This window comes from Acetobacterium fimetarium, assembly GCF_014284475.1.
Lineage (GTDB): Bacteria > Bacillota > Clostridia > Eubacteriales > Eubacteriaceae > Acetobacterium > Acetobacterium fimetarium.
This window is the reverse complement of sequence record NZ_WJBC01000005.1, coordinates 1-56,650: the sequence shown is the minus strand read 5'-3', so window position 1 is coordinate 56,650 and position 56,650 is coordinate 1. Positions and strand designations below refer to the sequence as shown.

At 42.8% G+C, this 56,650-nt stretch carries 68 protein-coding genes and 1 pseudogene (1 of these 69 cut by a window edge); 5 read left to right on the top strand and 64 right to left on the bottom strand.

The features are described from left to right. Positions 1–354: the 3' end of an N-acetyltransferase DgcN family protein gene (locus GH808_RS05035; RefSeq protein WP_186841706.1), read on the top strand. Its footprint begins 723 nt before the window's first position; 354 of the gene's 1,077 nt are visible here — the last part of the coding sequence; the start codon falls outside the window, past its left edge; the stop codon is at positions 352–354. A gap of 248 nt (positions 355–602) precedes the next feature. Here GH808_RS05035 and GH808_RS05030 read toward each other — a convergent pair whose 3' ends face one another. Both GH808_RS05030 and GH808_RS15680 read right to left on the bottom strand, forming a co-directional pair. Then, complete coding sequence (locus tag GH808_RS05030) at positions 603–1,106, bottom strand: flavin reductase family protein (protein WP_243166112.1); 504 nt, start codon at positions 1,104–1,106, stop codon at positions 603–605. An 18-nt stretch (positions 1,107–1,124) separates the two neighbouring features. After that, positions 1,125–1,208: pseudogene (locus GH808_RS15680) on the bottom strand (rubredoxin-like domain-containing protein); the annotation flags it as partial. A 233-nt stretch (positions 1,209–1,441) separates the two neighbouring features. Here GH808_RS15680 and ade point away from each other — a divergent pair. Further along, the gene (gene ade, locus GH808_RS05025) at positions 1,442–3,166 is read left to right on the top strand and encodes an adenine deaminase (RefSeq protein ID WP_186841704.1); all 1,725 of its coding nucleotides are present in this window, start codon (positions 1,442–1,444) and stop codon (positions 3,164–3,166) included. 13 nt (positions 3,167–3,179) lie between these two features. On the opposite strand, the gene GH808_RS05020 is transcribed toward ade, so the two are convergent. From GH808_RS05020 to hpf, 8 genes are all read right to left on the bottom strand, one after another. Next, the gene (locus GH808_RS05020; RefSeq protein WP_186841703.1) at positions 3,180–5,546 is read right to left on the bottom strand and encodes a homocysteine S-methyltransferase family protein; all 2,367 of its coding nucleotides are present in this window, start codon (positions 5,544–5,546) and stop codon (positions 3,180–3,182) included. 132 nt (positions 5,547–5,678) lie between these two features. Further along, entirely contained in the window at positions 5,679–6,410 is a 732-nt protein-coding gene (locus tag GH808_RS05015; RefSeq protein ID WP_186841702.1) for a UPF0280 family protein, read from the bottom strand. 4 nt (positions 6,411–6,414) lie between these two features. Next, the gene (locus GH808_RS05010) at positions 6,415–6,819 is read right to left on the bottom strand and encodes an NIL domain-containing protein (RefSeq protein WP_186841701.1); all 405 of its coding nucleotides are present in this window, start codon (positions 6,817–6,819) and stop codon (positions 6,415–6,417) included. Continuing rightward, positions 6,816–7,982, bottom strand: a complete 1,167-nt coding sequence (locus tag GH808_RS05005; protein WP_186841700.1) for a homocysteine biosynthesis protein — start codon at positions 7,980–7,982, stop codon at positions 6,816–6,818. The genes GH808_RS05010 and GH808_RS05005 overlap by 4 nt, the downstream gene beginning before the upstream one ends. A gap of 45 nt (positions 7,983–8,027) precedes the next feature. Next, a protein-coding gene (gene prfB, locus GH808_RS05000) for a peptide chain release factor 2 (RefSeq protein WP_420797520.1) occupies positions 8,028–9,123 on the bottom strand; the annotation gives its coding sequence in 2 pieces (ribosomal slippage) (positions 8,028–9,059 and positions 9,061–9,123; 1,095 coding nt in all). A 56-nt stretch (positions 9,124–9,179) separates the two neighbouring features. Then, complete coding sequence (secA, locus tag GH808_RS04995) at positions 9,180–11,687, bottom strand: preprotein translocase subunit SecA (protein ID WP_186841698.1); 2,508 nt, start codon at positions 11,685–11,687, stop codon at positions 9,180–9,182. 171 nt (positions 11,688–11,858) lie between these two features. Next, on the bottom strand, positions 11,859–13,562 hold the full coding sequence (locus GH808_RS04990; protein WP_186841697.1) for a DUF5317 domain-containing protein: 1,704 nt from the start codon (positions 13,560–13,562) through the stop codon (positions 11,859–11,861). A gap of 272 nt (positions 13,563–13,834) precedes the next feature. Beyond that, entirely contained in the window at positions 13,835–14,383 is a 549-nt protein-coding gene (gene hpf / locus GH808_RS04985; protein ID WP_186841696.1) for a ribosome hibernation-promoting factor, HPF/YfiA family, read from the bottom strand. A gap of 706 nt (positions 14,384–15,089) precedes the next feature. On the opposite strand from hpf, the gene cls reads away from it, so the two are divergent. Continuing rightward, positions 15,090–16,553, top strand: coding sequence for a cardiolipin synthase (cls, locus tag GH808_RS04980; RefSeq protein WP_186841695.1), 1,464 nt, complete (start codon positions 15,090–15,092; stop codon positions 16,551–16,553). Between the two features lie 154 nt (positions 16,554–16,707). Here the strand turns inward: cls and hydG are convergent, their stop codons facing one another. The 8 genes from hydG to cdaA all read right to left on the bottom strand — a co-directional run bounded on the left by hydG (position 16,708) and on the right by cdaA (position 25,690). Then, complete coding sequence (gene hydG / locus GH808_RS04975; protein WP_186841694.1) at positions 16,708–18,126, bottom strand: [FeFe] hydrogenase H-cluster radical SAM maturase HydG; 1,419 nt, start codon at positions 18,124–18,126, stop codon at positions 16,708–16,710. A gap of 11 nt (positions 18,127–18,137) precedes the next feature. Continuing rightward, entirely contained in the window at positions 18,138–19,184 is a 1,047-nt protein-coding gene (hydE, locus tag GH808_RS04970; protein WP_186841693.1) for a [FeFe] hydrogenase H-cluster radical SAM maturase HydE, read from the bottom strand. Further along, the gene (locus GH808_RS04965; protein WP_186841692.1) at positions 19,177–19,455 is read right to left on the bottom strand and encodes a TM1266 family iron-only hydrogenase system putative regulator; all 279 of its coding nucleotides are present in this window, start codon (positions 19,453–19,455) and stop codon (positions 19,177–19,179) included. The genes hydE and GH808_RS04965 overlap by 8 nt, the downstream gene beginning before the upstream one ends. 434 nt (positions 19,456–19,889) lie before the next feature. After that, a complete protein-coding gene (locus GH808_RS04960; protein ID WP_186841691.1) occupies positions 19,890–21,134 on the bottom strand; it encodes a DUF1015 domain-containing protein in 1,245 nt (414 codons plus the stop codon). 76 nt (positions 21,135–21,210) lie between these two features. After that, entirely contained in the window at positions 21,211–22,380 is a 1,170-nt protein-coding gene (locus tag GH808_RS04955; RefSeq protein ID WP_186841690.1) for a phosphoglycerate dehydrogenase, read from the bottom strand. 29 nt (positions 22,381–22,409) lie between these two features. Then, complete coding sequence (gene serC / locus GH808_RS04950) at positions 22,410–23,498, bottom strand: 3-phosphoserine/phosphohydroxythreonine transaminase (protein ID WP_186841689.1); 1,089 nt, start codon at positions 23,496–23,498, stop codon at positions 22,410–22,412. 145 nt (positions 23,499–23,643) lie between these two features. Next, a complete protein-coding gene (locus GH808_RS04945; protein ID WP_186841688.1) occupies positions 23,644–24,855 on the bottom strand; it encodes a CdaR family protein in 1,212 nt (403 codons plus the stop codon). Next, positions 24,845–25,690, bottom strand: a complete 846-nt coding sequence (gene cdaA, locus GH808_RS04940; protein ID WP_186841687.1) for a diadenylate cyclase CdaA — start codon at positions 25,688–25,690, stop codon at positions 24,845–24,847. Before cdaA ends, GH808_RS04945 begins: the two co-directional genes overlap by 11 nt. 193 nt (positions 25,691–25,883) lie before the next feature. On the opposite strand from cdaA, the gene GH808_RS04935 reads away from it, so the two are divergent. After that, the gene (locus tag GH808_RS04935; protein WP_186841686.1) at positions 25,884–26,318 is read left to right on the top strand and encodes a CBS domain-containing protein; all 435 of its coding nucleotides are present in this window, start codon (positions 25,884–25,886) and stop codon (positions 26,316–26,318) included. 146 nt (positions 26,319–26,464) lie between these two features. Here the strand turns inward: GH808_RS04935 and GH808_RS04930 are convergent, their stop codons facing one another. Together GH808_RS04930 and GH808_RS04925 are read right to left on the bottom strand one after the other, a co-directional pair. After that, entirely contained in the window at positions 26,465–28,963 is a 2,499-nt protein-coding gene (locus tag GH808_RS04930; RefSeq protein ID WP_186841685.1) for an MrcB family domain-containing protein, read from the bottom strand. A gap of 55 nt (positions 28,964–29,018) precedes the next feature. Then, positions 29,019–29,585: a secondary thiamine-phosphate synthase enzyme YjbQ gene (locus tag GH808_RS04925; protein WP_186841684.1), complete on the bottom strand. Its 567-nt coding sequence runs from the start codon at positions 29,583–29,585 to the stop codon at positions 29,019–29,021. A 330-nt stretch (positions 29,586–29,915) separates the two neighbouring features. On the opposite strand from GH808_RS04925, the gene GH808_RS04920 reads away from it, so the two are divergent. After that, positions 29,916–30,599 (top strand): Mbeg1-like protein, encoded by a 684-nt coding sequence (locus tag GH808_RS04920; protein ID WP_186841683.1) that lies wholly within the window; start codon positions 29,916–29,918, stop codon positions 30,597–30,599. 215 nt (positions 30,600–30,814) lie between these two features. Here the strand turns inward: GH808_RS04920 and GH808_RS04915 are convergent, their stop codons facing one another. The 44 genes from GH808_RS04915 to GH808_RS04700 form a co-directional block, all read right to left on the bottom strand. Next, on the bottom strand, positions 30,815–31,999 hold the full coding sequence (locus tag GH808_RS04915) for an AI-2E family transporter (RefSeq protein WP_311135751.1): 1,185 nt from the start codon (positions 31,997–31,999) through the stop codon (positions 30,815–30,817). A 147-nt stretch (positions 32,000–32,146) separates the two neighbouring features. Continuing rightward, positions 32,147–32,515, bottom strand: a complete 369-nt coding sequence (locus tag GH808_RS04910; RefSeq protein WP_186841682.1) for a hypothetical protein — start codon at positions 32,513–32,515, stop codon at positions 32,147–32,149. Between the two features lie 81 nt (positions 32,516–32,596). Further along, a complete protein-coding gene (gene typA, locus GH808_RS04905; protein ID WP_186841681.1) occupies positions 32,597–34,411 on the bottom strand; it encodes a translational GTPase TypA in 1,815 nt (604 codons plus the stop codon). A 102-nt stretch (positions 34,412–34,513) separates the two neighbouring features. Continuing rightward, on the bottom strand, positions 34,514–34,906 hold the full coding sequence (rpsI, locus tag GH808_RS04900) for a 30S ribosomal protein S9 (protein ID WP_186841680.1): 393 nt from the start codon (positions 34,904–34,906) through the stop codon (positions 34,514–34,516). A gap of 23 nt (positions 34,907–34,929) precedes the next feature. Continuing rightward, positions 34,930–35,367, bottom strand: coding sequence for a 50S ribosomal protein L13 (rplM, locus tag GH808_RS04895; protein WP_186841679.1), 438 nt, complete (start codon positions 35,365–35,367; stop codon positions 34,930–34,932). Positions 35,368–35,544: 177 nt separating this feature from the next. Then, on the bottom strand, positions 35,545–36,285 hold the full coding sequence (gene truA / locus GH808_RS04890) for a tRNA pseudouridine(38-40) synthase TruA (RefSeq protein ID WP_186841678.1): 741 nt from the start codon (positions 36,283–36,285) through the stop codon (positions 35,545–35,547). A gap of 9 nt (positions 36,286–36,294) precedes the next feature. After that, a complete protein-coding gene (locus tag GH808_RS04885) occupies positions 36,295–37,116 on the bottom strand; it encodes an energy-coupling factor transporter transmembrane component T family protein (RefSeq protein ID WP_186841677.1) in 822 nt (273 codons plus the stop codon). 4 nt (positions 37,117–37,120) lie between these two features. Further along, positions 37,121–37,975 carry an energy-coupling factor transporter ATPase gene (locus GH808_RS04880; RefSeq protein WP_186841676.1) on the bottom strand — a complete coding sequence of 285 codons (855 nt, stop codon included), beginning with the start codon at positions 37,973–37,975 and terminating at the stop codon, positions 37,121–37,123. After that, positions 37,966–38,811: an energy-coupling factor transporter ATPase gene (locus GH808_RS04875; RefSeq protein WP_186841804.1), complete on the bottom strand. Its 846-nt coding sequence runs from the start codon at positions 38,809–38,811 to the stop codon at positions 37,966–37,968. Before GH808_RS04875 ends, GH808_RS04880 begins: the two co-directional genes overlap by 10 nt. A gap of 192 nt (positions 38,812–39,003) precedes the next feature. Further along, positions 39,004–39,345 (bottom strand): 50S ribosomal protein L17, encoded by a 342-nt coding sequence (gene rplQ, locus GH808_RS04870; protein WP_186841675.1) that lies wholly within the window; start codon positions 39,343–39,345, stop codon positions 39,004–39,006. 7 nt (positions 39,346–39,352) lie between these two features. After that, on the bottom strand, positions 39,353–40,312 hold the full coding sequence (locus GH808_RS04865) for a DNA-directed RNA polymerase subunit alpha (protein ID WP_186841674.1): 960 nt from the start codon (positions 40,310–40,312) through the stop codon (positions 39,353–39,355). A 72-nt stretch (positions 40,313–40,384) separates the two neighbouring features. Beyond that, positions 40,385–41,014, bottom strand: a complete 630-nt coding sequence (rpsD, locus tag GH808_RS04860; protein WP_186841673.1) for a 30S ribosomal protein S4 — start codon at positions 41,012–41,014, stop codon at positions 40,385–40,387. 16 nt (positions 41,015–41,030) lie between these two features. Continuing rightward, entirely contained in the window at positions 41,031–41,423 is a 393-nt protein-coding gene (rpsK, locus tag GH808_RS04855) for a 30S ribosomal protein S11 (RefSeq protein WP_186841672.1), read from the bottom strand. 12 nt (positions 41,424–41,435) lie between these two features. Beyond that, positions 41,436–41,801 (bottom strand): 30S ribosomal protein S13, encoded by a 366-nt coding sequence (gene rpsM / locus GH808_RS04850; RefSeq protein WP_186841671.1) that lies wholly within the window; start codon positions 41,799–41,801, stop codon positions 41,436–41,438. Positions 41,802–41,955: 154 nt separating this feature from the next. Beyond that, entirely contained in the window at positions 41,956–42,069 is a 114-nt protein-coding gene (rpmJ, locus tag GH808_RS04845; RefSeq protein ID WP_148568141.1) for a 50S ribosomal protein L36, read from the bottom strand. 13 nt (positions 42,070–42,082) lie between these two features. Beyond that, positions 42,083–42,310 carry a translation initiation factor IF-1 gene (infA, locus tag GH808_RS04840; protein WP_186841670.1) on the bottom strand — a complete coding sequence of 76 codons (228 nt, stop codon included), beginning with the start codon at positions 42,308–42,310 and terminating at the stop codon, positions 42,083–42,085. Between the two features lie 3 nt (positions 42,311–42,313). After that, complete coding sequence (locus GH808_RS04835; protein ID WP_186841669.1) at positions 42,314–42,616, bottom strand: KOW domain-containing RNA-binding protein; 303 nt, start codon at positions 42,614–42,616, stop codon at positions 42,314–42,316. Positions 42,617–42,628: 12 nt separating this feature from the next. Then, a complete protein-coding gene (gene map / locus GH808_RS04830; protein WP_186841668.1) occupies positions 42,629–43,378 on the bottom strand; it encodes a type I methionyl aminopeptidase in 750 nt (249 codons plus the stop codon). Further along, positions 43,375–44,040, bottom strand: coding sequence for an adenylate kinase (locus GH808_RS04825; protein WP_186841667.1), 666 nt, complete (start codon positions 44,038–44,040; stop codon positions 43,375–43,377). The genes map and GH808_RS04825 overlap by 4 nt, the downstream gene beginning before the upstream one ends. A 22-nt stretch (positions 44,041–44,062) precedes the next feature. Next, positions 44,063–45,322, bottom strand: a complete 1,260-nt coding sequence (gene secY, locus GH808_RS04820; RefSeq protein WP_186841666.1) for a preprotein translocase subunit SecY — start codon at positions 45,320–45,322, stop codon at positions 44,063–44,065. Between the two features lies 1 nt (position 45,323). Next, positions 45,324–45,767 carry a 50S ribosomal protein L15 gene (gene rplO / locus GH808_RS04815; RefSeq protein ID WP_186841665.1) on the bottom strand — a complete coding sequence of 148 codons (444 nt, stop codon included), beginning with the start codon at positions 45,765–45,767 and terminating at the stop codon, positions 45,324–45,326. A gap of 11 nt (positions 45,768–45,778) precedes the next feature. Next, positions 45,779–45,961 carry a 50S ribosomal protein L30 gene (gene rpmD / locus GH808_RS04810; RefSeq protein WP_186841664.1) on the bottom strand — a complete coding sequence of 61 codons (183 nt, stop codon included), beginning with the start codon at positions 45,959–45,961 and terminating at the stop codon, positions 45,779–45,781. A gap of 11 nt (positions 45,962–45,972) precedes the next feature. Beyond that, positions 45,973–46,479, bottom strand: a complete 507-nt coding sequence (rpsE, locus tag GH808_RS04805) for a 30S ribosomal protein S5 (RefSeq protein ID WP_186841663.1) — start codon at positions 46,477–46,479, stop codon at positions 45,973–45,975. Between the two features lie 17 nt (positions 46,480–46,496). Then, positions 46,497–46,865 carry a 50S ribosomal protein L18 gene (gene rplR / locus GH808_RS04800; RefSeq protein ID WP_186841662.1) on the bottom strand — a complete coding sequence of 123 codons (369 nt, stop codon included), beginning with the start codon at positions 46,863–46,865 and terminating at the stop codon, positions 46,497–46,499. 42 nt (positions 46,866–46,907) lie between these two features. Then, positions 46,908–47,444 (bottom strand): 50S ribosomal protein L6, encoded by a 537-nt coding sequence (rplF, locus tag GH808_RS04795; protein WP_186841661.1) that lies wholly within the window; start codon positions 47,442–47,444, stop codon positions 46,908–46,910. 24 nt (positions 47,445–47,468) lie between these two features. Next, positions 47,469–47,867 carry a 30S ribosomal protein S8 gene (rpsH, locus tag GH808_RS04790; protein WP_186841660.1) on the bottom strand — a complete coding sequence of 133 codons (399 nt, stop codon included), beginning with the start codon at positions 47,865–47,867 and terminating at the stop codon, positions 47,469–47,471. Between the two features lie 33 nt (positions 47,868–47,900). Then, positions 47,901–48,086 carry a type Z 30S ribosomal protein S14 gene (locus GH808_RS04785; protein ID WP_186841659.1) on the bottom strand — a complete coding sequence of 62 codons (186 nt, stop codon included), beginning with the start codon at positions 48,084–48,086 and terminating at the stop codon, positions 47,901–47,903. 13 nt (positions 48,087–48,099) lie between these two features. Further along, positions 48,100–48,642 (bottom strand): 50S ribosomal protein L5, encoded by a 543-nt coding sequence (gene rplE / locus GH808_RS04780; RefSeq protein ID WP_186841658.1) that lies wholly within the window; start codon positions 48,640–48,642, stop codon positions 48,100–48,102. Positions 48,643–48,662: 20 nt separating this feature from the next. Further along, on the bottom strand, positions 48,663–48,977 hold the full coding sequence (gene rplX, locus GH808_RS04775) for a 50S ribosomal protein L24 (protein ID WP_186841657.1): 315 nt from the start codon (positions 48,975–48,977) through the stop codon (positions 48,663–48,665). A 14-nt stretch (positions 48,978–48,991) separates the two neighbouring features. Next, a complete protein-coding gene (gene rplN, locus GH808_RS04770; RefSeq protein WP_186841656.1) occupies positions 48,992–49,360 on the bottom strand; it encodes a 50S ribosomal protein L14 in 369 nt (122 codons plus the stop codon). Between the two features lie 27 nt (positions 49,361–49,387). Next, entirely contained in the window at positions 49,388–49,645 is a 258-nt protein-coding gene (gene rpsQ / locus GH808_RS04765; RefSeq protein WP_186841655.1) for a 30S ribosomal protein S17, read from the bottom strand. A gap of 28 nt (positions 49,646–49,673) precedes the next feature. Beyond that, positions 49,674–49,877 (bottom strand): 50S ribosomal protein L29, encoded by a 204-nt coding sequence (rpmC, locus tag GH808_RS04760; protein WP_186841654.1) that lies wholly within the window; start codon positions 49,875–49,877, stop codon positions 49,674–49,676. Continuing rightward, a complete protein-coding gene (rplP, locus tag GH808_RS04755; RefSeq protein ID WP_186841653.1) occupies positions 49,874–50,314 on the bottom strand; it encodes a 50S ribosomal protein L16 in 441 nt (146 codons plus the stop codon). The genes rpmC and rplP overlap by 4 nt, the downstream gene beginning before the upstream one ends. Before the next feature lie 18 nt (positions 50,315–50,332). Then, the gene (rpsC, locus tag GH808_RS04750) at positions 50,333–51,055 is read right to left on the bottom strand and encodes a 30S ribosomal protein S3 (protein ID WP_186841652.1); all 723 of its coding nucleotides are present in this window, start codon (positions 51,053–51,055) and stop codon (positions 50,333–50,335) included. A gap of 11 nt (positions 51,056–51,066) precedes the next feature. Then, positions 51,067–51,402 (bottom strand): 50S ribosomal protein L22, encoded by a 336-nt coding sequence (gene rplV / locus GH808_RS04745; protein ID WP_186841651.1) that lies wholly within the window; start codon positions 51,400–51,402, stop codon positions 51,067–51,069. Positions 51,403–51,420: 18 nt separating this feature from the next. Then, positions 51,421–51,699 carry a 30S ribosomal protein S19 gene (gene rpsS, locus GH808_RS04740; RefSeq protein WP_186841650.1) on the bottom strand — a complete coding sequence of 93 codons (279 nt, stop codon included), beginning with the start codon at positions 51,697–51,699 and terminating at the stop codon, positions 51,421–51,423. A gap of 44 nt (positions 51,700–51,743) precedes the next feature. After that, the gene (gene rplB, locus GH808_RS04735; protein WP_186841649.1) at positions 51,744–52,574 is read right to left on the bottom strand and encodes a 50S ribosomal protein L2; all 831 of its coding nucleotides are present in this window, start codon (positions 52,572–52,574) and stop codon (positions 51,744–51,746) included. Between the two features lie 54 nt (positions 52,575–52,628). After that, positions 52,629–52,919 carry a 50S ribosomal protein L23 gene (gene rplW / locus GH808_RS04730; protein WP_186841648.1) on the bottom strand — a complete coding sequence of 97 codons (291 nt, stop codon included), beginning with the start codon at positions 52,917–52,919 and terminating at the stop codon, positions 52,629–52,631. After that, positions 52,919–53,539, bottom strand: a complete 621-nt coding sequence (rplD, locus tag GH808_RS04725; protein ID WP_186841647.1) for a 50S ribosomal protein L4 — start codon at positions 53,537–53,539, stop codon at positions 52,919–52,921. The genes rplW and rplD overlap by 1 nt, the downstream gene beginning before the upstream one ends. Positions 53,540–53,568: 29 nt before the next feature. Next, entirely contained in the window at positions 53,569–54,198 is a 630-nt protein-coding gene (gene rplC, locus GH808_RS04720; RefSeq protein ID WP_186841646.1) for a 50S ribosomal protein L3, read from the bottom strand. A 53-nt stretch (positions 54,199–54,251) separates the two neighbouring features. After that, positions 54,252–54,560 carry a 30S ribosomal protein S10 gene (rpsJ, locus tag GH808_RS04715; protein ID WP_014357213.1) on the bottom strand — a complete coding sequence of 103 codons (309 nt, stop codon included), beginning with the start codon at positions 54,558–54,560 and terminating at the stop codon, positions 54,252–54,254. Between the two features lie 289 nt (positions 54,561–54,849). Beyond that, positions 54,850–55,716, bottom strand: a complete 867-nt coding sequence (locus tag GH808_RS04710; protein WP_186841645.1) for a DegV family protein — start codon at positions 55,714–55,716, stop codon at positions 54,850–54,852. Between the two features lie 3 nt (positions 55,717–55,719). Continuing rightward, a complete protein-coding gene (locus GH808_RS04705; RefSeq protein WP_186841644.1) occupies positions 55,720–56,112 on the bottom strand; it encodes a DUF6483 family protein in 393 nt (130 codons plus the stop codon). A 284-nt stretch (positions 56,113–56,396) separates the two neighbouring features. After that, positions 56,397–56,650 (bottom strand): EF-Tu C-terminal domain-related protein (locus GH808_RS04700; protein ID WP_476559225.1); only part of this gene is annotated, 254 nt, incomplete at its 5' end.

Genomic DNA, 56,650 nt, shown 5'->3' with positions numbered 1-56,650 from the left:
TCTCTCAGTCATCAGGCCTTTGTCAGCTCCTGCGCCATTATCCGCGGGGGACAGCCGGATGCTTTTATTCTCCAGCATCCGCCCAAAAGGAAAAGACGGATTGACTTCAATGACCTTGAAATGCCGACCGTCGACAGTGAAATCAATCTTATCGAAGGCTTCTCCCAGTCAAAAGTCATTGCCATTACCCTCAATCATGAAGGGATGATTGTTGACGATATCAAGGAGACGATTAAAAACTATGAGCATGCTTACCATCTGCCCACGACCGATACATTAACCTACGGCTGTAATAAACTGGTCAAATCGGTTTTAAAAACGTTTCCGGAATTAAAAGAAAAAATTGCCACCTGAATAGTCGGCAATAGTACCGTTAGCTTTGCGATCAGTTTCGCACGAACCAATTTTTACACTGTACGGCGGACAGTCTTAGGACTGTTCGCCTACACGTTACAAAATTGGTTGTGGAAACTAATTGCAAAGCAATCATTGTTCGATTTTATAATCATTTACTATCAACAAAAAAAGCCAATGCGAATGCTGCATTGGCTTTCTGTTATTGATATAATAAAAATAATACCGGATAGCTTACCTGGCGGTGATCATCGGGTTGCATGATAATATGCATAGGTCATGGGCTCTTCTTCACTAAAGCCGTCGCCATCGATAACCTTGCCGATAAACAGGTAATGCGTTCCCAAATCAATGGTCTGTTCCACTTCGCATTCAACAAAACATAAGGAATCCAGTAAACCCGGACAGCCGGTTTTTTCACCGGTAACATAGTTCACGGTCTTGAATTTATCAACATCTCTGCCGCTCTGATACCCAAAATGCTTGATTAAATCATGATTGTCTTTTCCCAGAATTGAAACGCCAAAGACACCGGATTCTCTGACATATTCTGATGTCAGGGTCCCTTTTCCCAGGCATACGCTCGCTTTCAGGGGTGTACTGGTGATTTGAATAAAGGTGTTGGATACCATCCCGTTGAGCTTCTCATCTTTTATTGATGAAATGATGTAGACCCCATAACTGACATTAAACAATAATTTTTGAATCGCATCTCTTTTCTTGTCTGATAAATCATCTTGAACTTCTTCCATCAAGACAAATTTCTCCGGCCCTACCCCACAAATCGGACATTTTTCCGGTGGAGTGTCACCTTCATGTACATAGTTACATACTGTACAACGCCATTTCTTCATTTTGTTCACCACTTTCTTAGAATTATTTCAGTACTTTACAACAATTATAATTTACAAGCAATTTGAAGTCAATGCGGTAATATTATTTTATTTACAACTTATTTAATTATATACCCTTTTCTTAGATATTAACCTAAATAATGCATTTTTTTTGAAAAAAAGGGCATAATTATTATTAAGAAATTACTTTAGTAAATTTAAACGGCAAAAATTCGACGTGAGCAGGTGAAATAATGAATAAAAACACTCAAAATCTGAAAAGAACCATTGCCGTATCCAATGGTTCTGAAAAAGCTGATCTCGTTCTGAAAAATGGCAGAATCATCAATCTCTTTTCAGAAGAGATCATTCCCGGTGATCTGGCCATTGTCGGCGGTGTCATTGTCGGTATTGGCCGTTATGACGGAAAACGTGAAATTGATTGTTCCGGAAAATACCTCGCGCCCGGCTTTATCGACGCGCATGTGCACATTGAATCCACGATGGTGACCCCCCTCGAATTTGCCAGAGCCGTTCTGCCTTCCGGAACTACCACCATCATTGCGGATCCCCATGAAATCGTGAATATGGCCGGTAAAATCGGACTGGACTATCTATTGAATGCCTCCGAACATATTCCCCTGAATGTTTTCGCCATGCTGCCATCTTCCGTTCCCGCTTCTCAGTTTGAAACAAACGGCAGCGGCGCATTTTCAGCCGCCGACATGAAACCCTTTCTCAATCATCCGCGTATTCTTGGTCTGGGAGAAGTCATGTGCTTTCCGGATGTGCTCAGGGGGGACTCCGTCATTCTTGAAAAGCTTATGCTTTGCCGTGACAAAATCTGTGATGGCCATGCCCCCGGTCTCTCCGGCAAAGCGCTTCAGGCTTACGCATCTGCCGGAATTGAAAGTGATCATGAATCGACATCCTTCGATGAAGCCGATGAAAAACTGAAAGCCGGCATGCGGGTGCTCATCCGGGAGGGCTCTGCGGCCAAAAACCTCCGGGCCATTGTCACCGGTCTGCTGGAAACCGGTCTTCCCACGGACCGTTTCCTCTTCTGCACGGATGACAAGCATCTGGAGGATATTCATCGCGACGGCCATATCCGCTGGAATATCCGGCTGGCCATCGAACTGGGCCTGGATCCGATAAAAGCGATCAAAATGGCCACTCTCAATACCGCCCAGGCCTATGGTTTGAAACGTCTCGGTGCCATCGCTCCGGGATACCGCGCCGATCTGGTGGTTCTCTCTGATCTCCAAGCGATGACGGTTGAGACGGTCTATAAGGACGGGATAGCCCTTGATGACTTATGCTTTAAAAACATGCCGATGGACCAGATCGATCCCCGCCTGCTTAATTCAGTGCATATCGATGAATTATCTCCAGAAAAAATCAACCTGCCGGTTCATCAAAAGAATCACATCCTTGAACTGATTCCCGATCAGATTGAAACCAACCACCTGATCGAATCCCTGCCCGGTGAAGACGGGCGCTTTGTCCCCGATGCCGTCTACGCCAAGCTCTGTGTGATTGAGCGGCACAGAAACACTGGCCATGTCGGCGTCGCCGCTATCAAGGGTTTTGGCATCCGAAACGGCGCCATTGCCACCACCGTCGCGCATGATTCGCACAACATCATTGTGGTTGGCGACAATGATGCCGATATTCTCCTGGCCGTGGAACATTTAAGTAAAATCAATGGTGGTTACGTTGTCGTATCCGAACATACTGTGAGCGGTTCTGTCCCACTGCCACTGGCAGGCCTGATGAGTCTTGACGCTGGTGAAAATGTTCAAGCAAATGTGGCGGCGCTGATTTCTAAAGCTCACGATCTGGGTATTCCATCCGGAGTTGATCCCTTCATCACCCTGTCATTTATGGCCCTGCCGGTGATCCCGTCGCTGCGTCTGACCGATATGGGTCTGTTCGATGTGAATGCCTTCGCGTTAATTGAACCTGAGCAGAACTGAACATTTTTACAGTTTACTCAAATACTTTTTTCGCGATATTTGCGCCTTCCCGAGCATCTTTTCCGTAATAATCCGCCCCAATGGTTTGGGCGTATCCGGCATTGAGTACGGCTCCGCCAACCATAACGGTGGTCGCCGGACAGTTTGCCTTGATCGCGGCGATCATGCTTTCCATATTTTTTACCGTTGTCGTCATCAACGCGCTGAGTCCGACCAGCTGAATGTTTGCTTGTGAAACCGCCGCGATGACGGTTTCCGCTTTGACGTCTTTGCCCAAGTCGATGATTTCATAGCCATAGTTTTCCAGAATGACTTTGAGAATGTTTTTGCCGATGTCGTGAACATCACCCTCGACGGTTGCCAGAATGATCTTGCCTTTTGAAACTTGCGTTTTTCCTTCTTTTTTCATGGTCGTTTTAATCACATCAAAGGCTTTTTGCGCTGTTTCCGCTGCAAAAATCAAATTCGGCAAAAAGCTCTCGCCGGTTTCAAAAGCATCTCCGACCGCATCCAAACCGGGGATAATCTGATTGTTGATGATATCCATCGGTTCTCTTATTTTTAGAAGCGCTTCGGTTGCTTTTGCCGCCTGATCAGCCAGTCCCTCTTCAATGATTTCTTTCAGACTGATTGATTCTTTGTGGTTGTCATTGCCGGTTTCTTTAACCGGCGTCTCTTTATAGTGTTTGGCATAGGCAATACACTGTCGGTCCAGCCCCCATAAAGCTCGAAAAGCGTTGATTGTATCCATCATTTCTCTGTCATTCGGATTCATGATCGGATTGGTCAATCCGGCTTCCAGAGCCAGTCCCAGAAATGTCCGATTCAGCAGCTCCCGGTTGGGCAGGCCAAAAGAGATATTGGAAACCCCAAGAACCGTTGGAACGTCCAGCTTTTCACGGATTATCCGCAGCGCTTTTATCGTTTCTTTAACCTCTGCCTGCTGGGCCGATGCCGTCAATACCAGACAATCCAGCATGATGTTTTTCTTTGCTATTCCAAAAGCCGCTCCGCCTTCAATGATTTTTTCGGCAATGGCAACCCGCTCTTCGGCTTTGCCGGGAATCCCGTTTTCATCCATAGTCAGTCCCAGCACAACGGCGCCATATTTTTGGGCAATGGGAAACAGGGTTTCCATAGAACTTTTTTTGCCGTTAACCGAGTTGATGATGGCTTTTCCCGGATAGCTCCGCAATACGGCTTCAATGACTTCCGGATTGGATGAATCGATCTGCAGAGGACTATCCACCAGGCGACTGACGGTGTCCACCGCGTCTTTCATCATTCCCACTTCATCGATGCCGGGCAATCCCAGATTGATATCCAGAATATGGGCCCCTTCCTTTTTCTGGTCAACCGCTAATTGGGATACCATGGCTAACTCGCCGCGGGAGAGCGAGTCCTTCAAAAGCTGATTCGTGGTCGGGTTGATGCTCTCCCCGATGATCTGAACATCGTTTCCGAGAATCAGGGTTTTAGTGCTGGACGATACGGTCGTATATCCTTTATCCTCAATGGTGGCAATCGGCAAATCGCAGGTCGCCTGAATCATTTTTCTGATGTAGTCCGGCGTTGTGCCGCAGCATCCGCCTAAAACGACAGCTCCCATTCTTGCAATTTCGACCATATACCGGGTAAACTCGTCGATATCGATATCGTAGTGCGTCTTACCGTCAACCATCTGAGGCAGTCCGGCATTGGGTTCTACCATAATGGGAACGCTGGCATAATGAATCAGATCTTCAATGATCGGCAGCATGCCATCCGGTCCGGTAGAGCAGTTGATTCCGATGACGTCGGCACCCAGTCCTTCCAGAATGCTGACCACTGTCAGGGCATCAGATCCGGTTAGTGTGCGTCTGTTTTCTTCGTAAGTCATGGAAGCAATCACCGGCAGATTGGAAACTTCTTTGGCGGCAATCAGTGCGGCCCGGACTTCACAGATATCCGTCATCGTTTCTATGACGATCAGGTCCGCTCCGGCCTTATCTCCCGCCACAATGATCTCTTTGAAATAGTCCACTGCCTCATCGAAGGATACGTCGCCAAAGGTGCCGATCAGTGTGCCCAGAGGGCCAATATCCAGCCCGACAAAATCCGGCTGAAGTGCTTTGACATTTTTTACTCCGGCTGTTACCAGCTGGTTCACCGTATAATCCGTGTCTTTTAGCTTGTAGCCGTTCACGCCAAATGTATTGGCCAGGATAATATCTGCCCCGGCATCGATGTACAATTGATGGATTTCCCTGATCACCTCAGGGTGGGTCACATTTAAAACTTCCGGTATCGGGCCAACTCTATCCAGCTTACTCTGGAGCAGACTCCCCATTGCGCCATCCAGATAGAGTCTTTTATTCCTGAGTATCTCTTTTATATTCATCTTCTTTCTCCTTGCAATATTTTTTATCTAAGGCGTTTATAAACTTCCGTGAGCTTGAATACCGGTTTTAGTTTATTTTCAAAATCAAATCGGTGGTTTTTAACCAGCTATAAGACAAATGCACATTGATCCCTAGCATAATTCAATCGCTCCCCAGGCGCCAAGCTGATCCTCAATGAGAATCAGCGCTCCGGTTATGCCCGGAATTTTTTTCACCCATTCAATCCCTCTGGCTACATCTTCCGGTTTTTTGATGCGGTTGCCGAGGGCTGTCGCCGCTGCATCAGCCAGGGGAACATCTTCACTGAGAACCGTGACGGCATCCGCTTTGCCAAAACTCAGGGAATGTCCCATTACCCCGGACGAGGTACAAATCCCCATGGCCTTTTCCGCCGGTTTTATTTTCAAACTGAGGCCGGGAAACTGAGAATTACCGGTGTGCAGTGCAATCCGTCTGACTTTTTTTGTCTTGATCAGAAGGTCTCCGCCATTTTCGACAATGATTTCTTCGGAATAGGGTTCCAGAATTTTACCGACATATTTTGAGACCGCACCGGCCACCGCTGCCATCGGGCCAACACCGGTTTTAATGCCCGCTTCCAGCATGTCCGCAACGATGGGTTGTGCCAGTCGATCTGACGCCAGTGGCAGCAGCGATTCGATGAAATTCGGGTGTTGCTGATCATAAGCTGCAATGGCTTTTCTGAGCCTTTTTACTTCTTTTAAAACAAGCTGGGAGATCATTGGCTGATTGGCATTTCTTGCAATGCCGATAAAGAGGTCGGATTCGAATTCGAGGACCTGGAAATATTCCAGGTCCTCGGCTTTCATTTGACTGCGATATATTCGTTCTTCATAGGCCATGTGACTACATAACCGTATGAATCGCCCGCATTGGGCAGGCTTTAACACACAACATACACTCAAGACACTTGTCTTCATGGTGAACCAATGACCAGTTTTCATCCATTTCAAGAGCATTGACAGCACAGACAGCCGTGCAGGCACCGCAGGAAACACACTTCTTTTGATCAACGACGACCATTGACTGAACATCTTTCACGCCGATCTGGTTTTCCCGCAGAAAAACGATCCCGGCATCGATATCGGTCTGTTTTCCTCTTATTTCAAGAAGCAGTGTGCCCTTTATATTATCATCGATCATCGCTTTGAGAATGCTGAAATCCAGGTTGTAGGTTTTTATCAATTCCATCGCCATCGGTTTGCCTGTGGCCATTTTGGGAAAGGACAGCAGTATTTTTTTTGTGATCATCGTGCTTCACCCTCCTTAATTTCAAGACTTTTCAGCGCATTAGCCATGGGGAAGCTCTGAATCGGTTCCTGAAGAAAAAACTGACCCTTTTTTATCCAGTGGTTGAGTTCCAGAGCGATTTCGCGTGCCACTTTCAAGCTTGACAGCGGTGATGTTTTAATCATTTTTCCGTTAATATCCACGGATCCGCTTCTGAGCTCGGCATAGCTTACTTTTTTCAGTTTTGGATGCCCTCCGCTGGCGACACTGTAGTCAAAAACATAGGTGTATAGATCCTTGTTTTCGACACTGACAAACGACATCATTTCTTCATTTAAGATCGGAATAGGAATCCCGATGCCGACAAACATCGAGGTGCCGTACTTTTCGTACACCGCTCCCCGAATATATGCTGGATTCATCTCCTTCATATTGCCGATCAGCGCTAATGTGGCCCCGGAAGTCGTCGGGTATCCCTTTTCATCTCTTTCACAGGCGGTATTGAATTGCGTCCCCATCCAGGAAACATATCCCTGCGCACCGCCAAAGAAAAGCCTGGTCCCCATACCAATCGTTTTTAATAAGGGGTCATTAAGGAGGGGGCTTAATTCACCAGCCGTGCTGTAGGTGATATTCCCCATGTTGGGTTGCAGAATACCCATGTAAGTGTAGATTCGTTTGCTGGAAGTGTTGATGGCCGCATTGTAATTCTGGTAACAGTTTCTGGGATTGAACAGATACGCTTCATTCATATCTTCCAGTTTTACCCAGGTATCGATTTCTTTTCGGGGATAGCAATCGGTTCCCCGCGATGTCGCGACCAGGTGTACCTCTTTCCCGGCTATCAAGTCGTTGATGACGTGCGCTCCACCGTATTCGATGCCTCTGTCTTGGGATGGTTGGGTGGCACCCAGGTAGGTATCGACTGCCGCCAAACCGCCGCTCGCAGCAACTCCGTTCAGGCTGATCTCCGCCATGCGAATGGGGGGATCGGAATGGCCAAAGTTCAGAAACGCTCCTGATGAGCACATCGGACCGAAGGTGGCAGTGGTCACAACATCGACATAATCGGCTGCATCCTTCAAACCACGTTCTTTTACAATGTCAATCACTTCTTCCGCCGTGACGACGACGGCTTCGCCTCGGGCGATTTTTTCGTTTATTTGCTGATAGGTTTTTGCCATTTTTCCCTCCAAAATTTTCTTCTTAATATACAGTGTGAATACGATTCAGCTGACCATTGTATTGAGATAGGCATTCATGAAAATGTCCAGATCGCCATCCATGACGCTGGCCACATTTCCAACTTCCACATTGGTCCGATGATCCTTAACCATGGTATAGGGATGAAACACATAGGAACGAATCTGACTGCCCCAGGCAATCTGGCTGTAATCGCCCTTGATGTCCTCAATCCGGTCCATTTTTTCCTGTTCCATAATTTCAACCAGCTTGCCTTTCAGCATTCCCATGGCGACCTCTTTGTTCTGATGCTGCGATCGCTCGTTCTGGCATTGCACCACGATTCCCGTTTTAAGATGGGTGATCCGGATTGCTGAATCCGTTTTGTTGACGTGTTGCCCGCCGGCGCCACTGGCACGATAAGTGTCGATCCGGATATCGTCCGGCAGAATTTCTATTTCAACCGTTTCATCAACCTCGGGGGAAACATCCAGCGAAGCAAAAGAAGTGTGCCGGCGTCCGGATGAATCGAAAGGAGATATGCGCACCAGCCGGTGTACACCACGTTCGGTCTTGAGATAACCGTAGGCATTGACCCCTTCAATCAGCAGGGTGACGCTTTTGATCCCGGCCACATCGCCGGGCTGAAGATCCAGCGTTTTGACCTTGTAGCCCTTTTTTTCGGCCCAGCGGGTATACATCCGCAACAGCATTTCGGTCCAATCCTGAGACTCCGTTCCACCGGCTCCGGGATGAAGCGAAATGATCGCATTGTTGCTGTCATATTCTCCGGACAGCAGGGTCTCAATGCGGAAGTTATTCAATTTTTCATCAAGCGCTTTGATGGCGCCTTCGAAATCTTCCAGTATTTCGCCTTCTTCCACCAGTTCAAGCATCACCAGCACATCATCGAGTGACTCTGCCAGAGCCTTATAATGATCCACTTTTATCTTAATCAGTTTTAATTCTTTTAAGACAATTTGGGCGCTCTTCTGATCATTCCAAAAGTCTGCGCTCTCGGTTTTCTGTTGCAGTTCTTCTATTTGACCAACCAGTTTGGGTAAGTCAAAGTGAATCCCCCAATTCCTTCAGTTTAGTTTCCATTGCATTTATGATTTGTTTTTGTTCATACAAATCGATCACAACTAATCACTTCCTTCCTGTTACTGTACTCACTGCCGGCTAAACAAATATGTTTATTATGCGCCACAGCATTTTTTATATTTTTTACCGCTGCCGCAGGGACAGGGATCATTTCGTCCTACCTTGTTCTGGGCGGAAGCCGGACCCGTCGGTTTTCCTTCAATTTCATTTTCATTGGTTTTCATCTGATCAAAATCGACGCTCTTGTTGGCCTCTTCAGCCGGAACAATCTTGATATTCAAGTTAAACAGATATTTTACGGTGTCTTCCTGAATTCGCAGGACCATGTCGTCAAAAAGATCAAAACCTTCCCGTGTATACTCTTTGACCGGATCATTCTGGCCGTATGCCCGGAGCCCGATTCCCTGTTTAAGCTGATCCATATTATCGATATGTTCCATCCATGCGGCATCAACGGTTCGCAGCAGAATCATACGCTCAACATTCTGAAGCTGTTCGAGTCCCAATATTTCCTTCTTTTCTTCCAGAACTTTGCGGCATTCTGCCAGGATGGCTTCGACCAGTACTTCCCTGCTTTCCGGTTTTTCCGGTAGTGCCACGCGCCCTTTCGGCAACACGTTTGATTCAAGATGCTTGGTTAGTCCTGCCAGATCCCAGTCATCATAATACTGTCCCTCACCGGTAAACATATTAACATAGGCATTAATCAGAATCTCGGTCATGCTCCAGATTTCATTTTCCATGTCTTTTCCGTCAATGACTTCCTGACGCTGCTGGTAAATAAGTTCCCTTTGACGATTCATGACATTGTCGTATTGAAGAACGTGCTTTCTGATATCGAAGTTGCGCCCTTCCACACGTTTCTGAGAGTTTTCAATGCCCTTGGTCAGCATCTTATTCTCAATCGGTGTTTCTTCGTCCATTCCAAGGGTTTCGATCATGCCCTGAATTTTTTCGGAACCAAAAACACGCATCAGGTCATCTTCCAGGGACACAAAAAACTGCGATGATCCCGGATCGCCCTGACGTCCGGCACGGCCACGGAGCTGATTGTCAATACGACGACTTTCGTGACGTTCGGTGCCCAGAATATGGAGGCCGCCGACTTCCGTAACTCCTTCACCCAGAACAATATCGGTACCACGCCCAGCCATATTGGTCGAAATCGTAACGGCATTCATCTGGCCGGCGTTGGCTACAATTTCAGCTTCCTTTTCAAGGTGTTTGGCATTCAGCACATTGTGCTTGATCCCGGAACGCTTGAGATAACCACTGAGCAGCTCGGATTTTTCAATTGATATGGTACCAATCAAAATCGGCTGGCCCGTTGCATGGCGCCGTTTGACTTCTTCGGTCGCTGCCATGAATTTTCCTTTTTCACTTTTATAAATCAGATCGTTGAGATCCTGTCTGATCAACGGTTTGTTGGTGGGAATGGTGATAACGTTAAGGTTGTAGATCGTCTGGAACTCATCCTCTTCCGTTTTGGCTGTTCCGGTCATACCGGATAGCTTTTTGAACATTCTAAAATAATTCTGGAAGGTTACAGTCGCCAGTGTTTTTGATTCCCGATTGACTTTGACGTTTTCCTTCGCCTCGATGGCCTGATGCAGTCCATTGGAATAACGCCGTCCCGGCATTAATCGTCCGGTGAACTCATCGACGATTATGATCTCCCCGTCTTTGATCACGTAGTCACGATCCTTAAGCATCAGGGTATTCGCATGCAGAGCCTGGTTGATATTATGGAATATTTCCATGTTTTCCATATCCGCCAGATTGGTCAGATTGAAATATTTTTCCGCCTTCACAATACCTTCTTCAGATAACATGACGGATTTTGCCTTTTCATCTTTGATGTAGTCATCTTCTTTGAGCGTTCTTGCAAAACTGTTGGCCAAAGCATACAGCTTCGTGCTCTTATCACCACTGCCGGAAATGATCAGCGGTGTTCTCGCTTCATCCACCAGAACACTGTCGACTTCATCGATGATGGCGTAATTCAATTCGCGCTGGACCTGCTGGGCTTTCGTTCCTGCCATATTGTCACGGAGGTAATCGAAGCCGAATTCGTTGTTGGTTCCGTAAACAATGTCACAGGCATAAGCCGCATTTTTTTCCTGGAATGACAGACCGTGAACAACCAGTCCCACACTTAACCCTAAAAACTCATGCAGTTGACCCATCCAGGCACTGTCTCGTTTTGCAAGATAGTCATTGACGGTAACAATATAAACGCCGTGTCCGTCCAATGCATTGAGATAGGCCGGCAATGTTGATACCAGCGTTTTTCCTTCACCGGTTTTCATCTCCGCGATATTTCCCTCATGCAGCGCCATGCCCCCAAGGAGCTGCACCGGGAAATGTTTCATTCCGAGGATGCGGCTGCCGGCTTCACGAACCGTTGCAAATGCATCTACCAACAGATCATCCAGCGTCTCTCCCTGAGAAAGACGTTCTTTTAATATTGGTGTCTGCCCTTTTAATTCATCATCGCTCATCGCTGCATAACGGCTCTCAAGCGCCAGGATCTGTTCCACCTTTTTTTGCATGCGTTTTAGTTCTTTTCTGTTACTATCAAATATCTGGTCTAAAATTCCCAAACTATTCACTCCTTCTTAACTTATCGATTAAAATTCAATTCAATAAAACAACTTAATATCAAACTAAACTTCATTATACCATATTCCCTTTAAAGATACTTTAGATAATTTAAAAGGGACTGCATTTTTTTATACAGTCCCTTCTGTTTCTTTAATTATATCGTTTGACGATCATTTTTTCTTTCGCCAGAAAGCAACGTCCTTGCCGTCAAGTTTTAATTCAACTAATTCATAGCCGGCTCTTTTTCTTTCCTCGATGGTATCTTCGAATTTTTTCCGCTGTTCCTCATTCATGTTTTCGAGAACTTTATTTTTGTCTTCATCCGAACTCTTGTAGACTCTGCCGACGACCGGTTCAGTCACTTCTTCAATTTCTTTGAATGGTATAGCGACATCCTCATCATGTTCAGAAGATACGAAAAAGCTGTCGGTTTCCTTGCTGCTTTCTTTAATGGATTGCTTGCGTCGGCTCGCCTTGCGTTTTTCATCCTCAACATTCAATCGTTGCCAGACGCTGAGCATTTCATCCTGGGAGAATTCATCTTCTTCTTCCGTTTGGGCAGCCGTGCTGCTTTCCTCTTCATTCTTTTCACTGCGCAAAATAAAAGGCTGATCCAATTCTGTCAGTTTGAAACTTTCGACAATTCTCAAGTCTGAACCGGGAATCGATTCGGGCGAAATTGTCGGATCATGCAAGGCCTTCGCGGTCCTGTTCAATTCCATTTCCCGCATTTGAAGTTCCAGCCGCTCTTTCTCAACCGCAAGTTTTTCTTCATAATACTTTTTGGTGAAAAATCCGGCATCTTCACTGTTGAGAATTTCTTCCATATCCGCTGCTTCCAATTCATTTTTACCGGCAACATAGGTCCCGACTTCCTGAATGTTGCTTAATATCTTCGTGCTTCCATCATCGACTGGCTCCATGACTCGGGTTTCCTGAGCCATCTGATCATTGATGATAATTTCTTCCGTTTCAGTCCCAATTTCCTGGTCGATTTCATCCAGATTAGCTGGAGTGATTTTTGTCTCGAAATCATCACTGGGTATCACCATCGTTTCATCCGGATTCATCACCGTTTCCGTCGGAATCATGACCGTTTCTGCTGGAGCCGCAAGCGTTTCGTTTTCGTCACGATCCCCATGAATCGCACCGGTTGCGGCCATATCCCGGTAAAAATCATCCATGTCGATTTCGCTCTCATCTAAACCCGACTGGATTGTCACGCCTTCGATATCTTTTTCGTCATCGCCGAAGATTCCTTCATCATCGGCAATTTGCATATTTTCGTCATGAATAAAGGATGCTTTTTTGTTCATCACATACTGAATAAAACCAGTGAACCCGATGAGTGCCACAATCGTACCGGCACTGACACCGGCGGCCGTTCCATAAAGGCTCATCGCCAGCGGTACATAAGGTACCGGCAAGGGCAGATTGATTCCTAAAAACCACAATAATGTGTTGGGTTGAATTAATGAATAGATCGGACTTAATCCCTGGGTGATCTGTTGGCCAAAAGCAGTCGGTAGAATATCAATCACACCTTGAGAAATCGGCATGTGTCCGCCATTGATAAAGATGACAACAAAATTGGCGGTGACGCCCATTGCCATCAGAATGACCCAAAAGTCGTCCAGATTGAAGACGAGCATGACCAGAATCAGGATGTAGCTTGCAAAATTTACGATTTCCAGATAAGGTTCAATGAATGAGATCCCGCCAGTGTAGATATAAAACCGCAAAGCAATTTGCAACAATAAACCGATAATTCCTACCGGCAACAAAGAGATTTTTCTTACTCTAAAGCCATGAAGACTTCCTCTTCGTATTTTTCCAATTAAAAAGCCTAAAATAATTGCAATAAGTATTAACATATTTGTTTCAACCCCACTATTTATTTCATAATTCTTTCATTATTATTAGGTATCCTTGATCTGCTTCTTTTGATGAGATAAACAAACCCTGTTGTACACATAGCTCTATTTTAAAGCAAAAGAAAAGTTCTGTCAAAACTTTATGGCTAATTTATTACTAAATTCAAAAATAAATTCGAAAATATTCATTTTTTAAATTAACATCATCAAAAGCACCCCTTAAAACAACTTTTCAAGGGGTGCCCAGCATTAATTTTTTTCTTAAGAAAGCTTTAGAAAGTGGGCTCGATTAATCCGTAATTCCCATCTTTACGCATATACACAACATTGACGTCGTCGGTTTCGCCATTAAGGAATACAAAGAAATCATGACCCAGCAGTTCCATCTGCAAGGTGGCTTCATCAACCGTCATCGGTTTTACAGCAAACTTTTTCGTTCTGACAACTTTTGCCTGAAAAGCATTTTCTTCATCGATGTCTTCAATTTCCTCAAAATGAACCTTTACAACTTCATCCTGATTCCGTCTTTCTAACTTTGTTTTATGTTTTCTGAGTTGGCCTTCCAGTTTATTCACTGCATTTTCAATCGAAGTGACCATGTCTTCCGATCTTTCTTCAGCTCTTAAAATTGTTTTTCCGACTGGAATCGTAACCTCTAACATTTGATTGTTTTTAATCTGATTGTTATTTTCTTTGCTGAATGTGGCGAACACTTCTGTTTCCTTTTCAAAATAACGATCAAATTTTTCAAACTTCTTTTTTAATGTTTCTTTCAAACCTTCTGATACATGCATGTTTTTTCCGTAAATTGTAAATCTCATAACGACAACTCCTTTCAAAAGGTCAATCTCATTCGTTTACACAATATCGTAATTGCTGCTGCGAATCTTGTTCTCATTATACCCAATTATATACACTTTAGTCAAAATCATTTCTGTCAATTTCTTGTCACAAAATATCATCGAAGTTCAAGCATTTATTTCAGATACTAATTTGTCTCAGCTGACCTGGTCTTTTCCCCCACACTCGCCAGCAGGAAGTTTAGCTCAGTGTTAGCCTCACAACTCCTCCTCTCGGCTTGCGCCGGCTGGACTTACTTCTAAGATGCACCATGATCAACAACTCGCTATTGAATTGTCTTACGTGGATCGCTTTGCCTGCATCTGGCATCGACTTTCAACCACAAACCTGAGACATGCTATATTATAAGATTAAACTTAAGCTTCTGTCAAGTTAAACTGATATCATGCATTTGCGGTACTGCCGAAAATTCAGCTGGCAATTTACCCAAATTGTTTACAAACACATGCCTCAAATCGGCTTCTGTTCGTAGCTTCGGCATTTCGTCATTGCCAATCGATCCATATTACTGTAAAATGCTATTTTGTGATTTTGTTATATGTTATACTATACCCATCTCGGGGCAGTTGAAAAGATTACTGCAATCTTCAATTTTCAGCAACACGAATGGATTGAATCCGTTATTGAATCGTCTCACAAATGCCTGGTAACCAAGGAGGTTTTTAGATGTTTTTCGGTGTATCAGCGATCCTATATATCCCTGTTTTTATTGTGAATATTTCACTGACTTTTACCATCATCTTTTTAGAGCGTAAAAATCCGCAAAGCACCTATGCCTGGCTACTATTTTTATGGATGGTACCGATATTGGGTTTCCTTTTTTATCTGCTTTTTTCTCAGAATTTGACCAAACGGAAAATCTTCCGGTATAACACACCGGAAAACATCCGTTATCATCATATGCTGCGACAGCAACAGCGCCTGCTTTCGGAAATCATTTCCATCAACCCTGACAGCCCCATTGAGAAATATCGACATTCCATTGAGTTTCATTTAAGGGTAAGCCAATCTCTGTATACCAATGATAATGATGTTGAAATTTTCACCGACGGCCATGATAAATTTGCCGCCTTATTTGATGCAATGGAACTGGCCAAAGACTCTATCCATGTTGAATATTACATTATCAAAAATGATTCGCTAGCCTTGAAAATGATCGATATTCTGACCCGAAAAGCGTTGGAAGGCGTGGAAGTTCGGCTTCTTTTTGATGCAATGGGGGGACGCTACCTGCCACGTTCTGTGATTGATCCCTTTATCTCTGCCGGAGGACAGATCGGTGAGTTTTTTCCATCAAAATTCAAAATGCTCAACTTTCGGGTCAATTACCGCAATCATCGTAAAATTGTGGTCATTGACGGAAAAACCGGTTTCGTCGGCGGTTTCAATGTCGGCAATGAGTATCTGGGACTCAACGCCAGGATGGGCTACTGGCGGGATACCCACCTGAAAATAACCGGCTCTTCCGCTTATGAGCTTCAGCTTCGTTTTCTGCTGGACTGGCGGGCCAGTTCCAGTGAAGAATTACTGATTGATGATAAAAAAATCAGCCGTTATTTCCCTCCCATCCCACAAAAAAACGGTGCCGGAATCCAGATTGTCTCCAGCGGTCCCGACAAGGTAAACCAGCAGATCAAACAGGGCTTTTTAAGAATGATCACCACTGCTGAAAGTTATATTCTGATTCAATCGCCTTATTTTGTGCCTGATGAAAGTATTCTGGAAGCCCTGAAGATTGCATTATTGTCGGGCATTGATGTTCGCATCATGATTCCCAACAAGCCCGATCATGTCTTTATTTACTGGGCGACCCTTGCTTATGTTGGTGAACTGGTTGAGTACGGCGCCAAGATTTTTATTTACGAAAACGGCTTTTTACATACCAAAACCATTGTTGTGGATGATTCCGTCTGTTCCGTCGGCTCCTGCAATTTCGATATTCGCAGTTTCCGGCTCAACTTTGAAACCAATGCGTTTATCTATGACCAGAAGGTTGCCACCAAACTGAAAAACATTTTTGTCGATGACATTAAATACTGTACCTATTATGACAGGGAACTCTATCAAAACCGCAGCAATGCGATTAAAATGAAAGAGAGCATTTCGCGATTATTCTCCCCGCTTCTTTAATCGTAATCAACCACTTTGATCGTGCTGCCCCGACACAAAAAAACGCAATATTAAAGACCAGTTATTATATCTGAACCATGCTGCTGTTTTCATTTGCGGCACCCCAAGATAGGATAACTGGTCTTTTTTATAAAGCGTAAAGTTTGGATTTAATTTAGAAGCGGAAGTCCCGTTTTCCTTCGTTTAATTCCGTCAAATGAGCCGTTGCGATACCACGGACCTTATCATTCGGAATCGATTCCAGTTCCCGGGCAATGGTTATTTCACCTTTTGCTTTCGTATCAGGAGAAGCATAGTCTTCCAAATATTCCTTCAAGGTCATAATGGCATTTGGCTGACAGCAGTTGGCAATTTGACCGGATTTCACCAGTTTCATGAAACGATCGCCGGTTCGCCCTTCCCGGTAGCAGGCAGTGCAGAAGCTTGGGATATGACCCATATCCAGCAGCCAGTTGACAATTTCATCCAGCTTTCGTGTATCACTGACATCAAATTGAGCCGAATTCTGATCTTCCGGTTCCGGTTCATCATAACCGCCGACGCTGGTGCTGGACCCGCCGCTGATCTGTGAAACGCCCAGTTTCAGAACCTTTTCTCTGACTTTTTTGGATTCTCTGGTGGATATGATCATGCCGGTATAGGGCACGGCAATGCGCAGAACGGTGACTATTTTTTCAAAGATCTCGTCAGAAATCGCATTGGAGAAATCACCCGTATCGATATCATCTGCCGGGCAGATTCTGGGAACGCTGATGGTATGGGGCCCAACGCCCTTGTATGCTTCTAAATGTTCGGCGTGCATCAGCATCGAAACAAAATCGTAGCGATACAGGTTAAGACCGAAGAGTACACCAATGCCGACATCATCAATTCCCCCCTCCATGGCGCGGTCCATGGCTTCGGTATGCCATGCATAATCATGTTTTGGTCCGGTTGGGTGAAGTTCTTCATAATTTTTCTTATGATAGGTTTCCTGGAAAAGAATATAGGTGCCGATCCCTGCTTCTTTAAGTTTTCGGTAATCATCCACGGTTGTTGCGGCAATATTGACATTGACTCGGCGGATATCGCCATTTTTATGGTGAACGCCGTAAATTGTCTTGATGCTTTCCAGGATGTATTCCAGCGGATTATTTTTGGGATCCTCGCCGGCTTCGATGGCCAGACGTTTATGTCCCATATCCTGAAGTGCGATGACTTCTTTTCTGATCTCTTCCTGCGACAGTTTCTTGCGTCTGATATTTTTGTTTTTGCGGTGATACGGACAGTAAACACAGCCATTGATGCAGTAGTTCGACAGATACAAAGGCGCAAACATAACAATACGGTTGCCATAAAACCGTTTCTTGATATCCTGTGCCAGTGTGACCATGCGTTTGTTCTGGTCTTCAAGTTCACAGGCTAACAGCAAGGCCGCTTCCCTGTGGCTGACGCCTTTGAAATCATGGGCGCGGTCGATAATACTGCTGATTAACGCTTTGTTGGTTTTATTTTCTTCGGCATATGCGATTGAATCCAGAACTTCCTGGTCATCTATAAATTCTTCTGCTTTGCTTGATTTAACGTTATACATTTTTTCTCCTCTTAACTTTTTTTATTCGGATGATCGCCCCGGTTATTGACGATTTCGTATCCGATTGATTCCATTCTTCTGCTTAAACAGACACGGCACTCCGCCGCTTCATCACCGGTGCAGATTTTATTGTCATATAGTGCATAGTCTTTTCTCACCTCAACCGGTGACAGATTGGGCATCACAACATTGGCGCCAGCCAGTATGCCGAGTTCCCGTCCCTCCGGATCAATGGTTCCCAAGGCCGTGGTTGCCGGAATCAGTGCTTTCGGCAACATCAGCCGCAGGATAGAGATAATTAAAAGCGTTTCTTCCAACGTCCCCGGCCGGGCATCCTGATAGGGTGTCTGCTGATGGGGAATGAACGGACCGATGCCGATCATTTCCGGGTTCAGCTCTTTAATAAAGCATAAGTCCGCGATGATATTTTCGACTGTCTGATGCGGCGAGCCGACCATAAACCCGGTCCCCACCTGATATCCGATTTCTTTGAGATCTTTCAGGCATCGCTTCCGGTTCCTGAGGCTCAACGCCCTAGGATGCAGTTTCCGATAATGCTCTTCAGTGGCTGTTTCATGCCGAAGCAGATAGCGGTTCGCGCCGGCTTCAAAAAAAGCTTGATAGCTTTCTCGTGATTTTTCTCCGATCGAGAGAGTGATTGCACAATCCGGATATTCTTTTCTGATTCCGCGTACGATCTCCACCATCTGGTCATCCTTGAAAGCCGGATCTTCACCGCCCTGGAGCACAAATGTCCGAAAGCCTAATTCGTGTCCGGTTTTACAGCATGCCATTATTTCCGTCTGAGACAAACGGTAGCGATGCGCCTGCGCATTGCTCTTTCTTATACCGCAATAATAACAGTCATTTTTACAGTAATTTGTAAATTCGATCAGCCCCCGGGTATAGACGTCTTTGCCATAAGTTTGCTCAGCAACTGCTCTTGCTCTGAGCGAAATCTCCTGCCGCAATTCTGGCGTGTTGTTTTCCAACAGCCATTTCATCTCATCACTCTTCAAATTTTGCTGCTCTTCCAGCTTTTTTATCAACTCATTCATTTTTATCGTCTGCTTCTTCGCTTTTCGGTAATTTTGAATAGACGGTTTTTATGCTGACCCCGTCGATCATTCCCAGTTTCCCAGACAGTGAGCTAATCACGTTGGTGGATGCATCCACCACCACACTGATCACCGACACGTTCCGTTGATGATAGGGGATGCCCATTCTTCCCACGATGTATTCGCTGTAGTCATTAAGAATGCTGTTTAATTTACCGACCGCTTCTTTTTTTTCTACCACAATTCCGATGAGACCTATTCTTGTTTCCATTTTTTTCTCCTTTTTCTCGACAAGTCACCTTCTCTTCCAAAAGCCACCACTAATACGTGCAGCGCGCGTTCTAGTGATTCCCGGTCAACGAAAAAAATTCCCTGCACCGACGGTACAGGGAAAACACGTAAAACACAAACCCACGATGATCGTGGTTTCGTGTATAATGACACATGATTCTCTCGCCTTTCCAATAGGGACTAACCCTCATGGCATCAGTACGATAGCTTTATAATTATCAACTTTTCTGTTTGTTGTCAGAATCAGGTTTTCCATCTTCTTCCAACGCACTGTTCTTGAAAAGGATATCATAAACACCGCCATTACACAATCATTTTGTAGGAGAATTTTTTGCACAAAAAAAGAGGCGGACCATCATGTACCGCCTCTTTATGTCTTGTTTTTCAAACAATTAATTATCTTTTCGAATCGAATCAGGAAAGTTTGTGAATAAACAATCCGCTTCTCAATTTTGGCTCAAACCAGGTCGATTTTGGCGGCATCAGCAGATCAGCATCGGCAATATTCATCAGCTCGTCAATGGACGTTGGATGCATGGCAAAAGCCAGCATCATATCATCATGGACGCGGCGTTCCAGTTCTTTCAGTCCGCGAATACCACCGACAAAATCAATTCGCTCATCGGTCCGGATATCACCAATTCCCAGAACCGGAACGAGCACATTGTTCTGAAGGATCGCCACATCCAGCGAATTCACCGGATCATCGGCATCATAGACGCCTTCTTTGACCGTCAGCAAATACCATTTATCATCCAGATAGAGACCAAAGCTTCCTTTTTTATCCGGCTTGACGGCTTCTGCGCCGCGTTCTTCAATCGTGAATTTTTCTGACAGCGCCTTTAAGAACTCGTCAACCGTGAGTCCGTTTAGATCCTTCACCACCCGATTGTAGTCCATGATATAAAGCTGTTCATCCGGGAACAGCACGGAAAGGAAATAATTGAATTCTTCTTCTCCCGTATAATTGGGATTTGCTTCACGGCGCATCAAGCTAACTTTTACTGCTGAAGCCGAACGATGATGTCCGTCAGCGATATAGAGGCTTTCCACCTGCTTGAATTGATCCCTGAGACCATTGATGATGGAATCGTCATCGATCACCCAGGCGCGATGGGTAATGCCGTCATCTGATACAAAGTCATAAACCGGCGCATTCTCTTTTCGCCATTGATCCACGATGACATTAATTGATTCTTGGCCCCGGTAGGTCAGAAAAATGGGACCAGTGTTGGCATCGCAGGCGTCCACATGTTTAATCCGGTCTGCTTCTTTATCCGCCCGGGTTAGCTCATGCTTTTTAATGGTATTGTCCAGGTATTCATCAATCGCGGTACAGACAACCAGGCCAATCTGGCTTCTGCCATCCATGATCAGTTCATAAATATAAAGGCAATCCTTCGTGTCCTGGGTCAGTGCATTCCGATAAAAGAGTTTTTCCAGATTTTTTCTGGCGGTCTCATAGACCAAAGGATCATTTATTTTTATCCGATCATCCAGCGTCGTTTCGGGGCGATCGACTCTTAAGAACGAGTCTAACTTCCCTCTTGCCGCAGCGGCTGCTTCTTTTCGGTTATAAACATCGTAAGGAAGTGCTGCGACGTCCTGAGCCTTCTCCGGAAAGGGACGAACAGCTTTAAAAGGTTTTATTGTTGCCATTTTTTCCTCCATTTTTTAAAGAAAGAAGTGGTCTTCATAATTCCGAAGCCACTTCCTGTTTTCTTTGTTATCTTTGTTATTTTATGATACGAACGCGGGTTACGCCTTTGATGCCTTTTAATGCCGTCTTGACGTTTTCCCCAACATTGCTGTCAACGTCCATCATGGTATACGCCCATGCGCCTTTGTTTTTATTGCTCATGACTGAAATATTGATGTCATTCTCTGCCAGTATTTTTGTAATCTGGCCTAACATGTTTGGTACATTGGCATGATTGATGGTAATGCGATTTGTTGTTTCACAGATCCCCATGCTGCAGTCAGGATAATTCACTGAATTGATGATATTTCCATTTTCCAAATATTCTTTCATCGAATTGATGGCCATATCCGCACAGTTTTCTTCACTTTCAGGTGTTGATGCCCCTAAATGAGGAATGCAGATGACGTTTTTCATTTTGAGCAGACGTTCATTCGGGAAATCAGCGACGTAGGTATCGATAATACCATCTTCAATGGCCTGTTCCAGGGCATCATAGTTGACAAGTCCGCCGCGGGCAAAGTTAAGTAATCGCAAACCCGGTTTTGCTTCTTTTAATAAATCCGCATTGACAAAATCTTTCGTTTCTTCCATGAAAGGAACATGGATGGTAACGTAATCGCAATTCTTGAAGATCGCTTCTTTGCTTACCGAGCGTTTTACCTTTCGGCTCAACCCCCAGGCATTATCGATGGAAATGAACGGATCAAATCCGTAAACCTTCATGCCGAAATCAACCGCCATATTGGCAACAAGAACGCCGATGGCACCTAAACCAATCACGCCCAGTTTCTTACCGAATAGTTCCGGGCCGGCAAACGTGCTTTTCCCTTTTTCAACCAAAGCCGGGATGTCGTCACCCTTGTCTGTCAGTGTTTTGGCCCATTCAACCCCGTCAACCACTTTTCGGGAAGACATCAGCATTCCGGCAATAACCAGCTCTTTTACAGCGTTGGCATTGGCTCCGGGAGAGTTGCAGACAACAATTCCCTGTTCTGAACATTTTTCCAGAGGAATGTTGTTGACTCCCGCTCCGGCACGACCGATGAATTTAACACTTTCAGGGATATCCATGTCATGCATTTTGAAGCTTCTGACAAGAACGGCATCCGGATTTTCTGGTTGGTCAAGCACGGTGTATTTATCATTCAGTGCCCGCAACGCTTTTTTTGATATATTATTGAGTGTTTGTACTTTATAGTTCAACGTTTTATTTCCTTTCTCAGTGAAAATGCCTAGGCATTTTCTTTTTCAAACTTCTTCATAAAATCAATCAGGGTATCGATTCCAGCCATCGGCATTGCATTATAAATGCTTGCACGCATACCGCCAACACTTCGATGACCTTTTAAATTTTCCATGCCGGCTTTTTTACTCTCTTTAACGAATAATGCATCTAATTCGTCAGAACCGGTAATAAATGGTACATTCATGATTGAGCGGTCTTCTGGTACAACGGTTCCTTTGAATAGTTTGCTGTTGTCGATGAAGTCATACAGTTTTTTCGCTTTTGCTTTATTGATTTTTTCCAGTTCAGCGACGCCGCCCTGTGCTTTAACCCATTCATAGACAAGCTTACATACATAAATGCTGTAGCATGGTGGCGTATTGTAGCAAGAATCAGCATCTGCATGAATTTTGTAATCAAGCATGGTTGGGGTGAAATCTTTAGCATGGCCGATTAAGTCTTTGCGAATGATGACAGCTGTTACACCGGCAGGTCCCATATTTTTTTGGGCACCGGCATAAATCAAGCCGAATTTTGAAACATCATAAACTTCTGATAATATGTTTGAGGACATGTCGCCAACTAATGGAACATTTCCTGTATCTGGTATATTCGCTGGTGTAAAACGCGATCCATAAATTGTATTATTGACGCAAATATGGAAGAAATCAGCATCTGGTGTAAAATCCTTGGGATTCACCTTTGGGATGTAGGAAAAGTTTTTATCCTCGGATGATGCAATAACCTTTGCTTCTCCATAACGGGAAGACTCTTTGTATGCCTTTTTAGCCCAACTGCCGGTGATCATAAAATCTGCTTTATTGCTGTTCGATAAAAGATTTAATGGTATCATTGCAAACTGAGTCGATGCGCCACCCTGTAAAAACAGAATTTCGTAGTTGTCAGGCACGTTCATTAATTCTTTAAAAAGACTTTTTGCATCTTGCAGAATTTCACTGAAATAGGACGAACGGTGACTCATCTCCATCACGGACATTCCTGAATCCCCATAAGATACCATTTCATCGGCAGCTTTTTGTAACACTTCCACTGGTAAACAAGATGGACCAGCCGAAAAATTATAAACTCTCTTCACTTCTAATTTCCTCCTTAAAAATAATGATTTGGTGTGCGTAGTCCTTTTCTTAAAAAACTACTTCTTGATATTATATGTTAAAATATTGTCAATTGCAAGACGTCAATGTAAATTAATGTAATTTTTTGTTTTTTCATTTTTCTGCTTATTCAATTGTCACAGTCGTTTTTGCCGGACTGATCGATTTTACAATCGCCTGAGACAGATTCGTCTGAATCGGCAGCTCATATTCTCCCGGGCCCAGATTGGCACAGTCGACATATGCTTCAATTTGAGAGGCATTCTGACTGTTGATCACGCTGTTTGCGCCTTCTAACTTCAGCACGACCTTCGAATCCTTTATTTTTGAAACGACCAAGCCCGCGCCTAAATTCGTCACATTGACCTTATCCAGGGTAAAACTTTTTTCCACCGGCGTTTCAATATTAACGGTGACTTTCACCTTGCCGCTGTCGTTTAAAAAATAGCATCCCGCTGGCGGCGTCAGACTGACGTCTTTGGTAAATGTTTTTGACTGTCCGGATACATCAATGGCGTCCATCGGAATCGAATCAATCGCATTGAGCAGGTTTTCTTTGGCCCCGATCACGACCTTTGAGGGCTCCACCACCAGACCCGTGACAATGTATCCGCTGGCTGGAGCACCGCTCGTTGATGGGATGATGCTCATGGATTTCGTTTTTCCCAAAACGATTTCGGCTGAAACCACATTCGGCAGGATCTCGACGTCATCAATGGGATTCCCGGAAGCGTCATAGGCGGTTACCGTTACATGCTTCGTCGTGTCGGTGGTCAGACCGTTGACATCAGCGGTCCCGATTATTTTATCGATTCTGGCAATGGATTCTTCAGGACCTTCCACTTCAACCTTTTCGGAAGCTTCCGCGGAAATGACAGCGCGGTCATCGGCGGGCTTTCCTTCCACTTCGACGTCAACACCCAGATCCTCTTTGACAATGCTGTCCACTTCAATCTGAATCGTTGTCGGATTCTTGCTGCTGACGATCACAGAATTTGACAGCCCCTTCACATCAACATCCAGATCATAGGTGCCTTTTTCTTTGATTTCACTTAAATCAACTTCTGCTGTTATCTCTTTCATGCTGGTATTTCTAAGACTTTTATCCGTCCCCTTCACCTGCAGATTCAGATAGTAATTTTTGTCTTCTGCCAGAACGAGATTTTTTCCCGCCAGTGTATCCGCATTGGTAAGGGTTATCGGGATGCTGTTGAAATCCTGGGTGATCAGCATATCTGCATTGCCATTAACCATAAACCAGAGTGTAATTGCGATTCCAATTGCGATAAAAACACGAATGAGTTTTTCATGCAACGGGATTTTCTTCTTATTTGCCATCTTTATTCTCCCATAATTTACGAAGCCATCCGCTGTTGTAAGTGCCATCCTCTTTGACTGTGAAATTTTCCAAAATCACCTGCGTAAGCAAGTCTGGTATGACATCCTGATAAAGCGTTCCTTTGATGGCATAGGATATATGGCCGGTTTCCTCCGATACAATGATCACCACTGAATCTGATTTTTCTGTCATTCCCAACCCTGCCCGATGGCGTGTTCCGAGCTCGCTGCCCAGAGCCCGATTGTCGGACAGCGGCAACAGACATCCGGCAGCGCGAACCTGTCGCGACCAGAGTTTGATGATTACCGCACCGTCATGCAACGGGCGATTGGGCGTGAAAATATTCTCCAGCAATTCACTGCTGATCTCCGCATCCAATTCGATGCCGGTATCCACAATGTTGTTAAGACCGGTATTTTTCTCCAGAACAATGAGGGCCCCGGTTTTTTCCTCTGCCAGTATTTTTACGGATTTGATGATCTTATCGACATCCTTGTCCAGAAAGTCCATTGACGGCTTTTTCAATATTTCTTTGAATACCCGGTTATTGCCAAGCTGTTCCAGGGCGGATCGAAACTCAGGCTGGAAAACCACGACAATCAAAATAAAAGCCCAGGTAAATGCGCTTGTTATGATCAGATTCAACGTTGTAAAACCCAGCCATGAACAGAGCGGCGCACAAAACAGTAACAGAATCAAGCCCTTGAAGACTTGTTCCGCCTGTGTTCCCCTGATCCACAACAAAAGCCGGTAGATAATAAACGCGATAATGCAGACTTCAATCACGCTGGCGACTGTTATTCTCGATTGTATATATAATAAAAATTCTTCCATTCTGTATTTCCCATCTGTTTGTTAGCTTTAATTATACACTAACCAAGCCATTCCGCAAAAAAAAAATCAATTATTTCCCATTATTACAGTCACCATTAAGAAAATTATTAAGGGATTCTTTTGAAAATCATGTTAAAATTAAAAAATCTTAAATTTCCACAAATTTTTACTAAAGAATAAGGAGCTCATTTCCATGAAAAACCATTTATTCTATTTATTGCCAAAATGTGACACGATCTTTCTAACCAATACCGATTCATTTCAACAGGCATATAACATGTTTATCATAACGAATTATACGGCACTGCCAGTCATCAATAAAAAAGGACAGTACATTGGCACCGTTTGTGAAGGTGATCTGTTGCGCTCCTTGAATCTCAGTTTATCACACCCCGAAATTGATTTGGATTCTTTTGAAATTAAGGATATCGAGTTCAAAACCAAAGTCGAGGTCGCACGCATCAATGAGAGTTATGAACATCTGGTCGAACTGGCCGTCAATCAGAACTTCATCCCCCTGGTTGACGATCAGGGTATTTTTATCGGGATTTTGCGCCGGCAGGAGTTAATAAAAGAACTGATGACCTATCTGCCGCAAAACAGTCTCTCCATTGAAAAGGCTGAATAAAAAGGTCTGCCATCCTGGCTTTTAGTTTGATTTATAAAGACCCATTCTTTTATTCTCGGATCCATCGAGATAAAAGAATGGGCCTTCGTCTTTTTTGCTCATTCCGGTTGTCAAAAGCTTCCATGATTCTGATCCTTTTAACAGCTCTATTTGATTGCGTTTTTCAATATTCTGATAATCTGACGTCCGCTTCTGGGACAGGGCAGCACCTTTGCTTTCAACAACGCTTCAAGCTGGCGGCAAAACGCCGTCAATGATTTTTCATCCAGCAAACGCTGCCTGATCTCTTTTTTTAAACCAAAGCATGCCAGCTCGCGGTAAACATCCTGGTTCATTTTTGGCTGTTGTTTTAGAATGGGAAGCATTCTTTGAACGATGGCCAGATCAATGACCTCCTGTTCGCTGAACAATCCTTCCACCCCGCTATTGATCCCAAAAGCCAGGATCTCATTTTTCCCGCGGTATCCGATGGGATGATCAAAACTCACGAGGATGTTTTGAAGCTCATTCAACAGAACCATCAGCCGCTCGATAATTTCCGGCAGCCCCTGTGAGTTATTCAGCATTTTAAACTGATTGTTGTCCCACTCACTTTCTCCGACCGGGCTTCCGAAATTTGGAAAAGCACTGATTTCAACCGCCGGCATTTCAAGCGTATTACCGCTGTCAATCACTCTGGGCTCGATCGGATAGCTCTCCGGCCCTTGATTGATCGTTCCAATGATATAAAGATTATCCGGAAAGCCAAGCACGCCGTATTCTCTGAAGGCGCCAACATCTGCGCCAAAATCCTCCCTAGTTAGAAACGGTTCATCATTCCCGTTGATTCCTTCCAGTAGGCGGCGCAGATAGCCTTCTGCCGGGGACTGATCCATTTCATCCAAAAGAAGAAAATGCGGTTTTTCCGGATGGTCTTTTGAACTTTTCAGAATCGGCATGACCGGACCGGGGATAAAATGGCCGCGACTATCCAGCGATCCGAATAGTTGTTTTTCATCTTCCCATTTTTTTCCAACCAGCACGCGAACATATCGCCCATTCTCGGCATTGGCACCAATCGTTTCCGCAAACAGCCGCGGCATGCTCGTTTTGCCACTGCCGACGTATCCCCGGATCATCACAAAAGGTTTCGATTTTAACGAAAGATAGTAGCTTTTTATCAGTTCTGACGAATAAATGAATCCCCGGTTTGCCATTTTTGCCAGTACCAGCTGAAGGTAGGGTTTCAGCGTCTCGTTTCTGAGTGGATACGGTTTTAAATCGCTGCCGAATTCAGGCCCTTTTTCATCTTCGGATTTTTCATTTTCATCCCGGCTGATTTCCTGGTTTTGATTTACCGTGACCGCCACATGCGGCTGTTGCCGTTTGATGTCTTCAGCTAACGCGACAACCGTTGCAAAATCATTTTTCAGCGCTTCTGTTTGAGCTGCCATTGTAATTTCCGGCTCCTGATCGGCACTGGCCGCTGAATCCGGCTCATTGTCGACTTCATGAAACGGGATTCCAGCACCAGCGGTCACCGGCTTCTCTATTTCCGGCGCGATTTCTGGCGCTTCTTTTTTTTCTTCTGCATCCGATTCGTTAGACAGTTCATTCAAAAGTGACTCTGTGCGGTCTTCCGGCACTGCCTCTTCCGGCTCTTCAGACTGCTGCTTTTCTTCCTCGCTGGACTGATCCTCACTCGTGTCCGACATCTGGACCGAATCGCTCCTGACACAGGCATCGTAGATTTTTCTGAGCGCTTCAAATTCTGCTTCGAGTACCTCGTTTTGCGGCATGTCCTCGGAGTATTCACGGTAACAGAGCGTGCCTGAAACCAGCATTGCATTCGGCAGGGCGATTTCCTGCTGATTCGTTTTAAAACTCCCGGTATCGACTTTTTGTCGCAGTCCGTTCACTTTCTCTGCAAGGGTTCTTCTGCCTGCATCTCTTTGTGCATAAACAATGGACAGGTATAATTTTGCACTGTCCATTGCCAGAAAATAGGCAAGATGAAGTCCGTTTTCGATGCTGTTTTCAATGCGCTTATCCGTCACCATAACCCATGGAATTTCCGCCCACTGGGTATCGCCGGCAAAACCCTGAACCGTATAATTTCCGGACTTGATCGGCTCAAGCCCCGCCAGAACACCCGGAATTTCTTCATTAATCACATCCTTGAATGAGAATCTGAAGTCGCGCGGATAATAATTCGGATAACCGGAAATCCATTTTTTAAACAGCTCATTCAGCCCTGATCTCTGCTGTCCGGCTTTTTCTGTTGCCGTCCTGCTGCTTTCATCATTATTGATGTCCGGCTCTTTATTTCCCGTCAGCAGTCTTACGATGAAGTGATCGCTTTCTTTTGTTATGACCAAGCGGGGTGTCTTTTGCGGCTCTTTAATATCGCTAAACCAGGAATCATATTGGGGAAACGCTTCATCCAGCTTTTTAATCAGCACTTTGCTCAGTTTTAGTTTTGTATTGCCGCCTGCCGTTTCAACATATGCCGGATATTCACGGCCGTTATAGATTAGTGCCAGCCGTTCACCCGCGCTTCCAAAAAATCCTGAGAGTTCTTCCGGAACATATAATTCGGTATTTGTATAATCAGATAACTCTGTCGTTTTTATAATTTTATCGGGTCCTAATAATTCCCAGCTCATTTTTTTGCCTTTCTCTTTAATTTCAATGCTTTATTTTGCCCCAGCTATTTGTCTTTTATTCTTCTGTTTTATTTTCCGGTTCTTTTTCCAGCTGCAGATGCGTTTCTCTCAGCTTCCATTCATTTCGCATTTCTTCTTGAATTCTTTTCTGTTCATCCTGATATTCCTGACGTTTTTTATAAAGCGTCTTTAATTCCTCGGGCATCTCGGGTTCTTCGTTTTCCGTTAACGTGTTCCCCATCGCGCTCATGAAATACTGACGCTCACCCGGTCCCTGAAATTCGACAAAATAGATGCTCTGGTTTTTATCCAGAATCAGCGTGCCATCCTGAATCATAACCTGAATGCTCAAACCGAAGAGACTTGCCTTGACATTGGCAGTTGTCCATCCGGTAAATTTCATGCCATCGTACTTCGGCATCAGATGATTGATCTTTTCAAAAAGTTCCCGCTCCAACCGCCAGTCATCATTCACTGAAATGAAAACCGCTGACGTCCGCTCCGGAATTTGAATCTGCACGAACCCGTCCTTGATGCGCATCTCAGATATATAGGCTCTTACCGTTTGGGTAATATCAACGAGCTTTTCATGACTCGTAATTTCAATATGAATTGTTTTCATTTTCGTCTCCCTTATTATGTAAGTCTGTTTTATTTCATCAGCCGTTCTTTTGCCGTTTACAGGCGGCTCACTTTCTTTATTATAAACGATATCCGTCTAAAAAACTAAAACATTACCATTGATCTTTGATAAATATTTGCCTTATCAACTATTTTCAGTCCCGCTGCGATTTATCTTTGAGTGCATTCGCTGATATGTTAAAATAATTCAATACTGACTGCCGAATTGAAACGGTTCAAGTGACTGCTAAGATATAAAAATTCCGACTCCGGTCAGGAATCTGATAAAAAAACAATGGTTGCAAATCTTTACCAGAGGAAGTAAAAAATCATGTTAAACCACAGCGAACTCAATTTACTCAGTCAACTTGCGGCCTTGGATCTGCCGATCACTGCCGCAGCACTTCATGATTATACCGTTGGCGAAATGGTTGCGGCATTATTGGAACAGGTTGATTCACTGCATGGTGATTGTGCCATGTCTTCAGCCGAATGGTCCATTTCATTGTCTTTGATGCTGGAAAATCCGCATCTCGCCACGCTCAAGATTGTTGCCTATTCCAATCGGCCGGAACATGCGCTGGTCGGATATTGCTTTTCTGAGCCGCGCCAGGATACCGGCATCATCGCTTTTCGCGGCACTACCGGCAATGGCTGGATTGATAATATTAAAGGCGCTTTTATCGGTGATACACCTCAGCAAATCGCGGCTTTAGCTTTTTTTGAACAAGTGGACCGGACCTTCAACTTCAGCAACTACATCATGACCGGCCATTCAAAAGGCGGCAACAACGGACAGTACATCACCATTATCAACGGCGATAAAGTATCGCTCTGCGTCACCTTTAACAGTCAGGGGTTTTCTTCTGAATTTATCCGGAAATACGCCTGTCAGATCAAAGAAAACCAGGTGAAAATCATTGCCTACGAATGCGCCTGGGACATTGTCAATATCCTGCTCAACAGTATTGCCGGAAACCGGATGATCGTTGGAACGGAATCCCGGCTTCCCTAGCGTAATCATCCGCCCAACAAAATACTCGATCAATCTGGAAATATTCGCGATTCAGACAATCGTCATCCATTTTATTCCGGATTCCAGAATTTTACGGTCAGTCTCTCCCTGCTCGCTTCAAAAATCAAACGCCAAATCAAAAAAAGCAAGTCGGGGAAGAAGTAAGATCTATCAAAAAAGACTCCTGCACACACGTGCAGGAGTCTTTAGAAATTTTACTGAATATCATTCATGGTCTTTTTTAAAACACGTTCGTTTGTTATTTTTCTGAACACGGAATAGATAACCGCAAAGGTCGGTATTCCGAGAATTGTCCCCAGAATTCCAAACAAACTGCCTCCGATAATCATGCCGACCAGCACCCAAAGTCCGGAGAGTCCAATTGAACCGCCAACAACTTTTGGATAAATCACATTGCTCTCGATCTGCTGCAGCACAACAATGTAAATCACAAAGACGAGACAGTAAAACGGATTGACCACTAACAGGATGAATGCACTGGGCACAGCTCCCAAAAAAGCCCCGAATACCGGAATGACGCTGGTCATTCCGACCAGGACGCCGATAAGCAGCGAATACGGAATTTGCAGTATTGCCAACCCGATGGTGCAGAGACTTCCAAGAATAAAGGCTTCTGTCAATTGGCCGGCAATGAAGCCATGAAATACCTGATTGGCGGTAATACTGACATCCTGAATAAAGTCTGCCCGGTCTTTACGGATATAGGCATAGATGAGTTTATCCTTTAAAGCCAGTAGTTTTTCTTTGTCTGCAAGCAGGTAGATGGAGATGACGATGCCCATTACAACGTTGACAACTCCGGTTGTGACGCTTATTGTCGCGTTAAATATTTCCGGCACTGAACTGATGATGACGCCGCCAAATTGTGACCAGAGTGAATCCCATTGAATGGTGATGTCGTTCCATAAACTCGCTGGCAAGCCGAAGAATGCCAGTGTCTGATCGACTAACGCATTAAACGAATCAATATAACCCGGCAGCTTGTCGATCAGCGTATTCACACTTTCACTCACCTGCGGAACAATGAATGTGATAATCGCAGCAATCACTCCCAGTACAGCAATAAATGTAAGTGTGATTGCTAGCATCCGTTTGGTTTTGCTGCGGTCTTTGTTTTTCCTGTTTTTTATTTTTTCAATAAAACCCAGGACATTCTTTTCGATGAACGACATGGGAATGTTTAAAACAAACGATATTCCCAATCCAATCAGCACCGGTGTAATAATGTTCACGAATACACCCAAATAGCCGACGAGATAACTGATATTCATCAACGCAACGAAAAGACAGATGGCGAAGGAAATCAGAAACAGATAATTTCTGAACGTCATTTCACTCATTCCATCTTTATTCTTTTGTTCATTCTTATTCTTTTCCACGTCTTCACCACCTTTTTGATTGTTTATTATAGCATAGATCTGCATTAAGACGACTTAAATTAAAATTGGAATATGTCCGAATAATAAAAAAGCACCACTATTTCAAGCAATGCTTTTTTTCGTTATGATAGACCGTAAAATAAATGATCAATAGGATTTTATCAATGTAATGCCACCAATGACGGGAAGAGGTTTTGCTTCTAGATTGACAACATTGATGATACCTATAATAATAAGTGCCAGAATTCCCAATGAAGCAACCACGTAGATTAATCCGACGATCATACCAAGAATATTGCCTAGAATTCCAAGGGGTGAAAAAAGCAAACTCAATAAAGAATACACAATCCACATTGCAAAAGATGCCAAGCACAATAATAACCCCTGATTTGCATGAAACTGAGCAAATTTATTGTCTTTTCCTGCCAACAATGGAATTAAAAATAAAATACCAAGGTACGCGAAAATAGAAATCACTTTACCTTCTTCAGCTTCCTGCTTGTCAATATTAATCATTTCGTTACTTACCTCCTATCTAAGATGTTACCATCATAGCACAAGGAAAGTTTAACGGTCAATTGTTATTGTTGATATTTTCTAGCGAGAGCTTCTTTTTCGATCCAGTTCGTTCAGTACTTTCTTCCGGATTCGAATATCGGTTGGGGTAACTTCCACCAATTCATCATCATTGATGAATTCCAGCGCTTGTTCCAGTGTCATCAATCTGGGTTCAATCAGTTTAAGTGCTTCATCTGCTCCTGAAGAACGGACATTTGACATTTTCTTGTTCTTAGTCGGATTAACCGTCATATCATCACTTCGACTGTTGATGCCGATAATCATACCCTCGTAGACCTTTGTTCCGGCCGCAACCAGTAACTCTCCCCGATCGCTTAAATTGAACAATGAGTAGGCCATGGTTTCACCATTAAACTGAGAAATCAGCACGCCATTCTGCCGTTGCGGAATTTCACCTTTATGCGGTTCGAACGATGCAAAATGGCGAACCATGGTTCCTTCTCCGTGCGTGTCATTGATGAATTCACTCTGATAACCCAACAGACCACGCGTCGGCACATTGAATTCCATTTTTGTCCAGCCTTCTTCGCTTAACATGCTTTCCATCTGACCTTTTCTGACATTCAATTTGGAAATGACGGCGCCGGAATACTTCTCAGGAACGCTGATGATGACACTTTCAACCGGTTCTAAAAGCTTGCCGTTGTCATCGCGATGCATGATAACTTCCGGTTTGGATACTGCAACCTCATAACCCTCACGACGCATATTTTCGATCAGAATCGATAAATGAAGTTCCCCTCGGCCTGAAACCTTGAAGCCATCGGTCGCATCAGCCATTTCTTCAACTTTTAATCCAACATTTACTTCAAGTTCTTTTTCAAGTCGGGCTCTGATATGACGTGTGGTTACAAATTTTCCGGATTGGCCGGCAAAAGGAGAATTATTGACCATGAAATTCATTGAAAGGGTCGGCTCTTCAATTCCAATCATCTCCATTGGCTGAACCTGATTAACTTCGCCGATGGTTTCACCAATAGATATTTCCGGAATACCAGAAATGACGACAATATCTCCAGCTTTCGCTTCTTTGACTTCAACCCGTGCCAGACCCTTATAGACGAACACCTGACCGATTTTTACTTTTTCAAAACTGCCATCACATTTACAGACTTCCAGTTGTTCACCGGCGTGAATGGTACCGGAATATACTTTTCCAATTCCCAGACGTCCGATGTAATCGTCATATGCAAGTGATGAAACCTGCATTTGTAATGGTTCCAGACTCATGTCATCCTGCAGTCCGACATGTTCAACGATGGTTTCAAAAAGCGGCTGCAGATTAGCTCTTTCATCGCTCATATCGCGAATTGCAACGCCTTCTTTGGCGATCCCGTAAAGAACTGGGAAATCCAGCTGTTCATCAGTCGCTTTCAGTTCCACAAAAAGATCAAATACCATGTCGACAACCGCTTCTGCGCGCTGATCTTTTTTGTCAATCTTATTGATGAACAGAATTGGTTTTAAACCCTTCTCCAATGATTTGTTTAATACAAAACGTGTTTGAGGCATTGGCCCTTCACTGGAGTCGACTAATAGAACGACGGTATCGACCGTTTTTAAAATACGTTCAACCTCTGATGAAAAATCCGCATGTCCTGGTGTGTCGACGATGTTGATTTTGATGTCTTTGTACATGATTGAACAGTTCTTTGAGTAAATTGTGATACCACGTTCACGTTCCAGGTCATTACTGTCCATAACACAGTCGACAACCTCCTGATTTTCCCTGAAAACATGGCTTTGTGCTAAAAGGGCATCGACCAGGGTAGATTTTCCAGCATCGACGTGGGCGATGACAGCAATGTTTATAATGGGCTGTTTGTTGTTCATAAATTCCTACTTTCTTGATTTACTATTGTAACATATATAATTCTGTAACACTTAAAAGTCCTGCAACATTGAATGTCGCAGGACCTTGAAAAAAGTCTGTTATTAACGTTTTGAAAACTGCGGTGCACGACGGGCTTTTTTAAGACCGTATTTCTTTCTTTCAACCATACGTGAATCACGTGTCAGGTAACCTGCACGTTTCAGTGCTGGTCGCAGATTAATGTCTGCTTCAAGTAATGCTCGGGCAATACCATGTCTGATGGCGCCGGCCTGACCTGTAAATCCGCCACCGTGGACATTGACAATTACATCAAATGTATCAACAGTATCGGTTAATGTCAGCGGTTGTTTTGCGATAACCTTAAGTGTTTCCATTCCGAAGAAATCATTTATATCACGTCCGTTGACTGTGAATTTTCCACTTCCAGGTAATAAACGAACTCGGGCAACCGATGTTTTTCTTCTACCAGTTCCAATATATTGTACTTTAGCCATTCTCTATTTCCTCCTTCTCAGCGTTAAAATTCGTAAACTTCTGGTAATTGCGCAGCGTGTGGATGTTCAGTACCAGCATAAACTTTAAGTTTCGTGGCAACTTTATCCCCTAATTTGTTATGAGGGATCATCCCCTTCACTGCCTTAAAAACCAAAAGCTCTGGTTTTTCAGCTAAGAATTTTCTGTAGGTCATTTCCTTTAAACCACCGGAATAACCAGAATATGTTTTGTATAGTTTTTGATCTAATTTATTTCCTGTTAAAACAACCTTATCGGCATTGATAATAATGACGAAATCACCGCAATCCATATGTGGTGAAAAAATCGGTTTGTTTTTTCCTCTAAGAATATTAGCAACTTCAGTTGCAAGTCTTCCTAAAACCTTACCTTCTGCATCAATAACATACCATTTACGGTCTATTTCATGAGATTTGGCCATTTTTGTAGCATTTGCATTCATCTCAAAAATCCTCCTCGGTTAATAATTTCTTTATTATTTTATATTGGCTTTCCGATAAGTGGGAGTTATCGGAAATCGTATCGATTGTATCTGGGCTAGTGATACATTAACGTCCACGATTAATTCTATAGCATCTACCCGGGTGTGTCAAGTTATTTATCGTCATTTGACATTAAATTAATTCTCGTAATAAACTTCCTTAAGATAAAGTCCATGTCCGGGCGCTGTGATCCCTGCCTTGCTGCGATCTTCACTTGAAATGATCTTTGATATATCACGGGGAGCAATCCGATGGTATCCCACTTCATAAAGTGTCCCCACCATAATTCGGACCATGTTGTACAAAAAACCATTCCCTTTAAATGTAATTTCCCGGAAGCTGCCGTTTTTCTCGAAAGAAATCTCTTCAATCGTCCGCACGGTTGTTTTAACAGCGCTGCCGCTCGCCATGAACGCCTTGAAATCATGTTCGCCGATAAAATACGATGCCGCTTCTTTCATCGCTTTCCAGTCAAGGGAATACGTCACATGAAATGCCAAATCCGCTTCAAATGGACTGGCAACGGGAGCCTCGTAGATTTTATAGATATAACTCTTGCCCTTTGCGTCATATCGGCTGTGAAATTCCTGATCGCAGGCGCAGCTTTTCATAATCCTGATGTCGTTCGGCAGCTTTGTATTGAGTGCCTTGTAAAAAGATTCCGGTGGGATGGCAGACGTCGTGAAAAAATTGGCGCATTGTCCAATCGCATGCACGCCGGCATCGGTTCTTCCCGAACCGGTAAGATTGACCTGTTCACCGGTTAATTGTTTAATCGCTTTTATCACTGTTTCCTGAATCGTGATGCCGTTTGGTTGAACCTGCCATCCACAATAATTTGTGCCGCGATAACTGATAATTAGTTTTATATTTTTCATTCTTGCTCTCTAAACTGGAAACAGTAGTGGTATTTTAATCATGGTTGTCAATATCAATCCAATAATCATCATCAACATCAGCACAAAGGAAACGCGATCTCTGTTTTCAAAAACGAGTTGTTTCATCCGCGTTCTGTTTTCACCACCGCGATAACACCGCGCTTCCATTGCCGTTGCCAGTTCATCGGCTCTGCGGAATGCCGAAATGAACAATGGTATCAAAATAGGAATCAAATTTTTCGCTCTGGCGATAATACTGCCGGTTTCGAAATTTGCCCCTCTGGCCTTCTGTGCTTTCATGATTCGCTCCGTTTCCTCCATTAATGTTGGAATAAAACGAAGCGCAATTGACATCATCATCGACAATTCATGAGCATAGCGACGAACAAATGGAATGAAGCGCATGCACCACTCCATGCCATCGGTTAAATCAATAGGCGATGTGGTTAGTGTCATGATACTGGTTCCCACGATTAAGAAAATCAACCGCAGGGCCATGTATGTGGCCACTTTCAAACCCTCCATCGTGATATTCAAAGGTCCCAGGGACGCAATCACGGTTCCCGGTGTCATAAATAAATTCAATGTCACCGTCAACAAAATGATCAGAACCAACCCTTTAATTCCGCGAATAATGTAGCTGACCGGTATTTTTGACACCAGTGTAACGGCTACCAATATGAGGAGAGTTGCGAGGTATCCCCATAAATTATTGATGCAAAACAACATCACAATAAATGCTGTGGTAAACAATATCTTTGTCCTTGGATCCATTTTATGAATAACCGATCCGGTAGGGTAATACTGTCCGATCGTAACATCTTTTAACATCTTGTTACCCTCTTATGACTTTGAGAATCTCGTCTTTTGCTGCTGCTACTGTAAAAATATCTTCTCTAATTTCCGGATATTTTTCTTTAAGTTTTCTCATGAGATAGGTTACCTCAGGTACAGCTAAACCAATTCGCTCAAGTGTCTCGATTTCCGTAAATACACGATTTGGCGAGTCGTAAAAAACGACCTCACCAGCATTCATTACTAATATTTTCTCAACGAGTCGCCCAATATCTTCCATACTGTGCGAGACTAAAATGACCGTCATTTTCTTTTTTTTATGCAAATATTTAATCTGTGCCAGGATTTCTTCCCGGCCCCGTGGATCCAGTCCGGCTGTCGGCTCATCCAGGATTAAAACCGATGGTTCCATTGCCAGGACCCCGGCAATCGCAACCCTCCTCATTTGGCCGCCCGAAAGCTCAAAAGGCGATTTATCCTTCACGTCATCATAATTCAGACCAACCATTTTGATTGACTGCTGAACACGCTGATTTATTTCGTCTTCCGAGAGTCCCTGATTTTTGGGCCCGAATGCCACATCCTTATGCACCGTTTCTTCAAATAACTGATGCTCCGGATACTGAAAAACCAGACCGATATGATGGCGCAATTGTATTAATTCGTTTTTTTTCTTGCTGAAAATATCCTCACCATCGACCAGCACCGTGCCGGACGTCGGTGTCAGCAGGCCGTTGAGGTGTTGGATGAGCGTCGACTTTCCTGATCCGGTATGTCCGATAATTCCAACAAAACTACCATCTTCAATTGTAATATCAATGTCTTTGAGTGCCTGAAATTCAAAGGGCGATCCTTCTGAATAAACATGCGAAAGATTTTTTATTTCTACTGGCATAGCGCATCCACCATTTCATCAATACTGAGAATACTGTCTTTGATATTCATGCCTTCTTTTCTGAGTTCATAAGCAAGTTCCGTCATTTGCGGAACATCCAGGCCGATCTTTTTAAGCGCACTGACATTCTTGAATATTTCCACTGGTGTTCCTTCCATCACGATTTTCCCCGCATCTAAAACAATAATCCGATCAGCATTGATAATTTCACTCATGTAATGAGTGATATGAATGATGGTCATGTTTTTTTCCTGATTCAATTTTCGAATGGTTTCCATGACTTCACGCCGTCCTGATGGATCGAGCATGGCAGTCGGTTCATCAAAAATGATGCATTCTGGTTCCATCGCCAGAATGCCGGCAATTGCAATCCTCTGTTTTTGACCACCTGACAATTGATGCGGTTTTTGATGTGCATAAGCCTGCATGTCAACCGTTGCCAACGCGCGGTCCACCCGTTCTCTTATTTCCAATGACGGAACGCCGAGATTTTCTGGGCCAAAGGCAACATCTTCCTCAACGATGGTAGCAACCAGCTGATTATCCGGATTTTGAAAAACCATACCAGCGGTCTGCCGGATATCCCATAGATGTTCATGATCTTTCGGGTTTAAGCCGTTGATAATCACATCGCCGGCTGTCGGAAATATAATCGCATTCAGGAGTTTTGAAAGAGTTGATTTTCCAGATCCATTATGTCCAATGATCCCGACAAACTCACCCTTATTTATGTGTAAATTGATATCACTGAGAGCGGTGACTGACTTATTTTCGCTGTTGCCAGGATAAACAAAGCAGACATCTTTCACTTCAATCATTTTCTCTTTTTTTTCCATTGTCACTTGTTTTCACCCTCTTTGGCGTTAATCATGAGTGCCTCAACTTGCCTAAAAATGCGTTTCGAGTCGTCGCCTGGCATCATGGATAATCGGCCAGGCGAATATCGATAAGCTTTGACAACTCACGACCTTATATAACAAGAAAGGGATTAAGCTAAAAACACCTTAATCCCTTCATTTGCATCATAATTATACTAATTCAATTATAGCCATTTCTGCGCCATCGCCGCGACGTGGTCCGACTCGATAGATTCGAGTATAGCCACCGTTTCTCTCAGTATATTTTGGTGCTATTTCGTCAAACAATTGTTTTACAACAACTTCCTGTGTAATATATGCAATTGCCTGTCTTCTGGCATGTAAGTCGCCTCTTTTACCCAATGTGATCATTTTATCTGCTAATCTTTTAACTTCCTTTGCTCTGGTTACGGTTGTTTCAATTTTACCGTGTTCTAAAAGGGCAGTGGTAAGATTACGCAATAATGCTCTTCTTTGATCAGAGGGACGGCCTAGTTTTCTATATCCCGCCATAGTACTATTACTCCTTTGCCTTTTCTTCTTCTTGACTCAAGGACAATCCAATTTCAGCTAGTTTGTGCTTGATTTCATTCAGAGATTTACGTCCGAGGTTACGCACTTTAATCATATCCTCTTCGCTTCTTTGTGTTAGTTTTTCAACTGTATCAATATTCGCACGTCTCAGACAATTGCTGGATCTTACTGAAAGTTCCAATTCCTCGATCGACATTTCACGAATACGTTCTTTTTCGCTTTCTTCTTTTTCAACCATGATTTCCACAGTCGAGGCATGCTCAGTCAAGTTGATGAACAAATTGAGATGTTCACTTAAGACTTTAGCTGCCAGAGACAAAGCTTCCTCCGGTGTTGTGGTGCCATCTGTCCATATATCTATTGTCAATTTATCAAAATCAGTGATTTGGCCAACACGTGTATTCTCCACTAAAAAGTTAACTTTTGTAATGGGTGAAAAAATAGAGTCCATTGGAATGGTACCAATTGGCATTCCCGGATATTTATTTTTATCAGCTGCCACGTAGCCACGCCCCTTTTCAATACGCATTTCCATATTGAGGGTCGCACCTTTAGCCAAAGTAGCGATGTGCATTTCCGGGTTGATGATGTCCACATCAGCATCAGCAATGATATCGCCGGCTGTCACTTCGCCTTCTTCTGACGCTTCAATATAGATGACTTTTGGTTCATCTGAATATATCTCCGCTGCGAGACCTTTGAGGTTTAAGAGAACTTCAATAACGTCCTCTTTTACCCCTGGTATCGTCGAAAACTCATGCAAAACGCCTTCTATTTTCACTGATGTTACTGCTACACCTGGCAGAGATGATAACATAATTCTTCTAAGACTATTCCCAAGGGTAGTTCCGTAGCCTCTTTCCAGAGGTTCAATTACAAACTGCCCATAAGTGTCGTCATCTGCTTTATTAACAATTTCGATAACTGGTTTTTCGAATTCGATCATTTATCAAGACCCTCCTACTTATTTATAATCCATTCATTAACATGAGGGTTAATTGGTTCCCGAACATGTAGACTATTTAGAATACAATTCAACAATAAGATGCTCAGCAATTTCGACATCGATGTCTTCTACTGCCGGTCTTCCAATGATTTTACCTGATAGAGTTTCAACATCTTTAGACAACCATGGTACAATTGTTCTGTTTTCGGTCACTTCTAGAATGTCTTTGAATTTTTGTGATTTCTTGCTTTTGGCTTTTACTTCAATCGTATCGCCTTCTTTGGTAATATAAGAAGGAATATTGAGTTTTTTGCCGTTCACGAGAAAATGTTCATGATCAATTAATTGTCGCGCTTCTTTACGAGAATTTGCTAAACCTAATCGATATACAACGTTATCCAAACGTGATTCTAAATGGATCAATAAATTATGACCCGTGATTCCCTTTTGTTTTTCAGCAATTTCAAAGTATGATCTGAATTGCTTTTCCATAACTCCGTAAATACGTTTAGCTTTTTGTTTTTCACGTAATTGAAGTCCATATTCTGATAATTTTGTTCTTCTTTTTCCATGTTGACCTGGTGGTGTTGGACGTCTTTCAAACGCGCATTTATTTGTTGAATAACAGCGTTCTCCTTTAAGGTACAATTTGGCACCTTCACGTCTACATTGTCTGCATGAAGCTTCTATATTTCTTGACATCTTTTCCGCCCTCCTATTATACTCGTCGTCGCTTAGGTGGTCGACAACCGTTATGTGGAATAGGCGTAACATCACGGATCAGTGTAATTTCCAATCCAGCCGCCTGTAAGGCACGAATAGCTGCCTCACGTCCTGAGCCAGGTCCTTTGACTAAAACTTCTACCGTTTTAAGTCCGTGTTCCATAGCACTTTTAGCTGCTTCTTCAGCTGCCATTTGTGAAGCAAAAGGTGTGCTCTTACGAGAACCTTTAAAACCTAATCCACCTGAACTGGCCCAAGATAAAGCATTCCCGGCCATATCGGTAATGGTAACAATTGTGTTGTTGAAAGAAGATTGAATGTGAGCCTGGCCACGTTCGATATTCTTTTTAACTTTTTTTACTTTTCTTCGTGTCTTTTTAACTGCCATTATTAAGCCCCCCTATTTCTTTCTTCCAACGGTTCGTTTTGGACCTTTACGGGTTCTGGCATTCGTTTTTGTCTTTTGTCCTCTAACTGGAAGACCTCGACGATGACGTAAACCCCGATACGATCCGATTTCGATCAATCGCTTAACGTTTAAGCTTACTTCTCGACGAAGATCACCTTCAACAGTGTATTTCTCATCTAAGATATTTCTAAGATCATTGACTTCCGTTTCAGTCAAATCTTTAATTCTAGTATCTGGATTGATATTAAGTTCTTTCAAGACTTTCAAAGCTGTTGAATGCCCAATACCATAAATATAAGTTAATCCAATTTCTACCCGCTTATCTCGGGGCAAATCGACTCCGGCAATTCTTGCCATAGGGTGTGTACCTCCTAAATTTTTTCTCGCTACTGTGTAAATAAACCGCGCTGGTGACGCAACACTTTTAATTCCACAGTGATGCATTACGCTTTATATCATGAACATGACTAAAATTGCCGCGGTCATGTTCTTTTTTTCTGGATTCGACGGTTTAACCTTGTCTTTGTTTGTGTTTTGGATTTTCGCAAATTACCATAACACGGCCATTCCTTTTAATGATTTTGCATTTTTCACAAATCTTTTTTACTGATGATCTAACTTTCATTTGTATGCCTCCTTTATGATTTACCTTTCCCACGCCATACGATACGCCCGCGGGTCAAATCATATGGGGATAATTCAACAACTACCTTATCTCCAGGTAGAATACGAATGTAGTTCATTCGCAGTTTTCCCGAAATATGCGCAGTTATCTGATGTCCATTTTCCAATTCAACTAAGAAAATAGTGTTTGGTAATGACTCCACAACGGTGCCTTCTACCTCGATAACATCTTTTTTGGCCATTGATCAAACCTCCTCACGATTCTCATCCCCAATACCATCAGGCATGTGATAGGACTCGAGTATTTTTCTAATCTCAGCGTTACTTATTTTTTTTCCATCTAATATTTTATCACGTATCTCTGTCGCAATGTGATTCGTCTTCGCCAAGTGTTTGATCTTCTTCTTTTTCGGATTATTCACTTTGCGAAGTTTTCCGTTAGCAATGCAGATGAACTGATCGTCCACTACTTCAATAACCACCATGTACTGACCCTTATCACGGCCAGCCAGGGATCGAACCACTTGTCCAACTGTAAAATCATTCATTTACTCACCAACCTAGATCACTGTCAAGAGCTCTGGTTCACCATTTCCGGTGATCAGTATGGTATGCTCATAATGGGATGAAAGCTTGCCGTCAGTTGTGACGACTGTCCAATCATTGTCAAGCACAACAACTTCATAGGTGCCAACATTAACCATCGGTTCGATCGCCAATGTCATTCCCTGCCGTAAACGAGGTCCATGTCCTTCCAGACCATAATTGGGGATTGGGGGATCTTCATGCATTTTTTTCCCGACGCCATGTCCGACATAGTCTCTCACAACCGAAAAACCATTTTCTTCAACATACGTCTGAACTGCATTTGATATATCGGATAACCGATACCCCTCTCGTGCATAAGCAATGCCTTTAAAGAATGACTCGCGTGTGACATCAATGAGCTTTTGTGCTTCATCAGAAATAGCACCAACACCATGAGTTACGGCGGCATCGCCGACATAACCCTGATATGTCGCTCCGATGTCAACGCTGATAATATCCCCTTCAAGAAGCTTGCGTTTTCCGGGAATTCCATGAACCACTTCTTCATTGACAGAAGCACAAATTGATTTTGGAAATCCTCCATAACCCTTGAAAGTCGGGATTGCATCAGCATCTTTAATATACTTTTCAACCGCTCGATCCAATTCCAGGGTTGTTATTCCAGGTCTGATCAGTTTCCCCACCAGGGCATGGGCACCGGCAACAATTCTGCCGGCTTGCCTCATCAGTTCGATTTCCTTGTGGGATTTTATGGTTATCATATTTTATTTGCTCCATCCAGAACGCGCTTTATGTCATCAAAAACATCATCCATATTCTGCAGTCCGTTAATATCGACAATTTTCTTCTTTTCTTTATAAAATGCGATCAGCGGTTCTGTTTGTTCCTGGTAAACCTCGATGCGTTTTTGAACCGTTTCAACTTTATCATCATCTCTCTGATACAAAGAAGCGCCATCCAAATCACAGACACCTTCGTCCTTGGGTTGATTATATTTTACATGATAGGTTGCTGCACATGTCGGGCAGATTCTTCGTCCTGAGATTCTTTCAACTAAAACGTCCAATGGCACTTCCAAATTAACAGCAAAATCTAATTCCAGATCATTTTTTGCACTAATTTTTTCCAATGCTTCTGCCTGAACGACCGTTCTGGGAAACCCATCCAATAAAAACCCTCGACCTGCTGCTGCAACGTCAGCCTGAGTAAGACGATCCGCTACCATATCAACCACAAGTTCGTCCGGAACTAAAAGTCCCTTGGCCATGTAATCCTTGGCTTTTTTCCCAAGGGGAGTATCTTTGCTCATATTTTCTCTGAAAAGATCACCGGTAGAAATGTGAGGGATATTGTAGGTTTCACAAATTAGCTTTGCCTGTGTCCCTTTACCAGCTCCCGGAGGTCCTAATAATACAATTCTCATTTCTCATTCATCTCCAGTTTTACTAAGATTTTAAAAATCCCTGATGGTGTCTCATCATCATTTCTGCCTCAAGTGTTTTAACCACTTCCAGAGCAACACCGACGATAATTAGCAAAGATGTTCCGCCAAATTGAAGATTGACTCCAGTGTAATCACCGACAAGTATCGGAATAATTGCGATGAGTGCTAAAAAGGCTCCACCAAACAATGTTAATCGATTCATAATTCTGGACAGGTACTCAACCGTCGGTTTTCCTGGTCTAATCCCGGGAACGTACCCGCCTTGTTTTTTAATATTATCGGCGACATCAAAAGGATTAAATGTTACAGCCGTATAAAAATAGGTGAATGCAACAATTAATACGACATAGATGATCGTCGATGCCCATGATCCCCATGCAAAATAGGTTGTCACCCAATTTGCAAAAGCGGAAGTCGGGAAAAAGCTCGAAATCGTGGCTGGAAATAAGGTTAATGAGCTCGCAAAAATGATCGGAATTACGCCGGCCATATTGACTCTTAATGGAATATGTGTGGTTTGTCCACCATACATTTTTCTTCCAACGACACGTTTAGCATATTGCACTGGGATTCTTCGCTGCCCTTCATTAACAGCAACGACGCCAAATACAACAACAACAATAAATATGAGCAATAGGATCAGGCTGATAGCTGACATCGTACCGATCGATACATAATTGTAAAGCTCACCGATTCCACTAGGAATACGGGAGATGATACTGACAAAAATAATCAGCGAGATACCATTACCAATACCATTCTCTGTAATCTGTTCTCCCAAATACATCAGGAATGCCGTTCCAGCTGTAATGCAAATTACAACCGTACTGACAGTGAAAGTCGTCTTGTCAATCAACAAATCACCAAACGATAAGCTCATTCCCAAAGCCTGGATCAAAGCAAGGACAATGGTTAAAAAACGCGTATACTGTGCCAGTTTCTTACGTCCTTCTTCCCCTTCTTTTTGCAGTTTCTCCAGTGCCGGGATGGCAAAAGCCAACAGATTCATAATAATTGATGCGTTGATATAGGGAGTGATGCTCATGGCAAAAATGGTAAAATTACCAAAGTTACCGCCAGAAATAATGTTGAACAAACCGAACATGCCATTGTCGTTCACGAGCGTTTCTAACTGTGCTAAATCGACAAAGGGGACCGGTATGAAGGATCCCAACCGATAAACAAACAGTAATGCAAGGGTGAATATTATCTTCCGTCGCAGCTCTGGCATTTTCCAAGCATCCTTCAAAGTAGAGACCATATTAGATCACCTCTACCTTTCCTCCTCCAGCGAGAATCTTCTCCTCAGCTGATTTGCTGATTTTATTTGCTTTAATTGTAAATGCCTTTTCAACTTCTCCGTTTCCAAGGACTTTTAAACCATCTTGCATTTTTCGAATAAAACCATATTCTAACAATAACTCTGGTGTAATCACTGTGTTTTCATCAAATACATTCAATTCGCCAACATTGACAATTGCATATGTTTTTTTGAATCGCGCATTTGAAAAGCCGCGTTTTGGTAAACGTCTGGCCAAAGGCATTTGTCCGCCTTCAAAACCTGGTCTTACACCACCGCCTGAACGTGCTTTTTGTCCGTCCTGTCCACGACCAGCAGTTTTTCCAAGACCCGAACCGGTACCGCGTCCCTTACGTTTGGGAGCCCGTTTTGAACCAGGGGCTGGACTTAAAGTATGTAACTTCATCTTAACACCTCCTATACTTCTTTTACGTCGAGCATAAAATCTGTCCGATGAATCATGCCGCGAATTTGAGGTGTATCATTATGTGTAATTGTTTGTCCAATTTTCTTTAAGCCTAAAGCTTCAATGGTTGCACGTTGTTTTTTATTGCGACCAATCAGACTTTTCTTAAGTGTAATTTCTAATTGCTTAGCCATAATGACTCCTCCTAATCTAAAATTTCTTCAGGTTTCTTGCCACGTTTTGCTGCTACTTCTTCAAGTGTTGTTAATCCAGCAAGGCCTGCCATTGTAGCATTGACCATATTACGTGCGTTGTTTGATCCTAAAGATTTAGTACGAATATCTCTTACTCCAGCTAATTCCAATACTGCTCGAACAGGTCCACCAGCAATAACACCGGTACCTTCTCCAGCAGGTTTCAGTAATACATGACCCGCACCAGATTCACCATTAATTGTATGGGGAATCGTTGTTCCAACCATTGGCACTTTGATCAATGATTTTTTTGCTGCGTCAATACCTTTACGAATCGCATCTGGAATTTCCATTGCTTTTCCTTTACCGACGCCAACATAGCCGTTTTCGTCTCCAACAATCACAAGACAGCTGAATCTGAAGTTACGACCACCTTTAACAACCTTAGTAACTCGGTTGATGGCAACTACTTTTTCCTTCAAATCTAATGTACTTGGATCGATTTTTTTGTTTAGCATTAAATGACCTCCTTTACTTAGAATTTCAGGCCGGCTTCGCGAGCGCCTTCTGCCAATTCTTTTATTCTACCATGATATACATAACCGCCTCTATCGAACACAACGGCTTCTATCCCTTTTTCGATGGCTTTTTTAGCAACTGCTTCGCCAACGGCTTTTGCAGCTGCTTTATCGCCTCCTTTTGATAACTGACCTTTAAGATCCGCATCATTAGAAGCAGCAGCAACCAAAGTGATACCTTTCGTATCATCAATAATTTGAGCGTAAATATTTTTATTACTTCTAAATACGTTTAAACGCGGTCTCATTTCAGTTCCAGAAATCTTATTTCGGACGCGGTAATGACGCGCAATACGTAATTTATTCTTAATGGGTTTTTTGATCATCGAGTTTCACTCCCTTCATTATCTTTGACGGGTTAGCAGGTTTTATTTCCCTGTTTTACCTTCTTTACGTCTGACTACTTCATCAGCATATTTAACGCCATGGCCCTTATAGGGTTCCGGTGGACGTTTCGCACGAATATTGGCAGCATGTGCACCAACAGCTTCTTTGCTGATGCCTTTTACTACGACTTTAGTATTCGTTTCTGGAATCGCCTCAACGCCTGTAGGATCTTCCATCTCAACAAGATGTGAATATCCTAAATTCATGACTAATTTATTGCCTTTTTTTTCTGCTCTATAACCAACTCCACTGATTTCCAATGTTTTAGTGAAGCCAGTAGTGACGCCAGTAACCATATTCTGAATTAAAGCACGCGTTAAACCATGAAGCGATTTATGTTGCTTGCTTTCAGATGGTCGCGAAACTACTACTTCGTTCTCTTGAACATCGATGATGATATCAGGATGAAATGTTCTGACCAGTTGCCCTAATGGACCTTTGACCGTCAAAGTCTGACCATCTTTTTTAATGTCGACTCCCTGGAGGATCACAACGGGTGCTTTCCCTACTCTTGACATCTTTTTACCTCCTGTCTTAATTTGTTACCAAACGTAACATATCACTTCGCCGCCAACGCCGGCTTTTCTAGCTTTTCTATCTGTCATAACACCTTTTGATGTAGAGACAACTGCAATGCCAAGACCATTTAAAACCTTTGGCACATCTTCTTTTCCTGCGTATACTCTTAAACCAGGTTTAGAGATTCTTTTAAGACCTGCAATGACTCGGCTTTTATTTTCACCGTATTTCAGGACAATCTTAATGACGCCTTGTTTCTCATCAGTGATGTAATCGACTTTATTCACGTAACCTTCTTCTAAAAGAATTTGAGCAATCGCTTTCTTTTCTTTGGAAGCAGGCATTTCAACTGTTTTATGACCTGCATCATTTGCATTTCTGATGCGTGTTAACATATCCGCAATAGGATCAGTCATAACCATACTCGGTACCTCCTTTTCTTTGCCAGTTTGTTTTTACCAGCTTGCTTTTCTCACGCCAGGAATCTCGCCTTTATATGCTAATTCTCGGAAACATATACGACAAATACCGAATTTTCTAATAACAGAATGTGGTCGCCCACAAACTCGGCATCGAGTATATTCTCTAGTAGAATATTTTTGCTTTTTTTGTTGCTTTTCTTTCATCGCTTTTTTTGCCACTGTATCGTCCTCCTTACGCTCTACTGAATGGAATGCCAAGTAGTCTTAACAGTTCATGAGCTTCTTCATCAGTTTTTGCCGTTGTGACAAGGATAATATCCATGCCTCTGACTTTTTCGACCTTGTCATAATCAATTTCAGGAAAAATGAGCTGATCTTTTATGCCAAAAGCATAATTTCCACGGCCATCAAAGGATTTGTTTGACAAGCCTCTGAAGTCACGTACTCGAGGAAGGGCAACGTTGAATAACTTGTCAGAAAATTCATACATACGGTCACTTCTTAAAGTTACTTTCGCTCCAATGTTCATGCCTTCTCGGACTTTAAAGTTGGCAACTGACTTTTTAGCCTTTGATATTACCGGTTTTTGACCAGCAATTATTCCAAGGTCAATCACTGCAGCTTCTAAAGCTTTTGAGTTGTCTTTACAATCTCCTAAACCCATGTTAAGCACGACTTTTTCTAGTTTAGGAACTTCCATGATATTTTTATATTGAAATTTTTCCATCATCGCTGGAATTACTTCAGTAAGATATTTATCTTTTAATCTGGGCATATTGGTCCTCCTTCCCGATATTAATTATTAAATGTTTCATTACATTTTTTACAGTATCTAACTTTTTTTCCGTCACTCAGGAACTTAACACCCGTTCGTACGCCTTTGTCACATTTTGGACAATATAACAAGACATTTGATGCTTCCAGGGTTCCTTCTTGTTGTTGAATCCCGCCCTGTTGCATTTGCTGGGTTGGTTTCTGATGTTTAGTTACTATATTCACATTTTCCACAAGGACTTTTCCATCTTTAGGATAAGATTGAATAACTTTTCCCTTTTTTCCCTTGTCCTTACCGGAAATTACCATTACGATATCATCTTTTTTAATATGCATCTTTCATTTCCTCCTTAAAGTACTTCAGGAGCCAAAGATACGATTTTCATGTATTTCTTGTCCCTTAACTCTCTTGCGACAGGTCCAAAAATACGTGTACCTTTTGGGTTTTTATCATCTTTTATAAGAACCGCTGCATTTTGGTCGAACTTGATGTAACTTCCATCGTCTCTTCTGATTCCACTTTTCGTTCTTACGACAACGGCTTTAACAACGTCGCCCTTTTTAACTTCGCCACCGGGTGCAGCACTTTTTACTGCGCACACAATAACATCCCCGATATTTGCATATCGACGGCCGGAACCACCAAGAACGCGGATGCACAATAATTCCTTTGCACCGGTATTATCTGCTACTTTTAGTCTCGATTCTTGTTGAATCATCCGAAATACCTCCTTCCGCACATTAACTTATAGTGCTTTTTCTACGATTTCTACTAATCTCCAGCGTTTATCTTTGCTGAGTGGTCGTGTTTCCATTATTTTAACGGTATCACCGATTTTGCATTCATTTTGTTCGTCATGGGCTTTAAATTTTACAGTATTCTTGACACGTTTTTGGTATAATGGATGTTTTCCAAAGCTTTCAACAGCTACAACGACCGTTTTATCCATCTTGTCGCTGACCACTTTTCCGATCCGTGTTTTTCTGTAATTTCTTTCTTCCATAAGCTAAACCTCCTTATCTATTGGTTTATTATGCTTCGTCTGACTTCATTACACGTTCTTGCATAATTGTTTTTATGCGTGCATAAGTCTTTTTGACCTCTCTGATTCGCATTGGGTTTTCCAACTGGCCGGTAGCGTGTTGAAATCTCAAATTGAATAACTCTTCTTTAAGGTCACCCAGTTTTTCTTCAAGTTCTAAATTTGTTAATTCTCTTAATTCACTTGGTTTCATGACTCATCACCCACTTCTTGTGCTTCTTGATCCTTACGAGTGATAAACTTTGTTTTAATTGGCAATTTATGCTGAGCAAGACGCATAGCTTCCCGAGCTACTTCCTCAGGAATCCCGGCAATCTCAAACATTACTCTACCTGGTTTTACCACTGCAACCCAATACTCTGGCGAACCTTTACCGGAACCCATTCGAGTTTCTGCTGGTTTCTGTGTCACAGGTTTATCTGGAAATATTTTAATCCAAACCTGGCCACCTCTTTTAATATATCTGGTCATAGCGACACGGGCAGCTTCAATCTGATTAGCAGTAATCCATGCTGGCTCCAACGCCTGAATAGCAAAATCTCCGTAGGTGATTTTGTTACCACGAAGTGCTTTTCCCTTCATACGACCTCTATGTTGTTTTCTACGTTTTACACGTTTAGGCATTAACATATGCGTTGTCCTCCTCTCTTAGTTTTCTGTCCTGTTAGTAGGAGCTTTACGGCGAGATGTTTTTTTAGCTTTAGCATCATCTTCAGCGGCTACTGCCAAAATATCCTCACGCCCAGTTAAAATTTCACCTTTATTGACCCAAACCTTAACCCCTAATTTTCCATAGGTAGTATCCGCTTCAGCAAAGCCATAGCTGATATCAGCCCGGAGTGTCTGCAGGGGCACTTGTCCTTGGGCATAATGCTCATTTCGTGCCATTTCAGCACCATTTAAACGTCCGGCAACAGCAGTTTTAATTCCTTTTGCTCCTGCTCGCATCGTTCGTTGCATTACTTGTTTCATTGCACGACGGAATGAAATTCTTCTTTCCAATTGTGCCGCAATATTTTCAGCGATCAGTTGTGCATCCATATCAACATTTTTAACTTCAACGATATTGATGAACACTGTTTTCTTTGTCATTTTTTCAAGTTCAAGACGCAATGCATCGATACCTGCACCACCGCGACCAATAATCATGCCTGGTTTTGCAGTATAGATATGAATCTTTACCTTGTTACCAAAACGTTCGATGACAATTTTAGAAATGCCCGCCTGGTATTGATTTACTTTTATATATTTACGAATATCATGATCTTCTATTAAACAATCTGCAAAATCCTTGTTGTTAGCAAACCATTTTGCATTCCAGTCCTTAATAACGCCGACTCTTAATCCATGAGGATTGACTTTTTGACCCATCTATGCCCTCCTTACTCTTTTTCTTTTAATACGGCTGTAATGTGAGACGATCTTTTTCGTATAATTGTCGCACGTCCCTGTGCACCCGCTCTAAATCTTTTTAGTGTCGGACCCTGATTAGCGTATATCTGATCAATATACAAATTTTCAGGATTCATATTAAAATTGTTTTCAGCATTTGCTAAAGCAGATTTTACAACTTTGTCAATCACTTTCGCTGCTTTATTTGGTGTTAATGCTAAAATACTTAATGCTTCTCCAATGCTTTTGCCTCGAATCATATCAGCCACTAACTTAGCCTTTCTGGATGAAACACGTACATATTTAGCTGTCGCTCTTGCTTCCATTCGTATACCTCCTTCTGGCTATTTTAATTTAGATTTCTTTTCTCCAGCATGACCTCTGAAAGTTCTGGTTGGTGCAAACTCACCGAGTTTGTGTCCGACCATATCTTCGGTAACGTAAACTGGGACATGTTTTCTACCATCATGAACTGCGATGGTGTGACCTACCATTTGTGGGAAAAGTGTGGAACTTCTTGACCAAGTCTTTAATACGTTCTTTTCACCTTTTTCGTTCATTGCTTCTATACGTTTAAGTAACTTTTCGTCAACATAAGGTCCTTTTTTTAATGATCTACCCATTGTTCAACCTCCTCTCGATTCGTTATCTTATGGTTGAGTGTTTATTATTTATTTCTTGATCTTACGATATATTTATCAGAAGGTTTATTCTTCTTACGTGTTTTGTAACCCATAGCCGGTTTACCCCAAGGAGTAACTGGGCCGGAACGTCCGATTGGCGCACGTCCTTCACCACCACCATGTGGATGGTCATTTGGATTCATTACTGAACCACGTACAGTTGGTCGAATACCCATATGTCTTTTACGACCCGCTTTACCAATTCGCACATTCTGATGATCAAGATTTCCAACCTGGCCAATTGTAGCTCGGCACTCGATTCGAACCAGTCTCATTTCGCCTGATGGTAATCGAAGTGTTGCATAGTTGCCATCTTTCGCCATTAACTGAGCACTTGCACCAGCAGAGCGAACCATTTGTGCGCCTTTGCCAGCTTTAAGTTCAATGTTGTGCAATGTTGTACCTACTGGTATGTTTTTCAACGGCAGACAATTACCAATGGTAATATCTGATTCAGGACCGGAAACAATCACGTCTCCAACCTTTAATTTCAATGGTGCAATAATGTAACGTTTTTCACCATCTGCATAATGTACCAATGCTATATTTGAACTTCTGTTTGGATCATATTCAATCCCTGCAATTTTGCCTGGGACATTATCTTTATTTCGTTTGAAATCAATAATTCTATATTTTCTTTTAGCACCACCACCATGATGTCGAACGGTGATACGACCGTATGCATTACGGCCAGCATGCTTTTTCAGTGGCAATAACAACGACTTTTCAGGTTCATTTTTAGTGATTTCCTCGAATGTATTGACACTCATATTTCTACGTCCAGGGGACGTTGGTTTATACTTTCTTATACCCATTATTCGCTACCTCCTTTTTTGTATGCTTCTCGGGTTGTAGTCTCGCTTGTGTGCTTATACGCCCTCGAAGAATTGGATGCCTTTGCTTCCAGGTGTTAATTTCACGATGGCCTTTTTCCAGTCAGATCTTCGGCCAACAAAACGTCCGGTTCTTTTTAATTTGCCCTTCATATTCATTGTCGTCACTTTTTCAACTTCAACGCCGAATATTACTTCAACCGCATTTTTTATTTCAATTTTGTTCGCTCTCTTATCTACTTTGAAAGTGAACTTTTTTTCTTCTGCATCAGCCATACTACGTTCTGTAATAACTGGCTTGATAATTATATCACGAGGATTTTTCATTATGCGTATACCTCCTCAATTTTTTCTAATGCTTCCTGAGTCATAATCAATACATCATACTTCAACATATCATATACATTGAGTTCGCTGACTGTCGTGGTCGCAACTTTAGGAATATTATTTGCTGAACGAATAACGGTTTCGTTATTTTCAGGAAGTACGATCAAGGCTTTTTGAGCATCGATATTCTTCAGTACAGCAATGATTTCTTTTGTTTTTGGCACTTCCATCGCTAATTGATTCAAAACGCGAAGTTCGTTGTCCTGAGCTTTTGCTGAGAAAACTGATTTTATCGCTAAAAGCTTCACTTTTTTGTTAACTTTTTTGCTGTAATCTCTAGATTTTGGAGCGAATACAACTCCGCCGCCCTTCCACAATGGAGATCGGATGGTACCAGCACGAGCCCGACCTGTTCCTTTTTGTCTCCATGGTTTTCTACCGCCACCGCGGACTTCTGAACGAGTTTTTGCAGAGCGTGTGCCCTGTCGTTTATTTGCAAGCAGTGCAACCACTACTTCATGTACTACATGTTCGTTGGGTTCAATTCCGAAGATTCCTTCGCTTAACTCAACATCACCAACAACATTTCCTTTTACATCTAAAATGTCAATTTTAGGCATTTGATTTCCTCCTTTCAGGCATGATTTTTTTATGCTTTAACGCTGCTTTTAATTGTAACAAGTGCTCCTCTGATACCCGGTACTGCGCCCTTGATTAAGAGTACATTATCTTCAGTACTTACTTTAACAACTTCCAAATTAACTGCAGTTACATTTTTGTTCCCCATTTGGCCAGGAAGCTTCTTGCCTTTAAATACTCTTGAAGGCGATGAACACGCTCCCATGGAACCTGGTCTTCTGTGATATTTGGAACCATGAGCCATCGGTCCTCTGGATTGGCCATGTCGTTTAATGACCCCCTGGAATCCCTTACCCTTTGATTTACCTGAAATATCAACATGATCTCCAGCTTCGAACATATCAGCCTGAATTACTTGTCCGGTTTCAAAACTTGCATAATCATCAAGTTTGAATTCGCGGATTACTTTTTTATATTCCACACTGTTTTTGTCGTAATGACCCTTTAAAGGTTTTGTCATCCGACGTTCCTTCACTTCTCCGAAAGCCAGTTGAAGAGCTTCATAGCCATCAACTTCAATGCTTTTCTTCTGAAGCACGACACAAGGTCCCGCTTCAACTACAGTTACAGGAATAACAGTGCCATCTTCTGTGAAAATCTGTGTCATTCCAATTTTTCTACCAATAATCGCTTTTTTCATTGTTTCCTCCTAAATATCATTGGATTGCTGGGCAATCATAATACCATTGGGGTCTATAGTTTAATTTCTATATCAACGCCTGCTGGTAAATTCAATCGCATTAATGCATCTACAGTTTTTGGTGTTGGATTTAAAATGTCAATCAACCGTTTGTGTGTACGCATTTCAAATTGCTCTCTGGAATCTTTGTACTTATGCACTGCACGAAGAATCGTGATGATTTCTTTGTCAGTTGGCAGTGGCACGGGGCCAGATACGCTCGCACCTGTTCTCTTTGCTGTTTCAACAATTCGTTCAGCCGATTGATCCAATAGTTTGTGATCAAACGCTTTTAACCTGATTCTAATTTTTTGTTTTGCCATACCTAAATTTTACCTCCTTATCATTTTTCAATCGTCATTTAGGTACTCCAACCACGTGTCAACCCATCCGGGTGTTTCATTATTATTTTTTTTCGAAATGAGTAACGTCATTTCGATATTTTTTTAATGATTTCGTGATTGTCGTCCGATTCTCAGATCGTGACATACTCCGTGGGAATTAACCTGTCTGAGGCGACAGCAACCTCTCACTTCATCGCAGTGTGTCAACCTTCCCTATTATACAAGAAAAAAACGCCTTTAGCAAGCGTTTTTTTTGAAGTTTTTCAATTTATTTCAATATATTTTCAGCCGGTGCGTCGAGAAAATAGATTCCCGTCCCCTGCAGTCCCAAATGAGCCGCCAGAACACAACCAATCGGTACCGGTTCAATCTTTTCAACGCCCATTTCCCTTAATGCATTCTCATAGTCTTCGACCGGTTTCATCGATCCAGTATACGCGATGCCGACTTCCTGATCAAGATACCCAGCAATATTTTCTGCTGTTTTTTCGATTACTGTTTTCTGAGCTTTCTTGCTCCCTCTCGACTTGCCGATAATTTTCAATTCTCCATCCTCTACCGACACGATCGGATGTATTTTCAGAAATCCGCCAACAGCAGCTGCCCCTCTGGACACCCGTCCCCCCATGTACAGCCAGTTCAAGTCTTCGATGCTGAAATAAAAATGAGCATGCGGAATGAATTTTTGTGCCGCATCAGCCAGATAGTCAAGGTCTTTTCCCTGTTCAATGAGTTTTAAAATTTCCACTGCAATCAGCGCGATGCTGCCGCCGCTGTGGAGGCTGTCGACGATTCTGCATTTGAAATCCGGATATTTTTCCAGAACATCTTTTAAAACAAGTCGAGCTGTTTCATAACTTCCCGACAACTTTGAAGAAAACGAGAGATAAAGACATTCCGTATTGTTTTTTGCACAATTTTCAAAATATTCAATAAAATCTCCGGGATTGACCTGTGATGTCGTCGGAACAATCCCCTGTTCGATATATTTATTAATACCGTCCAAATCGATTTCACGTTTATCCCGATAAACTTTCCCCTCAATAATCACATTTAGTGAAACCATATCTAAATTCGGATGGCCAATATAATTCTTTGGCAAATCACACATACTGTCAACTAAAAGTCTAACCATTTGTCACTTCTTTCCAATTCCATTTGCAGAATCACTGTATTTTTCTTCGTAAATTTGTTCGATCTGATCCAGGCTCTCAAATATTTCTTCGCGGGAGTAATGATGTCGTTGCAAATATTCATCGCTCATTTTAACAACTTCCGAATAGAATTTTTCTGTCAGTTGCAAATATCCGAGTTTCGGTTCTTTTTCGATTAATTCAAACAGAGCATTTTCTGCTTCATTGATTTTTCCCGCATAAACCATTTCCTGAAAGCGGTAAAACAGAAGATCCTCTTCAATCGAATTTTGATGTTCCTGATCCGTTTCAAATTCTATATTTTCTTGCCGGAACAGTTTAATTACAAATTTAGAAAAATTTTCAATCTCCCGCATTAAAAAATCATTTTTAAACATCCTCTTATCGCTTTCCTGATTAATTACATTTGTTCAATAATACCATAAAAAAGGCCACTTTTGCTATTAAATATTATTTTAGCCTCTATAACGATAAAAAGCCGTCCTTCACATGGAAAGACGGCCAAATATGTATTATTTTTAATTGTAATCAGCGTTGCCGATTTTTCAGAAATTTTATTTCCTTATGGTTATTTCTTTCAAAATCTGCATTAGCTTCGTTATCGCTCACTCACTAACGCTCCTGTTCGCTACCAATTTTTTATCAAAAATTGGACTCAGCGTTATTCAGCAATAATTTTTGCAACAACTCCGGAACCGACTGTTCGTCCGCCTTCACGGATGGCGAAACGTAAGCCTTCTTCGATCGCGATTGGTGTGATCAAGGTGATTTCCATCTGCACGTTATCACCAGGCATTACCATTTCTACGCCTTCTGGTAATTTGATGACACCTGTTACGTCAGTTGTTCTGAAGTAGAATTGTGGTCTGTAGCCATCGAAGAATGGAGTATGACGTCCGCCTTCTTCTTTGGTTA

Excerpts from the sequence above, each read along its gene's own strand:
- GH808_RS05030 (WP_243166112.1), bottom strand. The coding sequence starts at position 1,106 with ATGGAAGAAGTTCAAGATGATTTATCAGACAAGAAAAGAGATGCGATT.
- ade (WP_186841704.1), top strand. The coding sequence starts at position 1,442 with ATGAATAAAAACACTCAAAATCTGAAAAGAACCATTGCCGTATCCAAT.
- GH808_RS05020 (WP_186841703.1), bottom strand. The coding sequence starts at position 5,546 with ATGAATATAAAAGAGATACTCAGGAATAAAAGACTCTATCTGGATGGC.
- GH808_RS05015 (WP_186841702.1), bottom strand. The coding sequence starts at position 6,410 with ATGGCCTATGAAGAACGAATATATCGCAGTCAAATGAAAGCCGAGGAC.
- GH808_RS05010 (WP_186841701.1), bottom strand. The coding sequence starts at position 6,819 with ATGATCACAAAAAAAATACTGCTGTCCTTTCCCAAAATGGCCACAGGC.
- GH808_RS05005 (WP_186841700.1), bottom strand. The coding sequence starts at position 7,982 with ATGGCAAAAACCTATCAGCAAATAAACGAAAAAATCGCCCGAGGCGAA.
- GH808_RS04990 (WP_186841697.1), bottom strand. The coding sequence starts at position 13,562 with ATGTTAATACTTATTGCAATTATTTTAGGCTTTTTAATTGGAAAAATA.
- hpf (WP_186841696.1), bottom strand. The coding sequence starts at position 14,383 with ATGAGATTTACAATTTACGGAAAAAACATGCATGTATCAGAAGGTTTG.
- cls (WP_186841695.1), top strand. The coding sequence starts at position 15,090 with ATGTTTTTCGGTGTATCAGCGATCCTATATATCCCTGTTTTTATTGTG.
- hydG (WP_186841694.1), bottom strand. The coding sequence starts at position 18,126 with ATGTATAACGTTAAATCAAGCAAAGCAGAAGAATTTATAGATGACCAG.
- hydE (WP_186841693.1), bottom strand. The coding sequence starts at position 19,184 with ATGAATGAGTTGATAAAAAAGCTGGAAGAGCAGCAAAATTTGAAGAGT.
- GH808_RS04965 (WP_186841692.1), bottom strand. The coding sequence starts at position 19,455 with ATGGAAACAAGAATAGGTCTCATCGGAATTGTGGTAGAAAAAAAAGAA.
- GH808_RS04960 (WP_186841691.1), bottom strand. The coding sequence starts at position 21,134 with ATGGCAACAATAAAACCTTTTAAAGCTGTTCGTCCCTTTCCGGAGAAG.
- GH808_RS04945 (WP_186841688.1), bottom strand. The coding sequence starts at position 24,855 with ATGGCAAATAAGAAGAAAATCCCGTTGCATGAAAAACTCATTCGTGTT.
- cdaA (WP_186841687.1), bottom strand. The coding sequence starts at position 25,690 with ATGGAAGAATTTTTATTATATATACAATCGAGAATAACAGTCGCCAGC.
- GH808_RS04935 (WP_186841686.1), top strand. The coding sequence starts at position 25,884 with ATGAAAAACCATTTATTCTATTTATTGCCAAAATGTGACACGATCTTT.
- GH808_RS04930 (WP_186841685.1), bottom strand. The coding sequence starts at position 28,963 with ATGAGCTGGGAATTATTAGGACCCGATAAAATTATAAAAACGACAGAG.
- GH808_RS04925 (WP_186841684.1), bottom strand. The coding sequence starts at position 29,585 with ATGAAAACAATTCATATTGAAATTACGAGTCATGAAAAGCTCGTTGAT.
- GH808_RS04920 (WP_186841683.1), top strand. The coding sequence starts at position 29,916 with ATGTTAAACCACAGCGAACTCAATTTACTCAGTCAACTTGCGGCCTTG.
- GH808_RS04910 (WP_186841682.1), bottom strand. The coding sequence starts at position 32,515 with ATGATTAATATTGACAAGCAGGAAGCTGAAGAAGGTAAAGTGATTTCT.
- typA (WP_186841681.1), bottom strand. The coding sequence starts at position 34,411 with ATGAACAACAAACAGCCCATTATAAACATTGCTGTCATCGCCCACGTC.
- rpsI (WP_186841680.1), bottom strand. The coding sequence starts at position 34,906 with ATGGCTAAAGTACAATATATTGGAACTGGTAGAAGAAAAACATCGGTT.
- rplM (WP_186841679.1), bottom strand. The coding sequence starts at position 35,367 with ATGAATGCAAATGCTACAAAAATGGCCAAATCTCATGAAATAGACCGT.
- truA (WP_186841678.1), bottom strand. The coding sequence starts at position 36,285 with ATGAAAAATATAAAACTAATTATCAGTTATCGCGGCACAAATTATTGT.
- GH808_RS04885 (WP_186841677.1), bottom strand. The coding sequence starts at position 37,116 with ATGTTAAAAGATGTTACGATCGGACAGTATTACCCTACCGGATCGGTT.
- GH808_RS04880 (WP_186841676.1), bottom strand. The coding sequence starts at position 37,975 with ATGCCAGTAGAAATAAAAAATCTTTCGCATGTTTATTCAGAAGGATCG.
- GH808_RS04875 (WP_186841804.1), bottom strand. The coding sequence starts at position 38,811 with ATGGAAAAAAAAGAGAAAATGATTGAAGTGAAAGATGTCTGCTTTGTT.
- rplQ (WP_186841675.1), bottom strand. The coding sequence starts at position 39,345 with ATGGCGGGATATAGAAAACTAGGCCGTCCCTCTGATCAAAGAAGAGCA.
- GH808_RS04865 (WP_186841674.1), bottom strand. The coding sequence starts at position 40,312 with ATGATCGAATTCGAAAAACCAGTTATCGAAATTGTTAATAAAGCAGAT.
- rpsD (WP_186841673.1), bottom strand. The coding sequence starts at position 41,014 with ATGTCAAGAAATATAGAAGCTTCATGCAGACAATGTAGACGTGAAGGT.
- rpsK (WP_186841672.1), bottom strand. The coding sequence starts at position 41,423 with ATGGCAGTTAAAAAGACACGAAGAAAAGTAAAAAAAGTTAAAAAGAAT.
- rpsM (WP_186841671.1), bottom strand. The coding sequence starts at position 41,801 with ATGGCAAGAATTGCCGGAGTCGATTTGCCCCGAGATAAGCGGGTAGAA.
- rpmJ (WP_148568141.1), bottom strand. The coding sequence starts at position 42,069 with ATGAAAGTTAGATCATCAGTAAAAAAGATTTGTGAAAAATGCAAAATC.
- infA (WP_186841670.1), bottom strand. The coding sequence starts at position 42,310 with ATGGCCAAAAAAGATGTTATCGAGGTAGAAGGCACCGTTGTGGAGTCA.
- GH808_RS04835 (WP_186841669.1), bottom strand. The coding sequence starts at position 42,616 with ATGAATGATTTTACAGTTGGACAAGTGGTTCGATCCCTGGCTGGCCGT.
- map (WP_186841668.1), bottom strand. The coding sequence starts at position 43,378 with ATGATAACCATAAAATCCCACAAGGAAATCGAACTGATGAGGCAAGCC.
- GH808_RS04825 (WP_186841667.1), bottom strand. The coding sequence starts at position 44,040 with ATGAGAATTGTATTATTAGGACCTCCGGGAGCTGGTAAAGGGACACAG.
- secY (WP_186841666.1), bottom strand. The coding sequence starts at position 45,322 with ATGGTCTCTACTTTGAAGGATGCTTGGAAAATGCCAGAGCTGCGACGG.
- rplO (WP_186841665.1), bottom strand. The coding sequence starts at position 45,767 with ATGAAGTTACATACTTTAAGTCCAGCCCCTGGTTCAAAACGGGCTCCC.
- rpmD (WP_186841664.1), bottom strand. The coding sequence starts at position 45,961 with ATGGCTAAGCAATTAGAAATTACACTTAAGAAAAGTCTGATTGGTCGC.
- rpsE (WP_186841663.1), bottom strand. The coding sequence starts at position 46,479 with ATGCTAAACAAAAAAATCGATCCAAGTACATTAGATTTGAAGGAAAAA.
- rplR (WP_186841662.1), bottom strand. The coding sequence starts at position 46,865 with ATGATCAAAAAACCCATTAAGAATAAATTACGTATTGCGCGTCATTAC.
- rplF (WP_186841661.1), bottom strand. The coding sequence starts at position 47,444 with ATGTCAAGAGTAGGGAAAGCACCCGTTGTGATCCTCCAGGGAGTCGAC.
- rpsH (WP_186841660.1), bottom strand. The coding sequence starts at position 47,867 with ATGGTTATGACTGATCCTATTGCGGATATGTTAACACGCATCAGAAAT.
- rplE (WP_186841658.1), bottom strand. The coding sequence starts at position 48,642 with ATGCCCAGATTAAAAGATAAATATCTTACTGAAGTAATTCCAGCGATG.
- rplX (WP_186841657.1), bottom strand. The coding sequence starts at position 48,977 with ATGCATATTAAAAAAGATGATATCGTAATGGTAATTTCCGGTAAGGAC.
- rplN (WP_186841656.1), bottom strand. The coding sequence starts at position 49,360 with ATGATTCAACAAGAATCGAGACTAAAAGTAGCAGATAATACCGGTGCA.
- rpsQ (WP_186841655.1), bottom strand. The coding sequence starts at position 49,645 with ATGGAAGAAAGAAATTACAGAAAAACACGGATCGGAAAAGTGGTCAGC.
- rpmC (WP_186841654.1), bottom strand. The coding sequence starts at position 49,877 with ATGAAACCAAGTGAATTAAGAGAATTAACAAATTTAGAACTTGAAGAA.
- rplP (WP_186841653.1), bottom strand. The coding sequence starts at position 50,314 with ATGTTAATGCCTAAACGTGTAAAACGTAGAAAACAACATAGAGGTCGT.
- rpsC (WP_186841652.1), bottom strand. The coding sequence starts at position 51,055 with ATGGGTCAAAAAGTCAATCCTCATGGATTAAGAGTCGGCGTTATTAAG.
- rplV (WP_186841651.1), bottom strand. The coding sequence starts at position 51,402 with ATGGAAGCAAGAGCGACAGCTAAATATGTACGTGTTTCATCCAGAAAG.
- rpsS (WP_186841650.1), bottom strand. The coding sequence starts at position 51,699 with ATGGGTAGATCATTAAAAAAAGGACCTTATGTTGACGAAAAGTTACTT.
- rplB (WP_186841649.1), bottom strand. The coding sequence starts at position 52,574 with ATGGGTATAAGAAAGTATAAACCAACGTCCCCTGGACGTAGAAATATG.
- rplW (WP_186841648.1), bottom strand. The coding sequence starts at position 52,919 with ATGAAAAATCCTCGTGATATAATTATCAAGCCAGTTATTACAGAACGT.
- rplD (WP_186841647.1), bottom strand. The coding sequence starts at position 53,539 with ATGCCTAAAATTGACATTTTAGATGTAAAAGGAAATGTTGTTGGTGAT.
- rplC (WP_186841646.1), bottom strand. The coding sequence starts at position 54,198 with ATGAAAAAAGCGATTATTGGTAGAAAAATTGGAATGACACAGATTTTC.
- rpsJ (WP_014357213.1), bottom strand. The coding sequence starts at position 54,560 with ATGGCAAAACAAAAAATTAGAATCAGGTTAAAAGCGTTTGATCACAAA.
- GH808_RS04710 (WP_186841645.1), bottom strand. The coding sequence starts at position 55,716 with ATGGTTAGACTTTTAGTTGACAGTATGTGTGATTTGCCAAAGAATTAT.
- GH808_RS04705 (WP_186841644.1), bottom strand. The coding sequence starts at position 56,112 with ATGTTTAAAAATGATTTTTTAATGCGGGAGATTGAAAATTTTTCTAAA.